This window comes from Flagellimonas hymeniacidonis, from assembly GCF_008040165.1.
Taxonomy (GTDB): domain Bacteria; phylum Bacteroidota; class Bacteroidia; order Flavobacteriales; family Flavobacteriaceae; genus Flagellimonas; species Flagellimonas hymeniacidonis.
In genome coordinates, this window is sequence record NZ_VRUR01000001.1 from 1162537 (window position 1) to 1220207 (window position 57671).

At 37.9% G+C, this 57671-nt stretch carries 53 protein-coding genes and 1 tRNA gene (2 of these 54 only partly in view); 29 read left to right on the plus strand and 25 right to left on the minus strand.

What is annotated here, in order from left to right; translation table 11 throughout:
• From FVB32_RS05185 to FVB32_RS05200, 4 genes are all read right to left on the minus strand, one after another.
• Nucleotides 1–754, minus strand: the 5' end (the start) of a protein-coding gene (locus FVB32_RS05185; protein WP_147741840.1) for a S8 family peptidase. 899 nt of this gene lie to the left of the window's left edge; the window shows 754 of its 1653 coding nt (coding positions 1–754); the start codon lies at nucleotides 752–754; its stop codon lies beyond the left edge, outside the window.
• 27 nt (nucleotides 755–781) lie between these two features.
• Entirely contained in the window at nucleotides 782–1648 is an 867-nt protein-coding gene (locus FVB32_RS05190) for an MBL fold metallo-hydrolase (protein WP_147741842.1), read from the minus strand.
• A 90-nt stretch (nucleotides 1649–1738) separates the two neighbouring features.
• On the minus strand, nucleotides 1739–3955 hold the full coding sequence (locus FVB32_RS05195; RefSeq protein ID WP_147741844.1) for a SulP family inorganic anion transporter: 2217 nt from the start codon (nucleotides 3953–3955) through the stop codon (nucleotides 1739–1741).
• Nucleotides 3952–4875, minus strand: a complete 924-nt coding sequence (locus FVB32_RS05200) for a universal stress protein (protein WP_147741846.1) — start codon at nucleotides 4873–4875, stop codon at nucleotides 3952–3954. Before FVB32_RS05200 ends, FVB32_RS05195 begins: the two co-directional genes overlap by 4 nt.
• Before the next feature lie 49 nt (nucleotides 4876–4924).
• On the opposite strand from FVB32_RS05200, the gene FVB32_RS05205 reads away from it, so the two are divergent.
• Nucleotides 4925–6751, plus strand: a complete 1827-nt coding sequence (locus FVB32_RS05205; protein WP_147741848.1) for a cation:proton antiporter — start codon at nucleotides 4925–4927, stop codon at nucleotides 6749–6751.
• Nucleotides 6752–6775: 24 nt separating this feature from the next.
• Here the strand turns inward: FVB32_RS05205 and FVB32_RS05210 are convergent, their stop codons facing one another.
• The 4 genes from FVB32_RS05210 to FVB32_RS05225 form a co-directional block, all read right to left on the minus strand.
• A complete protein-coding gene (locus FVB32_RS05210; protein WP_147741850.1) occupies nucleotides 6776–7342 on the minus strand; it encodes a porin family protein in 567 nt (188 codons plus the stop codon).
• Nucleotides 7343–7426: 84 nt separating this feature from the next.
• Nucleotides 7427–9037, minus strand: a complete 1611-nt coding sequence (locus FVB32_RS05215) for an autotransporter outer membrane beta-barrel domain-containing protein (RefSeq protein WP_147741852.1) — start codon at nucleotides 9035–9037, stop codon at nucleotides 7427–7429.
• A gap of 69 nt (nucleotides 9038–9106) precedes the next feature.
• A complete protein-coding gene (locus tag FVB32_RS05220; protein ID WP_147741854.1) occupies nucleotides 9107–10957 on the minus strand; it encodes a sensor histidine kinase in 1851 nt (616 codons plus the stop codon).
• Nucleotides 10938–11582: a response regulator gene (locus FVB32_RS05225; protein ID WP_147741856.1), complete on the minus strand. Its 645-nt coding sequence runs from the start codon at nucleotides 11580–11582 to the stop codon at nucleotides 10938–10940. The genes FVB32_RS05220 and FVB32_RS05225 overlap by 20 nt, the downstream gene beginning before the upstream one ends.
• Before the next feature lie 168 nt (nucleotides 11583–11750).
• On the opposite strand from FVB32_RS05225, the gene FVB32_RS05230 reads away from it, so the two are divergent.
• On the plus strand, nucleotides 11751–12005 hold the full coding sequence (locus FVB32_RS05230; protein WP_147741858.1) for a hypothetical protein: 255 nt from the start codon (nucleotides 11751–11753) through the stop codon (nucleotides 12003–12005).
• Nucleotide 12006: 1 nt separating this feature from the next.
• Here FVB32_RS05230 and lepA read toward each other — a convergent pair whose 3' ends face one another.
• Nucleotides 12007–13803, minus strand: coding sequence for a translation elongation factor 4 (gene lepA, locus FVB32_RS05235; RefSeq protein WP_147741860.1), 1797 nt, complete (start codon nucleotides 13801–13803; stop codon nucleotides 12007–12009).
• Nucleotides 13804–13956: 153 nt separating this feature from the next.
• On the opposite strand from lepA, the gene FVB32_RS05240 reads away from it, so the two are divergent.
• Together FVB32_RS05240 and dusB are read left to right on the plus strand one after the other, a co-directional pair.
• The gene (locus FVB32_RS05240) at nucleotides 13957–16374 is read left to right on the plus strand and encodes an outer membrane beta-barrel family protein (RefSeq protein WP_147741862.1); all 2418 of its coding nucleotides are present in this window, start codon (nucleotides 13957–13959) and stop codon (nucleotides 16372–16374) included.
• A 50-nt stretch (nucleotides 16375–16424) separates the two neighbouring features.
• Complete coding sequence (gene dusB, locus FVB32_RS05245; protein ID WP_147741864.1) at nucleotides 16425–17417, plus strand: tRNA dihydrouridine synthase DusB; 993 nt, start codon at nucleotides 16425–16427, stop codon at nucleotides 17415–17417.
• Here the strand turns inward: dusB and FVB32_RS05250 are convergent.
• Together FVB32_RS05250 and rbfA are read right to left on the minus strand one after the other, a co-directional pair.
• The gene (locus FVB32_RS05250; RefSeq protein ID WP_147741866.1) at nucleotides 17414–18625 is read right to left on the minus strand and encodes an ABC transporter permease; all 1212 of its coding nucleotides are present in this window, start codon (nucleotides 18623–18625) and stop codon (nucleotides 17414–17416) included. The genes dusB and FVB32_RS05250 overlap by 4 nt on opposite strands.
• Nucleotides 18626–18627: 2 nt before the next feature.
• Nucleotides 18628–19020 (minus strand): 30S ribosome-binding factor RbfA, encoded by a 393-nt coding sequence (gene rbfA / locus FVB32_RS05255; protein ID WP_147741868.1) that lies wholly within the window; start codon nucleotides 19018–19020, stop codon nucleotides 18628–18630.
• Nucleotides 19021–19135: 115 nt separating this feature from the next.
• On the opposite strand from rbfA, the gene mce reads away from it, so the two are divergent.
• Entirely contained in the window at nucleotides 19136–19543 is a 408-nt protein-coding gene (mce, locus tag FVB32_RS05260; RefSeq protein ID WP_147741870.1) for a methylmalonyl-CoA epimerase, read from the plus strand.
• Between the two features lie 60 nt (nucleotides 19544–19603).
• A tRNA-Ile gene (locus tag FVB32_RS05265) sits at nucleotides 19604–19677 on the plus strand.
• 917 nt (nucleotides 19678–20594) lie between these two features.
• Here the strand turns inward: FVB32_RS05265 and FVB32_RS05270 are convergent.
• The 3 genes from FVB32_RS05270 to FVB32_RS05280 all read right to left on the minus strand — a co-directional run bounded on the left by FVB32_RS05270 (nucleotide 20595) and on the right by FVB32_RS05280 (nucleotide 23220).
• Nucleotides 20595–21689, minus strand: a complete 1095-nt coding sequence (locus FVB32_RS05270) for an AbiH family protein (protein ID WP_147741872.1) — start codon at nucleotides 21687–21689, stop codon at nucleotides 20595–20597.
• Nucleotides 21690–22199: 510 nt separating this feature from the next.
• Complete coding sequence (locus FVB32_RS05275; RefSeq protein ID WP_262712959.1) at nucleotides 22200–22382, minus strand: helix-turn-helix domain-containing protein; 183 nt, start codon at nucleotides 22380–22382, stop codon at nucleotides 22200–22202.
• 10 nt (nucleotides 22383–22392) lie between these two features.
• A complete protein-coding gene (locus FVB32_RS05280) occupies nucleotides 22393–23220 on the minus strand; it encodes an N-acetylmuramoyl-L-alanine amidase family protein (RefSeq protein ID WP_147741875.1) in 828 nt (275 codons plus the stop codon).
• Nucleotides 23221–23363: 143 nt separating this feature from the next.
• Here FVB32_RS05280 and FVB32_RS05285 point away from each other — a divergent pair, with 143 nt between their 5' ends.
• The 16 genes from FVB32_RS05285 (at nucleotide 23364) to FVB32_RS05360 (ending at nucleotide 40387) form a co-directional block, all read left to right on the plus strand.
• Nucleotides 23364–24011: a BfmA/BtgA family mobilization protein gene (locus tag FVB32_RS05285; protein WP_147741877.1), complete on the plus strand. Its 648-nt coding sequence runs from the start codon at nucleotides 23364–23366 to the stop codon at nucleotides 24009–24011.
• The gene (gene mobB, locus FVB32_RS05290) at nucleotides 24001–25149 is read left to right on the plus strand and encodes a MobB family relaxase (RefSeq protein ID WP_147741879.1); all 1149 of its coding nucleotides are present in this window, start codon (nucleotides 24001–24003) and stop codon (nucleotides 25147–25149) included. The genes FVB32_RS05285 and mobB overlap by 11 nt, the downstream gene beginning before the upstream one ends.
• Nucleotides 25146–26762, plus strand: a complete 1617-nt coding sequence (locus FVB32_RS05295; protein ID WP_147741881.1) for a type IV secretory system conjugative DNA transfer family protein — start codon at nucleotides 25146–25148, stop codon at nucleotides 26760–26762. Before mobB ends, FVB32_RS05295 begins: the two co-directional genes overlap by 4 nt.
• An 89-nt stretch (nucleotides 26763–26851) precedes the next feature.
• Complete coding sequence (locus FVB32_RS05300; protein WP_147741883.1) at nucleotides 26852–27172, plus strand: hypothetical protein; 321 nt, start codon at nucleotides 26852–26854, stop codon at nucleotides 27170–27172.
• A 299-nt stretch (nucleotides 27173–27471) separates the two neighbouring features.
• The gene (locus FVB32_RS05305; RefSeq protein ID WP_147741885.1) at nucleotides 27472–29907 is read left to right on the plus strand and encodes a TraG family conjugative transposon ATPase; all 2436 of its coding nucleotides are present in this window, start codon (nucleotides 27472–27474) and stop codon (nucleotides 29905–29907) included.
• A 21-nt stretch (nucleotides 29908–29928) separates the two neighbouring features.
• On the plus strand, nucleotides 29929–30486 hold the full coding sequence (locus FVB32_RS05310) for a hypothetical protein (RefSeq protein WP_147741887.1): 558 nt from the start codon (nucleotides 29929–29931) through the stop codon (nucleotides 30484–30486).
• Nucleotides 30487–30490: 4 nt separating this feature from the next.
• A complete protein-coding gene (locus FVB32_RS05315) occupies nucleotides 30491–31297 on the plus strand; it encodes a type IV secretion system protein (protein WP_147741889.1) in 807 nt (268 codons plus the stop codon).
• 11 nt (nucleotides 31298–31308) lie between these two features.
• Nucleotides 31309–31920: a hypothetical protein gene (locus tag FVB32_RS05320; protein ID WP_147741891.1), complete on the plus strand. Its 612-nt coding sequence runs from the start codon at nucleotides 31309–31311 to the stop codon at nucleotides 31918–31920.
• Nucleotides 31913–32872, plus strand: coding sequence for a conjugative transposon protein TraM (gene traM, locus FVB32_RS05325; protein ID WP_147741893.1), 960 nt, complete (start codon nucleotides 31913–31915; stop codon nucleotides 32870–32872). The genes FVB32_RS05320 and traM overlap by 8 nt, the downstream gene beginning before the upstream one ends.
• Nucleotides 32869–33750 carry a DUF4138 domain-containing protein gene (locus FVB32_RS05330; RefSeq protein ID WP_147741895.1) on the plus strand — a complete coding sequence of 294 codons (882 nt, stop codon included), beginning with the start codon at nucleotides 32869–32871 and terminating at the stop codon, nucleotides 33748–33750. The genes traM and FVB32_RS05330 overlap by 4 nt, the downstream gene beginning before the upstream one ends.
• Before the next feature lie 34 nt (nucleotides 33751–33784).
• Nucleotides 33785–34339 carry a conjugal transfer protein TraO gene (locus FVB32_RS05335; protein ID WP_147741897.1) on the plus strand — a complete coding sequence of 185 codons (555 nt, stop codon included), beginning with the start codon at nucleotides 33785–33787 and terminating at the stop codon, nucleotides 34337–34339.
• Nucleotides 34340–34349: 10 nt separating this feature from the next.
• Nucleotides 34350–37622, plus strand: a complete 3273-nt coding sequence (locus FVB32_RS05340; RefSeq protein WP_147741899.1) for a TraQ conjugal transfer family protein — start codon at nucleotides 34350–34352, stop codon at nucleotides 37620–37622.
• A gap of 102 nt (nucleotides 37623–37724) precedes the next feature.
• Nucleotides 37725–38195: a hypothetical protein gene (locus tag FVB32_RS05345; RefSeq protein WP_147741901.1), complete on the plus strand. Its 471-nt coding sequence runs from the start codon at nucleotides 37725–37727 to the stop codon at nucleotides 38193–38195.
• A 439-nt stretch (nucleotides 38196–38634) separates the two neighbouring features.
• A complete protein-coding gene (locus FVB32_RS05350) occupies nucleotides 38635–39057 on the plus strand; it encodes a hypothetical protein (RefSeq protein WP_147741913.1) in 423 nt (140 codons plus the stop codon).
• A gap of 725 nt (nucleotides 39058–39782) precedes the next feature.
• A complete protein-coding gene (locus tag FVB32_RS05355; protein WP_147741915.1) occupies nucleotides 39783–40037 on the plus strand; it encodes a hypothetical protein in 255 nt (84 codons plus the stop codon).
• A 35-nt stretch (nucleotides 40038–40072) separates the two neighbouring features.
• Complete coding sequence (locus FVB32_RS05360; protein ID WP_147741917.1) at nucleotides 40073–40387, plus strand: helix-turn-helix domain-containing protein; 315 nt, start codon at nucleotides 40073–40075, stop codon at nucleotides 40385–40387.
• Nucleotides 40388–40601: 214 nt separating this feature from the next.
• Here FVB32_RS05360 and FVB32_RS05365 read toward each other — a convergent pair whose 3' ends face one another.
• The 4 genes from FVB32_RS05365 to FVB32_RS05380 all read right to left on the minus strand — a co-directional run bounded on the left by FVB32_RS05365 (nucleotide 40602) and on the right by FVB32_RS05380 (nucleotide 42973).
• Entirely contained in the window at nucleotides 40602–41156 is a 555-nt protein-coding gene (locus FVB32_RS05365; protein WP_147741919.1) for a hypothetical protein, read from the minus strand.
• Nucleotides 41157–41172: 16 nt separating this feature from the next.
• On the minus strand, nucleotides 41173–41439 hold the full coding sequence (locus tag FVB32_RS05370) for a hypothetical protein (RefSeq protein ID WP_147741921.1): 267 nt from the start codon (nucleotides 41437–41439) through the stop codon (nucleotides 41173–41175).
• A 20-nt stretch (nucleotides 41440–41459) separates the two neighbouring features.
• Nucleotides 41460–42041 carry a hypothetical protein gene (locus tag FVB32_RS05375; RefSeq protein WP_147741923.1) on the minus strand — a complete coding sequence of 194 codons (582 nt, stop codon included), beginning with the start codon at nucleotides 42039–42041 and terminating at the stop codon, nucleotides 41460–41462.
• Nucleotides 42042–42172: 131 nt separating this feature from the next.
• Nucleotides 42173–42973 carry an SOS response-associated peptidase gene (locus FVB32_RS05380; RefSeq protein WP_147741925.1) on the minus strand — a complete coding sequence of 267 codons (801 nt, stop codon included), beginning with the start codon at nucleotides 42971–42973 and terminating at the stop codon, nucleotides 42173–42175.
• Nucleotides 42974–43078: 105 nt separating this feature from the next.
• Between FVB32_RS05380 and FVB32_RS05385 the strand changes: the two genes are divergently transcribed.
• From FVB32_RS05385 to FVB32_RS05395, 3 genes are all read left to right on the plus strand, one after another.
• Nucleotides 43079–44293, plus strand: a complete 1215-nt coding sequence (locus FVB32_RS05385; protein ID WP_147741927.1) for a DNA polymerase Y family protein — start codon at nucleotides 43079–43081, stop codon at nucleotides 44291–44293.
• Entirely contained in the window at nucleotides 44293–47274 is a 2982-nt protein-coding gene (locus tag FVB32_RS05390) for a DNA polymerase III subunit alpha (RefSeq protein WP_147741929.1), read from the plus strand. Before FVB32_RS05385 ends, FVB32_RS05390 begins: the two co-directional genes overlap by 1 nt.
• A gap of 357 nt (nucleotides 47275–47631) precedes the next feature.
• On the plus strand, nucleotides 47632–48153 hold the full coding sequence (locus tag FVB32_RS05395) for a TRADD-N-associated membrane domain-containing protein (RefSeq protein ID WP_147741931.1): 522 nt from the start codon (nucleotides 47632–47634) through the stop codon (nucleotides 48151–48153).
• An 18-nt stretch (nucleotides 48154–48171) separates the two neighbouring features.
• Here FVB32_RS05395 and FVB32_RS05400 read toward each other — a convergent pair whose 3' ends face one another.
• From FVB32_RS05400 to FVB32_RS05425, 6 genes are all read right to left on the minus strand, one after another.
• Nucleotides 48172–48630, minus strand: coding sequence for a thermonuclease family protein (locus FVB32_RS05400; RefSeq protein WP_147741933.1), 459 nt, complete (start codon nucleotides 48628–48630; stop codon nucleotides 48172–48174).
• 127 nt (nucleotides 48631–48757) lie between these two features.
• Entirely contained in the window at nucleotides 48758–49606 is an 849-nt protein-coding gene (locus FVB32_RS05405) for a hypothetical protein (RefSeq protein WP_147741935.1), read from the minus strand.
• Nucleotides 49607–49758: 152 nt separating this feature from the next.
• On the minus strand, nucleotides 49759–50334 hold the full coding sequence (locus tag FVB32_RS05410) for a hypothetical protein (RefSeq protein ID WP_147741937.1): 576 nt from the start codon (nucleotides 50332–50334) through the stop codon (nucleotides 49759–49761).
• 555 nt (nucleotides 50335–50889) lie between these two features.
• Nucleotides 50890–51354: an RES family NAD+ phosphorylase gene (locus FVB32_RS05415; RefSeq protein ID WP_147741939.1), complete on the minus strand. Its 465-nt coding sequence runs from the start codon at nucleotides 51352–51354 to the stop codon at nucleotides 50890–50892.
• A complete protein-coding gene (parS, locus tag FVB32_RS05420) occupies nucleotides 51351–51995 on the minus strand; it encodes a type II RES/Xre toxin-antitoxin system antitoxin (protein WP_187269507.1) in 645 nt (214 codons plus the stop codon). The genes FVB32_RS05415 and parS overlap by 4 nt, the downstream gene beginning before the upstream one ends.
• 110 nt (nucleotides 51996–52105) lie before the next feature.
• Complete coding sequence (locus FVB32_RS05425; RefSeq protein ID WP_147741943.1) at nucleotides 52106–53005, minus strand: LytTR family transcriptional regulator DNA-binding domain-containing protein; 900 nt, start codon at nucleotides 53003–53005, stop codon at nucleotides 52106–52108.
• A gap of 265 nt (nucleotides 53006–53270) precedes the next feature.
• Here FVB32_RS05425 and FVB32_RS05430 point away from each other — a divergent pair, with 265 nt between their 5' ends.
• The 3 genes from FVB32_RS05430 to FVB32_RS05440 all read left to right on the plus strand — a co-directional run bounded on the left by FVB32_RS05430 (nucleotide 53271) and on the right by FVB32_RS05440 (nucleotide 56589).
• A complete protein-coding gene (locus tag FVB32_RS05430) occupies nucleotides 53271–55367 on the plus strand; it encodes a type IA DNA topoisomerase (RefSeq protein ID WP_147741945.1) in 2097 nt (698 codons plus the stop codon).
• 149 nt (nucleotides 55368–55516) lie between these two features.
• On the plus strand, nucleotides 55517–56275 hold the full coding sequence (locus tag FVB32_RS05435; RefSeq protein ID WP_147741947.1) for a ParA family protein: 759 nt from the start codon (nucleotides 55517–55519) through the stop codon (nucleotides 56273–56275).
• A 5-nt stretch (nucleotides 56276–56280) separates the two neighbouring features.
• Nucleotides 56281–56589, plus strand: a complete 309-nt coding sequence (locus FVB32_RS05440) for a hypothetical protein (RefSeq protein ID WP_147741949.1) — start codon at nucleotides 56281–56283, stop codon at nucleotides 56587–56589.
• Between the two features lie 30 nt (nucleotides 56590–56619).
• Here FVB32_RS05440 and FVB32_RS05445 read toward each other — a convergent pair whose 3' ends face one another.
• Nucleotides 56620–57147 carry a hypothetical protein gene (locus tag FVB32_RS05445; RefSeq protein WP_147741951.1) on the minus strand — a complete coding sequence of 176 codons (528 nt, stop codon included), beginning with the start codon at nucleotides 57145–57147 and terminating at the stop codon, nucleotides 56620–56622.
• 399 nt (nucleotides 57148–57546) lie between these two features.
• Between FVB32_RS05445 and FVB32_RS05450 the strand changes: the two genes are divergently transcribed.
• On the plus strand, nucleotides 57547–57671 hold the beginning of the coding sequence (locus FVB32_RS05450; RefSeq protein WP_147741952.1) for a hypothetical protein. It continues 571 nt past the right edge of the window; the window shows 125 of its 696 coding nt (coding positions 1–125); it begins with the start codon at nucleotides 57547–57549; its stop codon lies off the right edge, out of view.

Genomic DNA, 57671 nt, shown 5'->3' on the forward strand with positions numbered 1-57671 from the left:
CTTGATCTGTAAAATAAGTAATGCCTTCGGAAAGCTCTTCCATAACACTTGAAATGTCTTCTCCGTAAGTAAACATCTGTGTTAAGACCGCAACAGTTTGTTGCATTTCCTCAGTTTTGGCATCAATGGCCAACAATTCTTTTTTGGTGTAGGAGTCTTTGCCCAGCTTCTTTTTTATGGTCTCGTCAGCATTTTTTACTACTTGAAAAATCTGCTCATATTGCTGTTTGTTTTGTAGCGCTTTTGGATATGCTTCATCCAGCTTTAATCGTGCTTTTGCTCTTGCCGAGGCATCCCCAACATTTAAACGAAGCATCCGCACATATTCCAACTGTTCATTGTACGCTTCTCCTAAAAAGTTATATCCGTGTATATCATCTATATATCCATTGCCATCATCATCTTTTCCATTATTTGGTTTTTCGCCTTTGTTGGTCCAAAGCACATCAACCAAGTCTTCATGTTCAATATCCATCCCAGAATCAACCACTGCAACAATTACCGTTTTCCCACTCTTGTTTTTAATGATTTCTTTGTAGGCTTTATCAACACTCATTCCCGGAATGGTATCTGTGATGAGATCAGCATGACCCCAGACTTTTTTCTGTGCCTCAGTGAGTTCAGAAACCTTAAGTGGAACGGTGTCTATATTTTCCACTGGAGTAGACACCAAAGAGGTGGTTGAGCTACAGCCCATTAAAAATAACGAGGTGGAAAGAAATACAAAAGATAGTTTGGCGTATGTGCGATTCATATATAGTATTTTATTGAATGTAAAACTTTATTGAGGATCGAATATTTCATTGAAAGAAAACAATTCGTTCAAGCGTACACCTTTTTCTGTTTGCTTTAAGGTGCACAACTGATTATGTGCATCGTGTTCAAAAAACAACAAAAAGTCGTTTTCTGCAACGGTATTTAAAAATTTAGCCTTTTCATCCAACGTTAAAAGAGGCCTAGTATCGTACCCCATTACATAAGGCACAGGAATATGCCCTACAGTTGGAACTAAATCGGCAACAAAGACAATTGTTTTTCCTTTGTAGTTAATGTAAGGTAGCATTTGCTTTTCTGTATGTCCATCTGCAAAAAGAATACCAAATCCTAATTCTGATCTTTCCATGAAAGACGCACTGCCTCTTTCCACAAAATGGAGTTGACCACTTTCTTGCATTGGGATTAGGTTTTCCTTTAAAAAGGATGCTTTTTCCCGAGCGTTTGGATTTGTGGCCCATTCCCAATGATTCTTGTTGGTCCAAAAACGAGCATTTTTAAAGGCTGGCTCATATCCTGTTTTGTCAGTATTCCACTGGATACTACCTCCACAATGATCAAAATGAAGATGCGTCATAAAAACATCGGTGATATCATCTCGGTGGAACCCAAACGCGCTTAGAGCGTTATCCAAAGAATGATTGCCCCAACGATAATAATAACTAAAGAACTTTTCTGATTGTTTGTTTCCGAGGCCCGTATCAACCAAAATAAGCTTGTCCCCATCTTCAATAAGAAGGCATCTAGCGGCAAGGTCAATCATATTATTGGAATCGGCAGGATTGGTTTTACTCCAAATAGACTTTGGAACCACCCCAAACATAGCGCCACCGTCTAGCTTAAAATTTCCAGTCTCAATAGGATAAATAGTCATTCAGAAAAGTAAATGGCGTGCAAAATAAGAAAAGCCTAACGCAAATTGTTAAAAAACATGGGTTTATAACCCTATTTTAACAAAAATGACTTAGGACGAATGCTCTAAGAGTCTTTGCAGTTGCTGTCCAAAATAGATTAGCGCTTTTGTTTCTTGCACACTTAAAAGGCGCTCCTTTTTTAAGATTAACAACGAATGCCCGTTAGATTCTATGTGGTAGTATGGATTACTTTCAAGGAAAAAGATTAAGTCATTATGGAATAGTGCTTGAATCTGAGTTGTTTTTTCACCACTTAAAAAGAAACGACGATTAAAATCTGGATGATTTTCAATAGGGATATCCTTGAACCCGGCCAGCTTGTAAATTCGCTCCAAAAGCCCTTCTTTATCCAAAGAAAAAACAGGAAGCGGATTAGCAAGGGATATATGCATTATGGTTGCTTTAACGACCTCCTTTGCAACAAAGGCACCTTCAGTAAATTCCACATCGAAAACCGAATTTTTTCCTTTTTCATCCTTAAGATGATTATAGAGATAGCTGATTTCTCGTGACTTAAAGAAAATAAAAGTAGATAAAAATGAGGTTTTAATATTTTTCTTGGCGTTATAGGACCACCCATACTCGGCCGATGTTGCCTTTAAATTTGTTTGCCTTCTGGTAAAGTATTTTTCTATGGGTTTTAATGTTTCTAGAGGCAATATTTTTCTGATTGCAAAGGGGTGCCTGGAATCTGTACCATGTTTATCTAAACCTATAAGCTCTATACTTCCTTCTTTTTTAGTAAAGGTCTCCATATAATTTTCTAACCCCTCCATTGCAGTGTGATCTACAAAACCACACATGGAAAAATCCACAATTACGTGTTGATCCTCTGGAATGGCATCAAGTTTATTTTTTAGCTTATAAAAATTGAGAAAACTGCAAAAATATTTTACACTTACATAGTAATTTTTCCCTTCGTTTTCTTGAAACATTAAAACATTGGGCTTAAAAAGATTCCCCAAAAACAGTAACGCACTTTTGTTTATGACCATATGAATGACAAGGGTAATAAGGATTCCAACCGCAATTCCAGTAATGAGATTCGTAAAAAGAGTTATAAGAAGTGTCGTTAAGAAAATCACGATTTGCTCTTTCCCAATTTTAGCCACTTTACGGAATGTTTTGGGCGTTGCCAATTTATAACCGGTATACACCAAAATTGCGGCTAGAGCTGCCAGAGGAATTTTTTTAAGCTGTTCTTGAAACAATAAAATGAATACGACCAGAAACGCGGCATGAAAAAGGTTGGCGGATCTATTGGTCGCTCCGTTGTTTACGTTGACAGAACTTCTTGCAATTACTGTTACAACATTAAGGCCCCCTACCAATCCACTTAAAGAGGTAGCCAATCCAAGTGCCTTTAGGTCCTTATTGACATTGGATCTTCTGCTTTGAGGGTCCAATTTATCAACTGCTTTAATACTCAAAAGGGATTCGATACTGGCAATAAGGGTTATGGCAAAAACACTTAATATAAAATCTTTTTGCAATGCCTTTGAAAAGTCTGGAAAGGCTAGGTTGGACAACACATTTTCCGGAATGGAAATCAGATAAGATGAATCCATGGGAAAAGGCAGATTCAACCACCCAAAAGAATAACTAAAACCAACGGAGAGTATCAATATCCACATTGGCGCAGGAATCAATTGAAAATATGGATTTCTAATTTTTGAATAAAAGACCATAATGAACAGACTTATAATACCAATTCCGGCAGCAACCATTTCTTCAATAGTGCCGTTTTGAAACAAGTCGGTTAACCCTGCGGGGATTTGTGCTAAAAGCGAAACGATACTTCCATGTTCATTGTTGTGCCCGATCATAATATGGAATTGCTTTGCAAAAATTCCCCATCCAATAGCCGCAAGCATTCCTTCGATGGCCGATGCAGGGAAGAAGTCTGCTAAGCGTCCCATTTTTAAAAACCCAAGGAGCAGCATTAATACCCCAGAAATAACAATCGCCGCAAGGGTAAACAAATAGCCCTGGTATAAATCTCCGGCTCCTAGCGTTGTTATTGCACCCAACAGCACGATGACCAAACCATTTCCAGGGCCAGTTATCGTCACTTTGGAACCTCCCAAGAGCGAGACCACAGTACCACCGACAATAGCAGCTATGATACCAGAAATAGGTGGGGCATCACTTGCAATTGCCAATCCTAACCCTAAAGGCAGTGCAATTAAGGACACGACAAAGCCTGAAAAAAAGTTTTTTGGCAAGTCCTTTATGAATGGGTTGGTATGGTTGGTTTTTGGCGTCAAGTTCTTTTTCTAACTATCAAAAGGTCGGTTGGTAAATCGGATAAAATATATTCAATATCATGAGGAAAAATTCTGTCCAAAACACCTGTTTTTTTAGGAGCATTCATAACCAATAAATCGGCCCGTACCACCTCAGCATAATGCCCTATGGAATACCCTCTTTTTCCAAAAATGCTTTGGGTTTTTACTTTTAATTCATTTAAATACGTTTTGGGAATTGACTTTAAAATTTTTCGAACCCTGGAATCCTCCCTATTTTTTAATCGTTCTTTTAAAATGGTAGCTCGTTTAAGTGACTTGTCATCTTCAATATCCACTGCAATTTCTTTCTGGCGTATTTCTTCTACAATCGTAAGCTGCTTAGCTCCCAAAGCGTGGGAGACATAAAATGCATTGGAAATGGCAAATGGCGTTTCTTCATCTTCCAAGCCATTTACCACTACATGTTTACAAGGAACGCGCTCTTCAGATGGTTTTATTAACAATAAGACGGAGCAGCAAACATTTCGAGTTAATTTTCGGGCTATGGAACCTACATAAAATTGATATAGATTTTCATGCTGAAGGGCGCCAAGAATAAGAAGATCAATCGCAGAATTTTGACAGGTATCCAGTAATACTTGATTAGGTTTTCCAGTCTTCCATTGCACGGAAACTTCAAGATCTTTGTGCTCAATATGCGATAGGATTTCATGTATTTGCCGCGCTTTCTTTTCCGTTTTACTTCCCACATGTAATAGAATGAGCTTAGCTCCCAAAAAATGAGAAATCCTTGAAGTCTCCAACACATTGATCTTTAACGAGGGGGAAAATGCAAATCCAAATAAAACGGTTTTAAAAGGTTGGTTCAAGAACACATCTTTAAAGATAGAGCGCCAATATAGCACATAATGGACAAAGAGAGGAACAGCACTTGTCATTTAGCAACAATCTGGAAGAAAAACTGTAAATTTCAAAAAAACTATACCAATGTTGGAACTTGCCGGGATTATTATCCTTGGAATTATTGCACAGTGGGTTGCGTGGCGCTTTAAACTGCCGGCCATTTTACCATTGATTTTGATTGGATTATTGGTTGGACCAATAGCTACATTGTATACTGAAGATGGAGGGAAACTTATAGAACCTATATGGAATGGAGAGAAAGGACTATTTCCTGGTGATGGCTTGTACTACTTTGTCTCTCTGGCCATAAGTATCATCTTATTTGAAGGAGGGCTTACGCTAAAACGCGCAGAAATTAAAAACGTAGGACCGGTAATTACCAAGTTGATTACCATAGGGTCAGTAGTCACCTTTTTTGGCGCTGGAGTAGCAGCCCATTACATTTTTGGACTTTCATGGCAGATTTCTTTTTTATTTTCCGCTTTAATTATTGTTACCGGCCCTACAGTAATTACACCGATTTTGAGAAACATTCCGCTTAAGAAGGACGTTTCTGCAGTGTTAAAATGGGAGGGAATTCTAATAGACCCCATTGGTGCGTTGGTAGCGGTATTGGTATTTGAGTTTATTAGTGTAGGAGAGGGCAGTGCTTTTACGCAGACGGCCTTAGTGGAATTTGGTAAGATTTTACTTTTTGGGACCACCTTCGGATTTACGTTTGCACATGCTTTGGCATTTGCCATTAAAAAAGATCTAATTCCGCATTATTTAATGAATGTGGTATCCCTGTCTGTTGTACTTCTTGTGTTTGTAGAGTCGGATGTTTTTGCACACGAATCAGGACTTTTGGCAGTGGTGGTCATGGGTATGGTCATGGGCAACATGAACCTGCCTAATCTTAAAGAGCTACTTTACTTCAAAGAATCTTTGAGTGTTCTTTTAATTTCAATCCTGTTTATTCTGTTGGCTGCCAATATCAACATCAGTGATATGGAGCTCATTTTTAACTGGGACACCGTTGTCCTTTTTGCAGTAATTGTCTTTATCATAAGGCCATTAGGTGTTTTTCTAAGCGCGCATGGGTCAGGCTTAAAGCTCAAAGAGAAATTATTTATAGGCTGGGTAGGTCCAAGAGGTATTGTGGCTGCAGGTATCGCCTCTTTATTTGGATCCAAGTTATTGGCAAAAGGAGTCCCTGGAGCTGAGTATATTACACCTCTAGTTTTTATGATTGTTTTAGGCACGGTCTTGTTGAATGCCACTACCGCGCGGTTGTTTGCAAAAATGATAGGGGTATTCTTGACTAAGTCTGAAGGAATTTTAATTATAGGAGCATCCAAAGTATCTAGGATTATTGGAAATTACCTTAAAAAGAACAATAGACATGTGGTGCTTATTGATAACAACCAAACCAATGTGGTGAAAGCACAAAGTTTAGGGTTAGAAGCTATGACGGCCAATATTTATTCAGATTCCTTGGCAGATAATATAGAATTGAACGATATGGGATATTTAATGGCCTTGACCGGGAATTCGGACATCAACAAGTTTGCCATTGATAAGTTTAAAAAGCAATTTGGTGAGAATGGGGCATTTAGGTTGGTGAATACCGAAGAAATGAACAATCCAGAGATTAACCCGGAAGAAGGTCTTTTTTCCCATAATGATGACTTCATTAAATTAATGGATGTGGTGCGTAAATATCCTGCGATTCATGAAGTTAAATTAAAGGACAAACAACATTACGATGACTTGATAGATATTACCCAAAAGGATAACGATATCATTCCTGTGTTTACCAAATCACCAGATGGCAGTATTCAAATAATCCCGGCCAACAGTAGGGACTTCACCCCAAACGGGGAAGGGCATAAGTTGGTCTACCTTGGAAAAATGTTCGATATCGACTAACACTAAGCCTCCATTTGGCAAAGGTTAGAATGTACGGGAAACCCTAACGCTGTACTGCTCCCTATCATCCCCAAAAGTAATTTCGGGTCTAATTGCAAGTCCTGGCACTGGGTTCCATCGGAGTCCAACAGTATAGTAACTTTCATAATCTGAATTTTCCTCTAAATAAGTACCATAGCCGACATTGGCCCCTGCACCAAATTTGTCACTAAAATAGTAATCTGCTCTTGCACTTACCCCGGCAAAATCAAATCCTTCCCCTTCAATGGTCATGTCTCCAAAATCCCGATCTTTTCCAACAAAGTGAGTGTAATTAACTTCAGGACCTAAACCAAAGCGTTTAGAAACTCCAAAGGAATAACCGGCAATTGCGCCATAGGTAAATGAACTGGCATCACCTAGAGTTCCAGAGGGTACACCTATACTTATACCTGCATAAAATGAATTATCCAAAACATCTTCTGAAATTGCAGAAACCGATATGGGAACGTCTTGCGTTTTTTGCCCTTTTCTTTGGGCATTGGCAGCTATGACACATGCCAAGAACAATAAACTAAATAGAATAATGGAATTGCGGGTTGTAGTTTTCATTTTGTTGAAGTTTGGTTAATATATAATCACTTGAACTTTGATGGATTGAAGCATATGTTTTTAAGAAGTTATAATTGCTAAGCGTTATTTTTTAGAAAGTGAAAAGCGACCACTTAACATTAAAGCGCCCAAACTACCCTCTCCAAAAGAAATATTCACATAGTTTAAGGCAATTAGAACAGCCTCTAAAGGCCTCCAAAATGGACCAACACTATAGGTAATGCCACCTTCACCACCACCTGTGGAAATAGCATAACCCAAACCGGCCTCAGCACCGAAAGCGTCACTCAATTTATAGTTAGCTTTTGCTGTGATAGGAATAAAACTTTCACCCTCAGTTTCAAAGCCGAAATCCGTTTCTTTTCCTGTATATCTTGTATAACCTACTCCACCCAAAAGCCTTAAACGATTACTTACTCTGCGAGCATAGTTCATTTCTGCACTATAGGAAAATCCAAAGAAATCGGCTTCATCACCTATTGTAGGACCCCCGCCTATGGTAATAGAAAAAGCCTCCTGCCCCCAACTGTAATCGAAATCGATGTCATTCTTTTCTGTTTCAAACCAGGGGTCGTTTTTATTTTTGACGCCATCTCTACCGGTATCGGGTTCATTAACAGTGTTACTTGACCCTACTTTCGTATTAGGAACTTCTTCTTCCCAATGATCTGGAATGCCATCACCATCGGCATCAGGTTGAGGACAACCACGTAGTTCGGGAATACCGGGAACCTTTGGACATTCATCATCTGAGTCCAGCAATCCATCACCATCGGTATCGGGCTCAGGACAGCCTTTCCATTTAGGAGGACCAGGGTAATCGGGACAGTCATCATCTACATCATTTATTCCATCATCGTCTCTATCAGTTTCATTTGATGTTGAACTAATGTCTTGTTGTAGACGGGAGTTTTCTTCGTCCTTTTTTTGTGAGCAACAATTAAGGCTCAATATTTTGAGCGCAGGATTTTCAGGTTTTTCCATGGTCATAACTTTACCTGTAAAGCTGCCTTTAGCTGTTGCTCTATATTCGTACTTGGCCTCATCAACAAACCGGTCATTATCTGAGACACAATCACACGATATTTCTGCACTAATTTTAATATCCCATAGTGCTTTAGGGTAATTCCATTCTTTTATGTTAGCTTCAAAGTGATAAGATCTATTGCAGAGATAATCTGAAGTGTACTTTTGTCTGCTTTCAACAAACCAGTCTACTTCATTATTAGTTAAGTAGTTATTATAGTAATCTTTTAATTCATTTTTTGTAGAATCATCAATGCGATTTGCAGACTTATCAGTGAAATATTCAACAAAGGCATCAAAATTTGACGTATTATGAAAAGCAAAAATAGCTTTGTCTGTATAATCCTTGAAAGGACCTAATTCGACACCAGAGACTTCAGAATCGAAAATTAAAGAGCGTTGAACATCTTTTACGGAGATTAAAAGATTTGTTCTTAAAGCGTGCAGGGTTCCTTTGTCATTTGCTATGATATCTTTTAAGTGTGCAACGCAAGGTTCGTTAGATTTATTAGGGCCTATAGCATTTTTTACAACATCTCTAAATGCATCATGGATAGACTCTACCATTTCTACCCTAGTTGGAGGACGGTTATTCTGTGAATTTACAGGAAGTGTAAAAATGAGAGCAAAGATTGCTAAAACGAATAACCTTGTCTTTGATATTTTCATAATGCTTTTGGTTGGGTACTATAATTACCCAAATTGAAGATTTTAAACAAGATGAAACAATACCAGAACTCAGGTATATTTTGTAGGAATTATGACCAAGACCGAGGTGCCTTTGCCTTGAGTGGAGTCAAAAAGAAATTGACCGTTCATTTGAGTGACCCTGGATTGGATGCTTTTAAGCCCCATACCTTCACTCTTCTTTTTTTCTGAAGCACCTTGTCCATCATCTTCAAAACTAAGGGTAACAGAGTTTTTATGCCCGAACAATTGAATGTTCACCATCGAGGCATTGGCATGTTTTATCACATTTTGAAGCAATTCCTGAACAATTCTGAATAGGTGTGTGGCAATATCCTCATTTAGACTTTCAGGAAACTGGAAAGTGTTGAAATTAACCTCTAATTGTTCCGTTTTTTTAATGGTTTCCAGGAGTTCGTCAATGGCACCAGAGAGCCCAACGAGTGAAATTTCCGCTGGGGTAATACTATGTGCTACGGTTCTTACATCCTCGCAAATATCATCGAATTCTTTTTGCATTTTTTCATCAGCATATTTTGAGCTGAACAATCTTTTTAAGTTCGCTATCTTACTTCCAATATTGTCATGTAGTTCGCCACCCACACGTTTTCGCTCCTCTTCTTGGCCCTGAACAAAGGCATTCAGGAATTTTTGTTGTTGAAGCACAAGTTTGTTTGCTAAAGTATTCCGCTCCCTATAAATTTGGCCAACGACAATGGTAAGTGTAGTAGTAAGGAAGACAATTTCTATGGCCGAGGCATAAAAGATAGCAGGAAGTCCGTAAAATGACAGATGCAAAAGTCCAAAACTATGATGCAATAGTAAAACAACCGAGCCTAAGGTCATAAACAAATAAGAGATTGCAAAATAGGCACCCACCTTTCTGTTGTGCTTTAGGTACACAAATGTTTCAATGATTACCGCGATGACCAAAAACAAGATTGTCAAATACCATAGTTTCATAAATAATTCAACTTGTTCCGAATACATGGAGTTGGCGATGAAGTGCAGAAAAATGCGAAACACAAATTGAAAAATAATGACAAGCTCCACAGATTTTTTCAGTTTGGGCAAATACTTTTTTGCCATTAGAACCTGTTGAGCGAACAAAACAAAAATAACAGTGGAGAGTTCAATTGAAACTACATAAATGGCACGGCCAAAGTCTAATTTTTGTGGATGCAGGAATATATTGGTGTACCCAAGATATGAGCCCATAAATATCGCCAAAGCAATAAGATAAAACCCGTACCATAAAAAAAGCGGACGCTTAACAAGACCAAAGATAAATACAGTAAAAAGCAACGATAACAAAATAAGCCCTACATAAGATCCAATGAATATGTTTTGAAATGCGGCTGTGCGATAGTATGCATCTTTGCTTTGAAGAGTAATATCTGTTGCCAAAGGCTTGCCTCTAGATTTGTTAAAGACCAAAAAATAAGTGGCTTCCTCGTTTGGTAGTACGTCAAGGATAACTTTCCAAGTGCGTTCAACCGGCTGTTTTAAAGTATGTATGCCAATAGTTCCTTCATGGGTTAGATTTCCTTTTACTGCTTTGTAGATTTTCACTTCTTCCAGAAATGGATATGAGAAGGATAAAACGATTCCTTTTTGAAGATTTGAGCTATTCTTAAGCGAGAATTTGGAATAGGCGCAGGCCACATCAAAATCTAAATAGAAAAAGGACCTTTCATCTTTTATAGGGTAGAATTGATCAAGGGTTTTAAGCGAAAACGGGGAAATTTCCTTTTCTGAAATGTAAATGGAAGTAAAATCCTTTAAATTTTGATTAATAGCTGCAGTGCTTATGACCAAAGTGTCATTTGCGCTTGCCTTAGAGAGAAAAACCTGAAGGATTAAGCACCAAAAGAAACAGGAATTATAATAATTGATTCTCATGAACAAATCGTACAAGTTTTACACTGGTATCCACACCAAGCTTTCTGTAAATATTTTTTTTATGTGTTTCAACTGTCAATGGACTTATGTGCATGGATAAGGCAATATCTGGAACTTTTTGACCTTCACATAAATATTTTATTATTTCCTTTTCCCTCGGGGTAAGTTGTATTCTTTTGTAAAATTCATCATCACCTAGGGCATGTTCTTTTTTACTTTTGATAACACCTTCGCCATAATAAAAAAGGTCGTTTTCAGAAACATGCTGTAAGGCATTATGTAAATCTTCAAAAGAACAATTTTTTAATAAAAACCCATTGGCCCCTTCCGAAACTGTCTTACTAACAATTGTTTTTTTATTGTACATGGTAAGAATGAGCACTTTAACGGGATTGCTCATTGCTCGAAGCTCCTGAAGAATTTCAATGCCATTTTTGCGGGGAAGATTAAGGTCTAATAAGAGAATATCTGGATGATGCTTTTTTAAAGACGGGATCAAGCTGGAAAAACTATTGACGGAATCAACTACCTCAAAACCAGAAAAATTAAGAATGATGGAACGCAAACCATCGATGACAATTTGATGGTCTTCACAAATGACAATTTTTTGAGGTTGGCTGATCACATTATGCAGTATCTACCAAGTAAGGTACAAAAGATTATAGTACTTCCTTGCAGCGGAAAGCATTTCCTTTTTACCTCATTGATTAACCCATATGACCTGTTCATCAATTTGTGAAACAGGCGATTACATCTTTCCGTTAAATTCAGCCCAAATTCAAATCATAGTAAAATGAAAAAAACAATATTCCTTATTACGCTAGCGATAGCATTGGTGTTTATAGGCTGTTCAAAAGATGATGATGGAGGATCAAAATGTGACTCTTGTACTCTTGCAGGTGAGAAATTGGAAATATGCGACAACGGAGATGGAACGTACGATATTAAAGGAGGAGGAGAAACCGAAACAATCACAGAAGAAGATCTTGATGGGGCAACTCCTAAAGCATTTATTGAGTCAATCTGTGATTTTAATATTGGGTTTTAGGTTAGTCGTTCAACTTCAAAACGGCCATAAATGCCTGCTGCGGAATTTCTACGTTGCCCACTTGGCGCATACGCTTTTTCCCCTTTTTCTGTTTTTCCAACAGTTTTCGCTTACGGGAAATATCGCCGCCATAACATTTTGCAGTAACATCTTTTCGAAGCGCTTTTATGGTTTCCCTAGAAATAATTTTGGAACCAATAGCTGCTTGAATGGGAATATCAAATTGCTGTCTGGGAATAAGCTCTTTTAGTTTTTCGCACATTTTTTTACCAATGGTATGTGCATTATCAAAATGAACCAATGCGGATAAGGCGTCAACAGGCTGTGCATTCAAGAGGATATCTACTCGGACTAATTTGGAGGTTCGCATTCCTATTGGGGTATAGTCGAAAGAGGCATAGCCTTTTGAAACGGTTTTCAATCGGTCATAAAAATCAAAAACAATTTCGGCCAAAGGCATATCAAAAGTGAGTTCTACACGTTCCGTAGTCAGATAGGTTTGGTTTGTTATTTGCCCTCTTTTTTCAATACAAAGCGACATTACGTTACCTACAAAGTCGGATTTCGTTATTATAGTGGCTTTTATATACGGCTCTTCCACTCGATCTACGGTGGAAGGGTCCGGTAAGTCTGATGGATTGTTAACAATAAAAGCAGTTTCCCTATCCCTGGTGGTATAAGCATGGTAACTAACATTGGGAACAGTAGTGATTACTGTCATATTAAATTCGCGCTCCAATCGCTCCTGAATGATTTCCATGTGCAGCATGCCCAAAAACCCACAACGAAAACCAAATCCCAATGCGGCACTGCTTTCTGGAGTAAAAACTAAAGAGGCATCGTTAAGCTGAAGTTTTTCCATGGAAGAACGTAGTTCTTCAAAATCTTCTGTATCAACAGGATAGATTCCTGCAAAAACCATAGGTTTTACGTCTTCAAAACCTTCAATGGGATTTTGGGTCGGCTTGGTGGCATCCGTAATGGTATCACCAACTTTCACTTCGCGAGCATCTTTAATACCTGTGATCAAATACCCAACATCTCCAGTGGAAATTGTAGCTTTTGGAAACTGAGTTAACTTCAAGGTACCTATTTCATCGGCATAATAGTCTTTACCTGTTGCTACAAATTTTATCTTTTGCCCTTTTTTGATTTCACCATTTTTAATTCTAAAATACGTCTCAACACCTCTAAAAGGGTTGTATACAGAATCAAAAACCAACGCTTGAAGAGGTTCGTCTACGTTTCCTTCTGGAGCAGGTACCCTCTCAATAATGGCTGTAAGAATGGCCTCAATTCCAATACCGGTCTTAGCACTTGCAGGGATTACTTCTTCTGGTTTGCAGCCCAATAAATCTACAATATCATCCGTAACTTCTTCTGGATTTGCGCTGGGAAGATCCACTTTATTAAGTACTGGAATAATTTCCAAATCGTTCTCCAAAGCCAAGTACAAGTTGGATATGGTCTGTGCTTGAATGCTCTGTGCTGCATCTACTACCAAAAGGGCACCCTCACATGCGGCAATGGAGCGAGAAACCTCATATGAAAAATCTACATGCCCCGGAGTGTCAATCAAGTTCAAGATGTACTTCTCTCCTTGATACTCGTATTCCATTTGAATAGCATGACTCTTTATGGTAATACCACGCTCTCGTTCCAAATCCATGCTATCCAGCAGCTGATCTTGCTTTTCGCGTTCTGTAACGGAACCTGTAAAGTCCAGCAAACGGTCTGCCAAAGTACTTTTACCGTGGTCTATATGCGCAATGATGCAAAAATTTCTAATCTTCTTCATATAACTCTTACTCAATAAAATGAGGGCATGTAAGCAACTGCAAATATAGGTCTTTTCGGTGCCTAAGAAGGTGTTTTTTATAAATATGAAAGAGGCATGATTCATTCTGCTCTAAAATATTTTATTAGATTTGATATTCAACCCCAACTACAAATGAAGCACATCACCATTACTTTTTTATTGGTGTTTTTAATTTCCAAAAGCTTAAGTGCTCAGACCTATCAGATTAAGGGAAAGGTTATAGATAGTGAGAACAAAATAATCCCTTTTGCCAATATTTTACTTTTACGGGCAGCTGACTCAACTTTTGTAAAAGGGACATCAGCAGACGATAATGGTTTGTTTGTATTAGCAGAGGTGGAACCCAGCCTATACTTGTTACAGGCAAGCTACGTTGGTAGGGGATCTTTACCACGTGCACTCGATATTGCACAGGATGTTTCGCTTGGAGCCTTAATAATTCCATTAGAAACAACAAGTCTAGATGAGGTAGTGGTTACAGCAAGAAGGCCAACATTGCAAAGATTAGCAGACAGACTGGTCTTTTCAGTTGAAAACACGGTGGTTTCCCAAGGCAGCTCATGGGATATTCTTAAAAGCACCCCTGGGGTGATTGTGAATCAGGAAGAGCTCCAAATTCGGGGTCAAAGCGCTACAGTTTATTTAAATGACAGAAAGGTACAGCTGTCGGGGCGAGAAGTAAAGGATTTGTTAGATGGCCTCTCAGGAACCAATATAAAGTCAGTTGAGGTCATTGCCAATCCGCCTGCTAGGTATGAAGCTGATGGAGGCCCCATTTTGAATATTGTTACGAGCAAAAATATTGTTCCTGGGTATAAGGGTAGTGTTAGTGGGAACTTTACACAGGCTGTGTTTCCAAAATTTAGTATTGGAACGAGTCATTATTATAAAACAGATAAATTAAACCTATTTGCAAATTATACCCTCAGCCCCAAAAAAGAACTAAGAAAAACAACAAAGGGCATCAATTTCATTAATGATTCAAATTTGATTTTTTCCAGATGGGACACTCGATATAATCAGATAGACCGTTCGCAAGCACACAATGGAAGTTTAATTTTGGATTATGATTTTGATGATAAAAATAGCTTAAACCTGACATCCAATCTTGCTTTTAATCCAAATCAGGAGCGTGAAAATAGACTAGATAATGACATTAGAAATGGACAAAGCCAATTGGACTCCACCTTTACCACCCTTAGCAATACAGATCTTGATAATACTAATCTAGCGGTTGATTTAACGTATGTTCATAAGCTTAAAAAGCCGGGAGCGAGAGTTTCAATTAACGGCCATTATACGTATTATGATGGTCAAATTATGCAAAATCTGAGCTCCAATTATTTTGACAATAATGGAGCACCATTAAGAAACTTTGGTTTTGATACAGATTCTGATCAAGACATTCAAATCTTTACCGGACAGGCAGATTTTTCCACTCCAATTGAAAATGCATCCATTGAAACGGGGCTTAAGATTTCTTCCATTGCATCAAAAAGTGCTATAGATTATTCAAATTTTACGGGTACTGATGACTCTGTCGATGCTTCATTATCTGATAATTTTAACTATGATGAAAAGGTGTATGCGGGATACTTTAGCTTAGTAAAAAACTGGGAGAAATGGTCAATGAAGTTGGGATTAAGAGGAGAATTGACAGAAGCTACTGGAACATCATTGACTTTGAACGAAACAAATACACAAGATTTTTTTGAGCCCTTTCCCTCTTTGTACTTGTTATACTCACCTTCGGATAAACACAGTTTTTCTTTTGACTATGGAAGAAATGTGGACAGGCCAAAATACAATGATTTAAATCCGTTTAGGTTTTTCTTTAACGAGAATGACTTTGAGGAAGGAAATCCCGGGTTGAAGCCAAGTTTCAGTAACAATTTCAATTTTAATTACACGCTGAACAGCGAATACTTTTTTGACATCTATTATCGGGATAATGGGAAGAATATTGCCAAATTGATTTTTCAGAACAATGGGAATCAAACATTGGAACTAGTAAAACAGAATGTGCTGGAGAGCAAATCTTATGGTTTGGATTTTACAATAAGTAAAGGGATTACACCCTTTTGGTTTCTTTATGCATATACCTCGCTTTTCCACGAGGAGGAAACTTTTTTGGCAGTGGAAAGCAATAATCAAAGGTTTACAGCGGAAGTGGACGGAGTATATGGATATTTGGCCAATTACCTTACACTTTCTAAAGATGGAACATTTACCGGAGAAATGACCATGACCTATATATCGAAGTTTTTGTTTGGATCGTATGTTTCCGATGAGCAATTAAACCTTACTCTAGGGCTTCGTAAGACATTGCTTAACAATAGATTGACACTTTCCGTAGCAGCGGAAGACTTATTGGAAAAGTATATTCCAACCTATACCTCGCGCTACTTAAATCAGGATAATTTTTATAGAAGAAGTCCAGAGACCCAATTTGTACGATTTGGCTTCACCTACAATTTTGGAAACTTTAAACTGGATGACAATCAAAGAGGGATTGACAAAAAAGAGCGAGAGCGTCTAGAAGAAGAGTAAAACATTGAATTTCCAGTATTTCGTACTTTTGCATTCCAAAAAAATAAGGCTTGCCAAAAATTGGAAACATAGAACTCCCTAATTTTCCGCTTCTTCTTGCACCCATGGAAGATGTAAGCGATCCTCCTTTTCGTGCATTATGCAAAGAACAAGGGGCGGATGTGGTGTATACGGAATTTATTTCTTCAGAAGGACTAATTAGAGATGCCGCTAAAAGCAAGATTAAACTCGACATTTATGAAAAAGAGCGCCCTGTAGGGATTCAAATTTTTGGTGCTGAGCTTGATTCCATGTTACAAGCGGTTGATATTGTTGAGAAATCTAACCCAGACATTATTGACATCAATTTTGGCTGTCCAGTTAAGAAGGTTGTCTCTAAAAATGCGGGAGCAGGCATTTTGCGCGACATTCCTTTAATGGTAAAATTGACCGAGGAAATTGTGAAAAGGACGACATTACCGGTTACTGTTAAAACAAGACTAGGGTGGGATGCAAATACTATTAAAATTGTTGAGGTTGCCGAACGGTTACAAGATGTAGGAATTAAGGCCATCGCTATTCATGGGCGTACACGAGTTCAAATGTATAAGGGGAGTGCGGATTGGAGTCCAATTGCAGCGGTAAAGAACAATGCTAGAATGCATATTCCTGTTTTTGGCAATGGTGATATTGATTCTCCAGAAGCAGCAGTTAAAATGAGAGATGAGTATGGCCTGGATGGCGCCATGATTGGCCGAGCAAGTATTGGTAACCCTTGGTTTTTTGCGGCGGTAAAACACTACTTTGAAACAGGGACCCATTTAGACCCACCAAACATGGAAGAACGTGTTGATGCGGCACGAAGACATTTGCAAATGGCCATTGATTGGAAAGGTGAAAAACTGGGAGTTTTTGAAACAAGACGGCATTACACCAATTATTTTAAAGGGATACCTCATTTTAAGGAATACCGAATGAAAATGGTGACCAGTGATGAGTCAGCGGACGTTTTTGCCGCTTTTGATGAGGTTTTGGAAAAGTTTGGAAACTTCCAATTTGCTTAAGCTTCTATAAGCTTCCTTGAAATTCTACTGCTTGCAATTTTAGAAGAGATAAAACCTAAAATCACAATGGTTGTCAATACGACTACAACATTCATTAGGTTATACTCAACTGGGTAAGCTAGGGAAGGAGTAATTTTTATCCAACTAAATTGAAGCTGGGAAATTACTAACAGAGAACCTATCAACACTCCAATAAAACCGCCTAGAGAGGTGACTAAAAGGCCTTGCGTAAAATAAATTATTCTTAGCTCTTTAATGGTGGCGCCCAGACTGAATAGTGTTTTGGAATTTTGCTGCTTATCTAAAATCATCATGATAATGGCCCCAACTACATTAAAAAGCGCAATAATCAATACAAGGGTAAATATGAGATAGGTTGCTAAATTTTCTGTATTGAGCATGCGATAAAGCGTGCTGTTTTGCTCTTGTCGTGTAAGCACCAAAACCTTATCCCCTAAAACATTTTTAATGGTTTCTCTAGCATCTTCAAGTGAAGCTTCCGTGCTCAACTTAAAATTAATCCCAGAAACAGTTGTACTATCCTTTTCAAGAAGCGCTTGCACCAAGGGGAGTTGGGCGAAAAGATATTTTTTATCCAAATTTTCCTCTACTGCGTATACACCACTTACCACAATAGGGAGTTCATTGTATGGTTTTGCGGTGCTTAATCCTTGTTGCGTAAATGAACCTTTGCCCGGTTTAGGTACTAGAACAGTCATCGGGGTGCGATAATTATCAATAGGAACGCCAAGTAGGTTATAGATACCAATTCCCATAACCCCATTATATTCCGTAACCCCCCAATTCCCAAAATATAGAGTGCTATCCACTCCAGTTACGGACCTATAATTTCCATCAATTCCCTTAATATATGCAATACAGCTTTTTTCCCTAAAGGTTAAATATGCCCTTTCTTCAAGTTCTTTGGAATAATTGGCAAGCCCAGCAATGTTTCGCAGTTCCTTTTCCTCTTCTGGTGAAATGGAAAAATGCTTTCCAGTAATTGGAGAAGCCTTTAAATCGGGATCAAAAGTATTGGTAAACGAAAGACTAAAAGTTTTAAGACCAGCAAAAGCCGAGAGCACAATGAATAGGGCAGCAGAGCCAATAACAATAACTAAAAAAGTAATAAAATTGATAATGTTCACAGCATTTTGACTGCTTTTAGAACGCAGATAACGCTTTGCGATGTAAAAGGGAAAATTCAAAATCAGGATTTCTTTCGTTTGTCAAGGAGTTCCCTGTTTTCAATTGGGTTTTCTTCACCTTTTAGTGATTTTTCTATATTATCTATGTATTCCAAAGAGTCATCTATATAGAAATTGAGCTCGGGAAACCGTCTTAATTGATTTTTTGTTCGCTGAGCCAATTCATGCTTAATAAGGCTTTGGTTAGATTTCATGCCCTCCAAAAGTTCGGCAGCATTGGCATTTGGAAAAATGCTGACATATATCTTTGCAATAGATAAATCGGTAGTAACGTACACCTTGGAAACAGAAATTAGAGTTCCTTTCAATCCACCATCAGTTGCAGCACGCTGTAATATATCCGCTATATCCTTTTGGATGATTCCCGCAATTTTCTTCTGTCTTTGAGTTTCCATACTTGCAAAAATAATGCAATTAATGACTAACCTCATGATATGATTCACTTACAGTATGTAATTTTGGAGAATTGTACTTGCACTATTATGCATATGCATTAAAATTTATGTAGGAATGGATAAAATTGAACACATTGGAATAGCGGTCAAAAATCTAGAGGAGTCTAACATCTTATTCGAAAAACTCCTAGGTAGACCTTACTATAAAATGGAAGAAGTACTTTCTGAAGGAGTAAGAACATCCTTTTTTAAATCTGGTCCTAACAAGGTAGAACTTCTTGAGGCAACTAATGCAGATAGCCCTATCGCAAAATTTTTAGAAAAAAAAGGTGAGGGGATTCATCATATTGCTTTTGCTGTGGAAGACATTGAATCAGAAATAGCTCGACTTCAGAATGAAGGATTCACAGTGTTGAATGAGGTTCCTAAAAAAGGAGCTGATAACAAATTGGTGGCATTTTTGCACCCAAAAGGCACAAATGGAGTTTTGGTAGAGCTTTGTCAAGAAATAAAAGAGATGTAGTATGGTTAAAACCTTGCGATGAAGGAAAATAAATAGTAATATTGCATCCGCAAAATTAAAGGTCCTATAGCTCAGCTGGTTAGAGCACCTGACTCATAATCAGGGGGTCCCTGGTTCGAGCCCAGGTGGGACCACAGAAAAACCTCCTTAACTATCCAAATATAGGAGGTTTTTTGTTTAAAGGGGTTTTATTAGGGGTTAAAGTTTTAATCCCTTTTATACCCGTATTTTGGGAAACAAAACCCACTTTAGAGCGCTGAGCACCCCGTATCCCTTATGTCCATTGGGCGGAAAAATACCCCACTTTAGGGAAACAAAACCCACTTTGGGGAAACAAAACCCACTTTAGGAAATATTCATTATATGAATATATTTAATGTATTCCCTTGCTATTAAAGGCTTTATGAATACATTAACCCAAACATGCTTGGGAAACAAAACCCACTTTACGGGAAGCAAAACCCACTTTACGGGAAGCAAAACCCACTTTAGTAACTGGAAAGTACCGTAAACACTGAGAAAATGGACTCCTATAACTATATAACAATTCAAAAAAAACTTCTTAATTATAATTCTTACATTTTAATTCAATTAAACAACCCACCCACCCTCCTGCTCAAACGCCGCGAGGCTTTAATAAGGTCTCAATTTCAATTCGGATCTATAAGATCCTTATTAAAATTTCGTCACTACATTTTAGGTTTTATTAGCTTTATGAATTAAGTGCATTGCCAAAAAAAATTGCAATAGAGCTGATTTGGGAGAGAAACGCGAATACAAGTCCGGATTCCCTATTAAAAGGAAGATGTTGCGTCCAGGAGCCCTAATAAAGAAAAAAGCAGCACTTTTCGTACTGCTTTGATAGAAGACTTATGCTCCCAATACATGACTTTCGCCGCTTCTCAAGGTCGTCCTCACGTTGCCTCTCTGTCCTTGCTCACATGCACAACTAATATAGCCAATTCTTGGCAATTAATATTTGAGCACTTCATGCACTTAATTCTTAACGCTTAAAAAAAACCTTTTTATAATTACTTGAAGGGCAATTTATTTATGGAAAAAACGCACTTTGTTCATAGTTAGATAATTTTTTTCGCAATGTTTCTTCATTGGCGAATATTCTGCTAGCAGAATATGTAAGTTTAATGAATCCTTTAAAGGCGTTATTAGGATTATTTTCTAAATCTCTCCTTTTGAAGATATGTACTTTGTTACATCCTGTTGAGTTAAATAACTCAGCTAATAATGTTTTGTCAGTAGTGCCAAGGGAATGACCTAAAACCAAAATTTCAAACTTTGTAAAAAGCTTTATGGCATGATCATGGATTTGATTGTAATTTGAGTTCCTTTGATACTCGAAGGTTTTAAAATACATTAGGAACTCATCAATTTCTAAATTTTTAATATCCTCATAGTCTGAGTCTTTGTCATTACCATATCCAAAAACGATATTGTTTTCCATAAGAGACCCATGTATGTAATTCGTCTCAATATTTAAAGGATAATCATCGCGTTTAAAATAATCCTCAATTGTATTCGTAAAATTGAAATTTATAATATATGCATTGGCTGCTCTACGTAAATAGGAGTCAAAAAAGTCCTGAATTTCTTGAGACTTTGTTATTTCTATTGTTTTAAGGTATTTTGACAATAAATCCTTTACTTCAGTGAACTCCCGGTTAAGAACTTCCAATCCCTCTATATTTTTTTTAGTTGAACCACCTCCTAGAATCCTATTTTTTGTTATGACAAGCTCTTGGAAATATGCATTTTCTATATCAAACCAGTTTATATATCTGTTGGCATATAGTTTACCAAGGAACTTGTTGTTAATGAATTCGGCAATTACTTGAGGTTCTTTTTTTAAATATTGTATTAGCTCATTGGGTCTGTAGTCCATCAGTGTTGACCATATTATTTCCAAATGGTTTGTTTCATATGATGTCATAGATTTTCTGGAAAGTTCTTTCGTGAATTCTGGTTGGAAAAGGCTATTAATGCTTTGCCTTCGGACAACTACCTTGTCTAATTCAGGAACAATTAAATTTTCAATTAAGTAATCTGCAAAATCTGAAAATGAAGTCTTTAAACCATGAGCAAGGTCAAAACCGTTACCAATGATAATTATGAGGTTTTTACTGGTCATTGTTTTTTCTTAAAAATAAGTAATTGTAAGATATTGACTAAGTAAATTACATAAATCCACTTACAAAAATATCAATTGAAATAGGGGGTACATCAGTTCAACTGAAGCATTCACGAAATATTCTTATTACGACTTATTTATTTTCATAAATTGTGCATTGTTAATGAGAGAATCGATATATTTTATTAGTCTTTTGGTTTATTGAGGTTGTAAATTTAGTAGGCTTAATAGGAATGTAGATTTAATCAAGTAGAATCAAATAATCTACTAACCCTCGTCAACATGAACGGGTTCCAATTTTGGAACCCGTTCTACTTTTTGGGATATACGCATAGGATGACCTGTCCGTCTCCGGCAATGGTTTATCATCAATTTGAAAATATAAGGGAAACGTAAGGTTTAAGAATGAGCTTTGATTCGGGGAGGGCGTTAGCCCTCCCACTTATCAAATAATCTAGTAGTCCCTCGTCAAAAAGACCCTAGGCGTCTAAAATAGCCAAAAATATTCTTTTACTTTTCGTGGTCCCTGAAATAATCGTTGATGTCCAGATTGTGCTTGACCAGGAATTTTAAATACTTCACAAAACCATTGCCTAATGTTGTCCCATTCTCAATTTTTGAAATTGTTGATTGGGTAAGGTTTAAGTGTTCAGACATTTGTTTTTGTGACAATCCCAATATTTCACGATACACTTTTAAAGACTTATTTTTTTTCAAAATAATCCATAATACTTTTTGTTATGGCCAAAGATAAACCGTTAATTCCTTTTCTGGAATTCAAGTACTGGGATTCGTCCTTATTGGAAAAGAAACCCATTTCAATAAGAATGCCTGGAGTGAAAGAAATTGACTCTCTCAATACCTGGTAATTGTTACGAAGAATACCCCTCGATTTATACCCTAGTTTTTCCACCATGTTGCGGTCTAAGATGTTGCCAAAAACTATTGCTTTTTTTAGGTTGGTTTGAACCGATTCCTTGGTCGTATTTTGCACATAGATTTCTACTCCTTCAGCTCGACTGTTCGGGTTGTGGTTACAGTGTAGTGAAATGAACAAATCCGCTCCGACTACCTTGGGATAAACTGACCTTCTATCCAGGGAAAGAAAAACATCTTGATCACGGGTAAGCACAACCTTTATTTCTGGGCTAAATTTTTTTAAATAGAACTTGACATATTTCGCAACGTAGAGATTTATGTTCTTTTCCAAATGTCCATTTCCATCCATTGTCCCGGAATCATAACCTCCATGACCAGCATCGATAACAACTACTATTTTTTCATTTACATAATTACCATTTTGAGCCATTCCAGAAAAGGAGACACCTAGAAAAATGGACCAAAAAAAATGAATAGAAATCTTATTGAGATACCTGGATAAATTGAGTGATGAAAGGAAGGATTCTAACTTAGTTAGTTTCCGCTTTTTCAAAGCGTAGCGAGAGAAAAATAAGGAAAGCGAGATGGAATCACGCAGAGCGTGATTCGGAGTGTGGTATTTTTCTATTTTTCTCTCGTTGTGTACTCTCATAAATACTGATTTATTAGAGTAATTAAGGTAGTGGTATTGGAAATATTATGCACCTCATATATCAATTCAAACGTGGCATATATCAATTAATAAGTTGAATAATAGGTTCTTAAATCTAAGTTTATGCCACACTAAATACCACAATGGCTGGCAAGTATCACAACATTAGGGTTAGGCAGACAGGGAAGGAAAAGATAAAGCTCTTGGCCAAAAGGAATGGAAAAAATGAAACAGAGTACGCCAATCGGATGATACTTTTTATCTATAAATCAGGCTTGGATATTTACTCAGACATCACCCCTAGCGTTCCAGATTTGATAAAAAATTTAGACAAAAGAATTGTCTCATTTCTTAAAAAAAGGGAGTCAGATTTTTTTGTGCCTATGGATAAATCATTTAAAAAAATGATTGAGCTACATACCCGAACTTTTGAAATGTTGGAAGTGCTCGACCCCTTTCAAATGAATTTGCAACCTAGGAAAATAGTTGTACCGGAAACAGCAAAACCCAGCTTAAAATTGCCCCTTTCTGAAAGAGATGATATTCCAAAAAATACAGAAGAGGAAACCTCTGTTTTAGAAACTCAAAATAGCACCTTTTCCAAAGATGATAAAGAGGATTTTTTGGTTAGAATAGAACGGGCAGAAAAGGAGAAGAAAACCTTTGAAAAGGAGCTTAAATTCTTGATAGAAAACATTAAACCGAACAAGAGTATTTCAGGACCAAAATTTACCTGTAACCTACCCCAGAAAGAAATAGACAGAATCAAACTTTTGGTAGGTGGTAATTAAGGTACATAATCCAAAATATGCCGTTGGGAAGAATACAGGTTCGGTCAGAAATCTTGTCGAGTATCTTGATAAAGAAAACCGGGAATTGGAAGAATTGGACAAGGATTATTTTTTCAATAAGGACGGGTCTCACTTTTCGGCCGCTGTTGTTGAAAGGGAGATAGATAATAATCAGGTCAAATTAAAAAAGACTGATACAAAGTTTTATATGATTACTGTGAATCCATCACAAGAAGAGTTAAATCACATCAGACATGATGAAGTGAAGTTCAAATCCTACATCAATGATTTGATGGACAAGTATGCGGAAAACTTTAATAGAACCTTTAAAGATGGAAGACCGTTAACTGGGGATGATATTTTGTACTATGCTAAAATTGAGCATGAACGGACCTATAAGTTTGGCGAGAAGCGGTTTAAAGAAGATATTGCCTTTAACAAAGATTTGGAAAAAAAAATCTATAAGAACCACAAAAACTTAAAAGTTGTCAAGGATCCAAAGCAACGGCAACAATTTTTGTCCAATATCAAGGACCTAGAGTCCAAGTATGTTCGAAACAGTGAGGGGACCATTATAAAGGAAGGGAACTTAAAGGATGGCCATAACCTTCATGCTCATGTGATAATAAGTCGTATGGACAAATCTCGGGAAATGCTACTTTCTCCTATGGCCAATCCAAAACAAGCGATTAATAAGATAAATGGAATTGACGCTCCAATAGGATTCGACCGGGATAACTATGTGCAAATGGGAGAAAAACTTTTTGACCAAAAATTCGAGTATAAACGGGACTATAAAAAAAGTTACAGCTATTATAAAGAAACAAAACAAATTAGGGTTGTTGGCAATTTGCTCCACCTTAGCAATCCAAAAGCCTTTGCGAAAATGGCCGTCAAAAGGGCTATGTCAGAAATGATTCAAGACAAGACCTTGCAAAAACAGCTTGGCCATGTAGTGACCGACCCTAGAAAGTTTCCTAAAAAAGTGGCGCATAAACTGGAGCAAAAAGTATTGGAGGCGGTTATACAAAAGATGGGTATGGCAGCGTATTCAAACCCAATCACAGCAGGAGTACAGGTGGCTAAACAGGCTATTACTATTGCCTCAAAAACATTAAGTAGAGGAATGGGTATATGAAGATATTAGACACATTTTTTGAAGCTTCGGAAATTACCCAGATGATTATCATGGGTATCAATGTAGGGTTTGCAGTATTGATGAGCTTTGTATTCAGACCTGGTAATTCTGTGGTTAAAATCATCATCGCAATAATGGCCTATTGTGGTTTGTTTTTTGGGATAGGCCAACTAGCCAGTTATTTGCCTATTACCTATTTCGTTGTCCTCTATATTCTTCCGAGCGCTTTGCTTGGACTATTCCTCTCTGTGGCATATGCAGTATTAAAAGGTCCAGAAAAGGTAATGAATGTCTTTGATGTGGAGATTCCATACAACAACGGGAAAAGACTACGGGTCAATATAAAAAGAGGGGTCAGTGTCCAAGGTGCGGCCGGTAGTGGAAAGACTGCTTCCGTGGCGGGGTGGATTTTACACTGGATGGGTAAACGCAATGTACCCTCTTTGGTATATGATTATAAAAACTTTGAACTCGTTGAGGCGGTACAGTGGTTTTATCGGGATAGTGAACTTCCGATACATGCTTTTGCCCCGCATGACCCTGATAAAAGCGTATTCCTGAACCCGATTGACCCTGAAGTCTTAAAGACGGATGAAGACATTTCTTTAATGTGTAAATGCATTGTCCAAAACGTAATCGCTAAGGATGGTAAAGGGGACAACTTTTTTGTCCAGGCTGCTGAAGGTGCGCTTATTGGAGTAATCTATGTCCTAAAAGAGAAATATCCACAACATTGTTCCTTTCCATATCTAGCGGCCATTTTCTTGACAAAGGAGGCAGAGGGATTGGTGGATTTTATTGAACAGAGCACAACGGCCAGTATACATGCCAGGGCATTTTTAGATGGGAAGGAATCTGAAAAGCAAATGGCAGGAGTTAAGGCCACACTGAGCAATGCCTTTAGGGTATTTGCCGTTCCCAATATCTTTTATACCATGCAGAAAAGCAGTGTAAACCTAAGTATCAACAATAAGGAAAATCTAGCGGTGTTGTGCCTGGTGAACATTCCCAAGTACGATGAAATCTATTCTCCTATTCTCTCCATCGTTACCCAAGCGGTGATTACATCTATGAGTGAACGCCATCAAGAACCTTCCTATATCTTATTGGACGAAGCACCCACATTGCGGATTAATAGGATTGGAAAGGTTCCGGCGACTATGCGGAGCTTTGATATTGCCACCATTTATATGTTACAGGACAAGGTACAGGCCCAAATACAAATGGGAGTTGACAAAATGAAGGAGGTCTTGGCCAACCTGTCCACCCTATTCTTCGGCAAGACCAATGACCCTGATACGGCTAGATTCTTTGAAAGCTACTTTGAAACCGTTAAGGTAAAGACCAAAAGTACAAGTAAAAAAGCGGGTTGGGGTGGAGCTGATAGGCGAATTTCTGAAGCAGAAAAGGACGAGAAAAAACATAAGTCTTTTGAAATGTTCCAACGGTCCGCTGGACAGTTCTTTGTCTTTGATGAAAAAGGGCAGAATTTCGATGCCAAGATTAAAATGCCAGAGCTGCAACCCATGCCTTACAATACCGTAAACATTACAACGCAAAGGGAAATCCAAAGCGTGTTCAATCTGATACTAAAAAAAGCCAAAGATCTCTAACAAATATTCCATATATGAATATATATTAATTTTTTTTACATTCGTTTTATCAAATAATCTAGTAATTATTAATTTTTAAATCATTTATTATGAAGTACTTAAATGCGAAATCGCTCTACCCTCGTCTTACTTTAGGAGTATTCCTATTATCATCAAGTCAAATTTTTGCAATGAACGTTGCAATGAATCTTGGAATTAAAGCATTGGTCGATGACCTCTGGACAGAAGTAAAAGATGCAGCACCTATTATTCTGGCCATTATTTTTATTATTGGAATTCTCCTTAACATTGGAAAATTACTAGGAGATAATCGAGATTACAAAGGGTTCCTTACCAGTGTTTTTCTATTTTTTGGAGGTATCTCCATTATAGGCGGTGTGGTAAGCTATATCCTATCGATTTCTTTCTAGCTTGGACCAAAAACCCAGAAACCAAGAATATCGTTTAAAAGTTGAAAAGGGCCTCGAAAAACAGGCTATGGTACTAGGACTGCGGTTACAGTATCTAGGTATTTTTGCGGTCTTTTTCCTCTTTTCCCTCTTGCCTTTGACTAGAGGGATAAGCTTTTACACGTTTGTTTTTGCCGTAATCCTTGCAGCATGTTCGTATGTGCTATTAAAGACTGCAGACGATAAGAACCTACTCGAAAAGTTGTCTGTGACAAATTTCCCCAAAATCTTAGTAAACGACCTATATAAAAAATTGAGCAGTGGACCAAATCAATCTAAGTGAACACTATCCCATTTTATCCATAAAAGACAATATTGTTCTCTCCAATAATGGGGACATTATTATGTGCTATGCACTAGAGCTTCCAGAAATATTCACCCTTTCTAAAGAGGACTACCAAAACCTTCAAGATTTTTGGTACCGCACCATTAAATATCTCCCTGCCAAAAGTTTTGTACACAAACAGGATATTTTCATTAGTCAAAACTATAGTGGGGACGAACTGCCAGATTCCACCTTTTTACAAAGGGCAACCAAGGCGCATTTTAAGGAACGACCCTATTCTTCACACTTATCCCTTTTGTTCATTGGATTTGGTAAAAAGAACAGCTTAAACGCATCCGGAATCCAAAACCCATTTAAAACAATCCCAGGCAGTAAAAAATTATTGGAGGAGTTTCAAGACGGGAATGTCTTTGTTTCTGAAGTAAGCAAGACTATCGAGTTTTTGAACAGCTCCAAATATATCAAGGCACACCCCATTTATGAGGACGAAATAGATTCTTTGATTCAGAATTATTATAACGGATTCGATTCAGAAAAATATGTTGATACGGACATGATCACCAAAGTCAGGACCAAAGGCCAAAGCTATAATGCAATTGGTGTGGGTGACAAAAGAGTGGGAGTGTTTGCCATTAACGACATTAAGCAGTTCCCGGATTATGTGGACACCTACAAACTGGACAATGATTATAGCAGTAAAAAATTCAAAATATATAAGGGGGCCTCTGACGATTTTGGCTTTAAGATGTCATTTGACCATATCTATAACCAGGTTATTTATATCGATGACCATTCTGAACACAAGAAAAATCTTGAGAACCGGAAAGAACATCTGGTTGGGGCCAAAGGGTTTGGAACCGATAATAAAATGGCTGCCGAGGATCTGACAGAATACTTGGAACAATTGTCCAGGGATGATAGCAAAAAAATTGTCCGTGGCCATTCCAATATTATCTACTATGCCAAATCGGATGCCGAGTTTGATGAGTACACCAATATCATTTCAACCGTCTACCGTACTCTCGATTATAAACCACATTACCCGAACAAGAACAGTGTTCAGGAAATTTACCTTAAGTCGTTGTTCCCGTATGTCTCTACCTTGAGCAATCAAAATCTTTTCCGAACGGAGCTTGAAGTTGCCTTAACGCTTTTTCTTAATATTACCTCTTATAAGTCGGATGATGAAGGGATTGTTTTTTCGGACCGGATTTTTAACATCCCAATAAAAAGGGATGTTCGCGACGAATCAAAAAAGAGAATCAAAGCCTGGAACTTCTTCATTTTCGCTCCTACTGGAGAGGGCAAATCCGTGCTTGCGAATCACATCTTTAGACAATTAAATGAACAGGGTAAGAAACTGGTCATTTTTGATATTGGAGGCTCATTTAAGAAATTGTCCTATTTAATTCCCAAAGAAAAGTCGATTTTCTTTTCTTATGAACATGGCAAGCCTTTGGGGTTGAATCCATTTTATTTAAATGATGTCAGTGATTTGGATATTGACAAGAAAAACTCCCTGGCTGAATTTATCTATAGTCTTTGGTTTCCAGACAAAGATATCGACAACGGGGACAGGACCATTCTCATTAAACTTTTGGATGCTTATTACCTGAACGTGGTGAGGGGGTTTTCCTTTCCCAATTTTTACAACTTCATAAAAATTAATAGCAAGTCCCTACTGCAGCAGCTTGGTATCAATGATCGTTTTTTTGACTTGGAGTCTTTTTTGCTCATGACGGAGACCTATGTTACTGGTGAGTATAGCTTCCTCTTTGGAGAAACCGAAGATTTCAGCCATCGCATGGAGGACAAGGATATTGTAATATTTGAATTTGAAAAGGCCAACGACAATGTTATCCTACTTTCCCTGCTTTTACAATTGGGAAATGAGGCCGTGAATAAAATTATCCTTGAGGACCGAAGTATTGACGGGGTTGTGTTCTATGATGAGCTGGCAAAGTTTATCAAAGAGAAAAGCATCCGTAATCGAGTAACCCACTATTACCAGACCAACCGGAAACATTCTGCCTCAGTCGGAACTGCACTTCAAACCCCTGACCAACTTCCTGAAGGACCCGACACCAACGCCATGATTGAGAACTCCCAAGTAGTCTATATTCTCCATAACGAAAAAGGATATGAGCCCATAGTAAAGCGCTTTAACCTGTCCGAACACCAACACAATATCTTAAAATCCATTACCCCGAACCTAAAGGCAAAAAACCCCTACACTGAGTTTGCCTTGATCATCGGCAAGTTTATTTGGGTAATGCGTCTTGAACTCTCCAGGGAAAGCTTTTACGCTTATCAGACTGATGGAAAGGAATACAACGCCATTATGAAGCTCTTTGAGGAAAAGAAAGATATGGAACTAGCAATAAAGACATTTATGGCAGAACAAAAATAGAAACAACAAAATCAAATAATCATGAAAAAAAGAGCCCTCGTCAGCCTCACATTAATTATTCCCTTGTTTACAGGGATTGCCCAACTAGTAGTAAATGACCCACAGGCAAATGCCAATCTTATGCAACAAATTGCACAGGGAGCAAAGACCGTGGAACAAACTGCAAAATCAGTCAAGTTGTTGAAGGAAGCCAAGCAAATGTATGATGATGTTAATGGCGCAATTCAAACTTTGGAATATATCTCTGACATGTCCGTGACAACTAAAAAAATCATTGAAAATTCTGGAAGTAGTTTAAAACAAATTCAAAAATCCGATATGTTTTCGCCAAAGGAAATGAATGTTATTTCTCAAAGGTATAGTTCATTAATTGCGAAGGGAAACATTATTCTAAAAGTTGCAAATGACTTACTGAGTGGTGGGATTTTTAAGATGAATGATGCTGAACGAATGGTACTTCTCAGGGATTCTAAGCAAGAGTTGCAAGAAACCTTGGCTGAATCCAGAAGTACAAGAAATCATTATATGAGGGTTGCTGAAAAAAGAGCTTTGCAGAAGTATTTCATAGAAAAAAAGTAAAGTCATGGATATTACTTATGAATCAATTTACGACCTATATGAAAACTTCTTTACCTCAGAACTTAATATAAGTCAAATACTAAATCCCCTTAAAGTATTAGCTGTTGTTTTTTTTGTTCTTAATGTATATACCAATATGTTCAGCAAAGTTGGAACATCTTGGGGGCAAGCAAAATTACCTTTTGACCAGAATAAACTTTTAAGTTCTTTGGTAGTCGTAATGGCGGTGATTTTCTATGATAAATTACTGGACTTTTTGGATACATTACTAATGGGGTTCGATACCTCTTACAGTCACTTTTCACCTTTTCATTTTGATTTTCCAATTGTGGACCCCGAAGATGGAGGATTTAGTTTTGGCCCATCAATTGTTACGGAAGCTGCTGCTGAGTTTGTCAGTATTCTAAAGGACCCTGGGCATGTAATTGTTTTAATTCTCGAGGGTATTGCTTGGATGATAGACGCTGCGATTTATGCTGTCTTTCTTCTCGAGCGATTCTTTTTTATTGGCTTATTAAAAGTTCTTGGAGTAATCGCTATTGTAATGGCTGTCTTTGAAAAGTTCAGGGACCTTTTTTATAAATGGGTCAAATTATACGTGTCCGTGTATCTTTTGATTATACCCTTTTTCCTAATAATGGGCTTTTCCTCATTTGTGTTTGAATTCTTTGATAGTAGTCTTAAAACAAATGGTTCCGTCGATGTTTTGATTGGAAGCAAAATCAGGGTTCTCATTCTTGCTATAATGATTTGGCTCAAACTCCGGCTATTCAAAAAATCCTATGATTTGGTATATAAACTTTTGACTTAAACGATAACAGCATGGAAGTAGTTAAAACAGATATCTATAAACAATTGAAAAGAAACAATCTTATCGTTTGGGCCGTAGTGATTTGCTGCGGACTAATTTCCGTCTTTGCTATCTGGACCGCGAGACAAGCAAGCGTAAACGCAGACCGTTTTATTTATAGCATTTCAAGCAATGACAAGCTCCTTCCATTGGAACTTATCGAAGCTAAAGAAGTCCAGACCATTTTTAAAAAATCACATGTGAAGCTCTTTTTGGAAAACTTCTATGCCTATGACCAGTGGAATTATAAGGACAGGATTGAAAAGGCGCTTTGGCTCATTGATTCTGAAGATGGTAAAAAGTTGTACGAGTATTATCGACAACAAGGACACTATAATTCGATGATACAGTCCACATCGAGCCAGACTATTTTTGATATCCAGCCTGTTTTCGATAATCAGGACAATTTTAAGGTCCAGGCCACAATAGAAATCAACCACTCCAAACAGGATCAACCAAAAAGATATGTTTTAACAGCTAGGGGAAAACTGGACCAAGTTTCTCAAAATTATCCACTGAATCCCTATGGTTATCTCATTTTGGATTTTAAGGAATTAACATTAAAAGAAATAAAAGATGAATGATTTAATAGAAAAATTAAAGGTAATGGAGCCCAAGCAGCTTATCATAATTGGGTTGGTCGCACTTACAGTTATTTCCCTTTTTGTTGTCCTTCTTATCCCAGGGGAGGAGAGTGAGGAGCCAACGGATTTAGATGATTTTGAAACTCCTGAAAACAGGGATCAGGTAAAAGACTATAACTCCAAACTCGATGCCTATAATAGTAACCAAAACGAAGATGACCGTGTTTCCCTTGAATTTAACCTGGATGAATATGCCTCTGATGAACCTGCTGATGATGACCTAGAAAGGGAACAGCTCGAAAAAGAAGTGGATAGTATGCTCAATGCGAATAAAATGAGCTATTCCGATAATAGCGCAAGTCGTCCCAAAAATCAAGGCACAAAACCTTCAACCGGAAGAAGTACGCCTAGACGCACACAATCACCTGAGAAGAGCAACAGGAAAGAAGAAATCAATAACGAGTTTGAGAGCTTTTTTACCAATGCTCCAAAAAGTAGTTCTAAAGAGAAAGTCCTTGACTCCAAAACGGACCCATTTATCTATGCCGTCATTCATGGGGACCATACCGTTAGACAAGGGGAACGGGTCAAGCTCAGATTGACTAAAAAAGCGACGATTGCCGACATGGAATTTTCCCAAAACAGTTATGTCTATGCTTTTCCAACATTTCAGGACAATAGGGTACTGCTAAATATTAGGTCAATTAACCATGTCCCAATCAGTATTTCGGCCTATGATACTGAGGATAGTGCGCTAGGACTTTATGTCAAAGGCGCTAAAATGGTCGGAGAAATAACTGATGAAGGCTCTAAAGAGGCTGTTGATGATGTGGATGTAGGAGGTGTTCCGGTTGGGTCCACCATCAAGAAGGTGTTTCAGAAGAAACAACAGATACCCACGGTTACGCTTTTAAACAACACAAAATTAATCCTAAAACCCAATGAAAGATGAGACAGCTTGCCCTAATCTTATTCTTGGCCACTGCTGGCCTGTTTGCCCAGGAAGAACCTTATGTATTGGAAGCCACCACGGATAAAAATGTGTTTTTGTTCTTTCCATCGCCTATCACAAAAGCACTGCCTGGGAATGGACAATTCCGTTTTGGTTACAATCAGGAAACTGCAGAAAAATTTGGAGTACTAAAAGCAGTTTCGCCCCAGGGGGAAAGTACCCTCCACATTATAACCGAAGACCATTCTGTGTATTCCTTCATTGTGAAATACAATAAAAGCATTACCCAATTTGAGCATTTTTTTGATGGTTCTGAGGCGGTAGGAAATATAGAGCGCAAACAACAAAGCCCAATTGAAATCATGGATAGTGTTCCAAGGATCGGCAATAGCATTTCTAAAGTGGTTGAGTCAGATTATTTTGAGACAAAAGAAACCTCCAATGAAACAGGGTTTGACTTTGCGAAGGAACTTTTTGAACGTAAGCCATACTATAAGAATATTTTCAAGCGTCAAAGTGATGTTGTACTTCGCCTATCCCATATTGCCTATCGTGATGATAAGACCTATATCTGCCTGACCATTGAAAACCAATCAACCCTCGATTATGATATAAACTTTATCCAGTTCAATAAGATTGCCAAAAAAGCAAGCAGAAAATCCAATTATCAGGCCATAGAAATAAAGCCTATTGAGGAAGAAACCTATCAGCCATTTTTAAGGGTTGGTTCTTCTCAAATACAAAGAGCTGTCTATGTTTTTGATAAGCTCTCCATTGATAAAAACAAGCTAATTAATATTGAACTTAATGAGCTGAGAGGAGAACGAAACCTTAAACTGTCCATTGGGCATCAATATATAAATAACCCCACTATGTAATCCATTTATCAAATAATCTTTAATCACTCGTCAAATGAAAAAAAAGAACGTATTACTCGTGGCCTTGGCCACCGTCATTTTTATGACCACATCTTGTGCCATTGCTCAAAGGAGTACGATGGCATTTGAACTTTCACCTGGCTATGCTCAAGAAGGCTTTGGGGGCAAGGCAACCTTTAACTATTTCCATAATCGGACCGATTATTTGCAGGCTGCTGTTATAGCCACTTTTTCTAGGGAGGCCATAAATCCACAGACCGAGATTCCCTACACCAACTATTTGTTGAATGCTGGCTATTTCAAACCTGTTTTTTCCAATCGAATGAACAGTTTTACTCTTTTCTTAGGAGGTGGGGCATCCATAGGTTATGAAGTAGTGAACAAGGGCAACACCGACCTTCCAGATGGCTCATTACTGGTTTCAGAAAGCCAGTTTGTCTATGGTCCATTTGTTGGACTTATTCCGGACTATTCAATTTCAGACCAATTTTCCCTAATTCTCCCCCTTGATTTATTCTACCATTTTGGCAGTGATCTTGGCGGGGTCCATTTTCTGGCAGGTTTTGGGGTTCGCTATTACTTAAATTAAAAACAAAATCATGAAAAACTTATCAAATAAAATATCCGTTTTACTTCTTACGCTCTTTATTATCCTTTTGTCCTGTAACAAGGATGCAGACGTTATTTCGAATTTTCCGTTTACATTAAACGAAGTTCATTCTGATACAACAACTGTTAATCATCCTGAGAAGACCACTTTTAATATCGTTCCGGAAAGGATTGTTGAATCCACTGTTTATCAATTCAAGTATGAGGTATTAAGCGGTGAGGGGGCTTACTTGGACGAACAAGGGGAACCATTACCAGAAGAAACTTTTGTAAAACTAGACAACCGAAACCCTCAGTTTCCCTATCGCTCAGCCAAAATTGGTAAGGAAAAGGTTAGGGTAACTGTACAGGATAATGGGCTAATAACAGAAACTGTGGATGTGGTTTATGAGATTCAGCATAATCCTTATGTATTAGAGTTTTCAACACCATTTAATCAAACAGTAGTAAAGGAACCCAAACCAGTTACATTGGGGATTTTCAATACCGGAAAAGACAAATCGGTCACCTTTGAGAGAGCATTTTTTATTATCCAGGGGACAGGAAATTTGTTTAAGGCGAATTCTAATGAAGAATTTCCTTTGGAAAAATTCGAACCAATAACTGAAGGAACCTTCAATTATGATATCAGCTTCGAGGAGTTTGGGGAGTCAAAAATTTTAGTCACTACCAGAGATAGCAACCAACAGATAAAGAACGACACACTGACTTTTGAAGTGGATGAAATTGACATCAATTTTACCGCTACAGCTGAGAAAAACAGCTCCTTTTTAGGACAAGAATTTAATATCACTTTTGGGCTTTCCGAAGATCAAGGTGCAGGGGGGAGTTATCAGATGCGGTATGCCGTGGATTTAGGGGAGGTTTCATTAGAATATAATAATGAAATTTTAAGCCCTGGGGTTTTGTATGACATAGAACTAGGAGGGTTCATTTGGAAAGCAGTTGGTAGTACACCTGGACCTTTAAAGCTTTCATTCACGGTTAAAAATGATTCTGGAGCTGAACTTACCCGTGAAGTAATCATTACTGTCATTGATGCCGGAATTGTATTTGATGCTGTACCATTAGCAGCAGAGATATTTATTGGTGAGTCCGTGTCATTCAATGCATCCATTGATGAAGACCCTAGTGCAGAGCCACCCTATGAACTAAAGTTCGTTTCTTCAGCTTCAGGTAAGCTTAGGTACAATGAGATAGAATATAATCCTGGACAAATTGTTAGCGTGGTTGATGCTAACTTTTCCTTCGATTATACACCATTAACCGTTGCTAACCACGAACTAACATTTACTGTGGAAAATAGTATAGGGATACAGGCAGTTGATATGGAAAATATTATGGTTAAAGACCCACAACTCTCATTTAATACTATACCCGTAGCTAATGATGCCTTCGTAGATATACCCGTAACTATCAATGCATCCTTATCTGAACAACCAAACGCTGCACCTCCATATAACCTTATATTTGAATCCACAGGAACTGGAACAGTAACTTATAATAATGTAGATTATACTCCAGGAGTAAATATTGTTATAAATTCCGCACCTTTTTCAATGGAATATAATCCCTTATCCACTGGGGACCATATGGTTACTTTTACCATTCAAAACAATATTGACGTTGAAGGGGTGGATGTTGTAAATCTTGATGTACAGGAAGCACAGCTATCTTTGGATGTCGTTCCCTCTGCACCCCAAGCATTTATAGGCGAAGCTGTGAGCTATAATGCTTCCATCACACAATTACCAGAGGCGAACCCTCCTTTTTCCCTTAGTTACAGTTCGTCAGAAGTAGGGTTTGTAAGGTATAAAAATATAGTGCGTAATCCCGGTCAAAACTTCCTAGTAGATGATACACAATTTTCATTTGAATACAGTGGTAATAATTCTGGTAACCATGAAATTGTTTTTACCGCGTCGAATGATTTCAATGCTGAGGGGATTGATATAGTTGAATTGGATGTTATACAGCCGGATTACACCTTCTCCACCAGCGCTGCAAACAGTGTTGTACAAGGTATTATTTTGGATATTGACCATTCTTTGACCCCTGGAGCTGGACAACAAACGTATCAAATGAAATATGTAGTTAATTCAGGCGATGTCAACATGAGACACCAAGGGAATGCGTTACTCAATGAAAATACGTTTCACGATGTGCCAAATGGTAATTTTGATTGGAGGGTTAGCGCTAAAGATGGCCAAAATATTGATATTACATTTACTGTTATAAGTAACTATGGGGTTCAAAAACAAACCCAATTACTAATTGACGTTACTTCTACCGATTTTGATTTTAGCCTAAATAATCCAAATGCTATTCAGACAGAAGATGGTGAAGCCAATATTGAAGTTGATTTGACGGGCCAGAACCAATTCGATTATACAATAGCTTATTCAATTAATCCTAACGATGGTTCTAGGTTACTGCTTAACAACAATGTAGTACAACAGGCTTCTTCAATAAATATAGGTGTTACAGACTTTCTCTTCGATTTTGTTGATGCCGAGCAATATTCTGTGGAAATTAGCTTACGAAGTAGCGCTAAACCAAATAACCCGGTTGTGCGTAATGCAAATATCAATGTTTCCCATACACCCATTACATTTAATGTCATTAACGCCAATAGTGTTGAGAACAACAGTCCACTAGCGCTTGCTTTGAACTTATCAGGCAGTAATAATCTTAGTTATTCTGTTTCTAGGAGCATTTTAAATGGCTCTGGGTCATTTAATTTCGGAAACAATACCCCACTTAATCAAGGTAACAATGGTTTTAGTTATACACCAACTACTGCTGGACAACATCAACTAAGGTTTGTTGTGATGGACAATTTCGGAAATAGTGTTACTGTGGATAAAGCTTTTTCAGTTACTGAACCAGCTCCGGTGATTAATCATCTTACAAGTAATAATTATGCCAAAACCGGATGTGCTCAAGATGGCCCTTTTATTGAAGAATGCACCCTAAGACTTGTCCTTCAATGGGATGTCACCAGCCCTTCTAATGTTACCCATTGGAGAACCAGAAGAAACAATGTTGTAGGACAAGAGGTAGCAGTACTCAACTTTTTACCAGATGTTTCAATTGTTCCTGCTGGGACTGTTAGAATTGGTCATAACGATGCTATAGATGAGAATCAAATCACTCTGAGGACTAGTGTAGCATTTGATTTACAAGTAAAAAATGCTGACGGCCATTGGAGTGATTGGTTCCCAATACTTTCACCAAACTCCTATGGATTATCTTATCAATGATTCAATTTTATTGAATTCTTCAAAAGGGGCTTTCTGCCCCTTTTGTATATTTACACTAACCCAAAGCATAGCCCCAAGTTTTACTAACATTAATCTTATATTATGAAATTAAAAACATGCCTATGGCTTGCATTGACCATTCTATTTGCCAGTTGTAGCAGTTCCAAAAAGGATGGCTTATTAGGTGATTTTAGCTCGATACCCTCTGAATTACTATCTAGTCAAGAACAGCGTTTTACAGAATTGAGTGTAAGCAAGGAAAATGGTATATACTTTTTACAATCCATCAAAAAGGATGGAAACTTGCGTGAATGGAGTGACAAATTGGAATTAAAACCCGTTTCAAAGGAAAAGATAAAAGAGTTGTTCAGTCCTGAACAAGAAAAAAATGTAAAATATGGCTTGTTTTTAGAGACAAAAACATCAGGTAAGAAAGCAGAATTCTATTTTTTTAAGGCCGATAAGGATGAAAGTGATGAGCTGTTTAAAACAGGGTATTTTTCATGCACATTTACAACAACATCATGGGGAGCACCTTACAATTCTAGATACCCACTTTACAAATTGAATTGAATTAACGACTCATTTTAGGGAAACAATGCCAAAATTATAGTTTAGAGTATCTAAACGGGCTGTTGTTGCAATCATTTTCGGCAGTTTTAAGTGACGGTAAGGATGTGGGGGCTTACATTGGCCGCCTCCTTTCCCAACCTTACTAGAAACTTCTTAAAATGGATTTTCCCGCCATCCCTGATACAAGTAATTCTCTGCAGGAAGCAGGTTTTTTTAAATACAACTATTATTTTCATTTACAGTCAATACCGCAAGATAATCAAGCCGCATTTGCACCATCAAGGTAGATTCCAGGATAATCGGAACCTCCAGAGGCTCCCCCAATTATCCTGACCTGAAGCAAGCTTCTTAATTCCACCTTGACCCTCCCCAACGCCCCGATGATCATCGGGGCTTTCTGTTGATTGTGGTTTCCGCTATTAACTTTAAATTTTTAATTATGACAAGTAAAAGAAATTCCACACGCACTGCAGCTACAACGGCAGTAAAAAAGGACTTGCAAAAAAAAGAACAACCTAAAGATGTGTTTACCGATTTGATGACCACACTTAACGAACTGGAGCAGCTCCGTAATTATTACAACAAGCTCAAGATTAAAAGGGACACCCTCGAAGAGGCCATTAATAAAATGAACAAAATCATCAACAAGAAAAAAGATAAGTTCGAAGGGCCTTCTGAAGAAGCATTTCCCTTTGAAATTGTTCTCAAGGGAGAAAACGAACATAACCGACCAGACAACATCTTTGTTATCAATCAAAAGGCAACCGTCCTCAGATTCTCACAGGCTCTGCTCACAGAAATCAATCAGATTCTCACGGTTTTTGAAGCGGATATCCTCGAATATTCCAAAAAGATTAAGTAAGGAAAAGGGGGAAACCCCTTTTTTATTCAATTCTATTCCTACACACCATGCAGTAACCCACATAGTTGTATTCATGAATACATTCTTTTATGTTCGTTTCTACCAATAAACGCTCATAATAAATATTTTGTTCAATTGTGATTTCTGGTTGTTTCATCTTACATATTTAGGTTAAGAGGCTGAAATTTAAAGATAACAATAATTTACCAAATTCCCTTTGTTTCTGCGGTAGTTGGCGGGCTTGGCTATTGCTCCGGATTCCTGGGATGGCCAGTACCCTGTCCTTTCCCTGGATCCTCGCTTGCCTTTGCCACCAACACCCTCAAAACCGCGCACAAGCGCAAAAAGTTCCTTCGGAATTTATGCCCTTGTCTTGCTATTTTTAAAGCTTTAATAAAGTTGCTCATCCTTCGCTAAATTACGTCAAGGAAAGTGTTCACTTGTCTAAAATCTTAACTCGTATCGCTTCCCTTAATAAAGGGACAATAGGTTTCAGTCTGCCTGTTGATCAATGATGCAAATATCTTAATGGATTTAATAATCTAATATGGAGTTATAAAAAAATCTTGTTTTTTAGATAAATAAATTATATATTTGTATATATATATTTACACTAAAACCCATAATTTCGTTCAACATGAAAAAACTTTTTAACATTGCTGGTAGATTCAACAAGGTTGGAACCAGCGCAGAAGCAGTAACTGGAACCTTAATTACACCTTATCATGGAAAAAGAACAAAACACAAATGGAGATTATGATTTTAAAAGATTAGAAGAAAGATTAGAAGAACAAGTAAGGCTTAACAATTTCCTCATGCACGTTATTGCAAGTCGTGATAATGGTGTAGGGGAGAGTGATTTCAAAGAAAACAAAAAGAATGAAACTCGATTTGACAAGGCAATGAATGGCCTTGGATGGACCTTTATTGTTGAAAAATTCGGAACGCTTGTTGAAGCAATTTCTGGATATATCAGCTAGTTCCTTTTGAAAAGAGATTCACAAATAATAATAATATGTTACCTACAGCAGATACTGAAAAATTATTCGCCAATGGTATGGGATTACATATGGTTCATGTGGTAGGACCTTTTTTGAAACAAAAACGAAAAAACGTGTTTGTTACTCAAAAGGCAATCTATTCACAGGGATATGCACAATCATTTATAAGCGATTTTGAAAACGGAAAACGCAAAGCAGATTTGAAACTTATAGGGGTTTATGCAAAGGCACTTCATATGGAATTCTATGATTTACTTATAGAAGTAATAGAGGTTCAAAAATCCCTACTTGATGAAGAAATACAAAAATTAAAGGATTTAAGAAATTAAATGCATCCAAAGGTTGCCGCTTATTGCTGCTATTTAATAAACCTATTTATCTAAGATAAAAACCATTTGGGTACCATTCCCAAAGTGGAACGGCTTTCCCTGTATTGAAACCGACACTCTCAGCCCCCGTAAGTGCATGTCGATTCTTCAACTTCCACGCCCTTGCTATACCTTCTTGTTTGTTAGCAGAGCCTAAGAATCCCTTTTAAGTTGTTTATGAAGTTAACCCCTGTACTTCAAGGAAGCCTTGTAAGATAAGCCAAGTTATTAATAATAGCCCGAAAAAGTAGCATATGGTAGCGAAACCTAAAGACACTTTCCTTGATTTATTTGCTTCTTTGAAAACTTCCCAAAACCCAAGACTTAACTGGTTTTCATTTTGAGCATCCACGACCCGCCAAATAAAAATCCCTTCAATCCTATTAGGATCCATACCAATTTCCTCAGCATATTGAAACAAATGGTCCATATTTTTTTTGGCAATTAGAAATGAGCCAAAAGATTTATTTTCCTTGATGATGGATGGCGCGCGCCAATTGTATATAATAGACCCAATGGTAAAAAATAGTGCACTAAAATAAAAGATTGTCCAATTGAAGGGAAGCTCAATAATTAGCTCATGTTCTTTTCCATTGAACAAAAATATCAAAGGGGAATTTACCTTTGATAACAGTTTGGCCAAAACAGGAACGATGAATAGATAAATATAGGAACTGTTCACTATCTTATTTTTACCAAGAGCGGAAATCAATACCCAATTAAACTTCATAAACGTATTCTTTGACTTAGTTGAATATTGCCCAAGGAAGCTTTGCTTGTTCATGGGGCACAAAATATTTAACAGTATCTGATGTATGGAGGCCATTGATTCCACGCCTCCCTTCTGGATTATGTTCAATCCAAAGTTCCATAAAGAAATCTTTATGTTCAATATCCCTATATAGAAAATAGTTCATGGTCTCGCCTCTAATTGAATCCACAAATTCACCAGAGTCCCAGAAATACTCCCATTGGTCCAGTATTGTCATTTGTTCAAAATCGTGTGCGTCCATTGGCCAAGATAATATGTCAATTAAGAATTATTATCATAGCACACCCTTACTAACTGATTTCCCGCTGGATTGCCCTTGCAATCTTCTTTTAACCAAGTCGCTTCGTTGAACAAAACCCAGACCCAATCACAGGTCTCATTTTTTTGTGACTTACAATAACTAAAACCTCCTTTTGGAACCTTCATTGAAAAAAGAAACTTACCCGAAGCTTCATCATCCATGTTAATACACTGTCCTTCAGTTGTAAATTGACTGCAAACCATATTCTCCCATGTTCCATAATCTCCTGCTTCTAGTTCTCGATTGAAATCTAACTTCCCCATAGGCTCTATTTTAAATTTCATTTTTTGTTTGTCAAAAACAAATACTACAGAGGTACTATCTAATAATTCCCCGTTCAACCTTGATATGGCATATTCCTGCTTCTCTTGAGAAACGTAAAACTTTTTTTCTGAAATGCTTCCAAAAGAAATAAGGTCTTCCGAGTTTCCTGATTCCGCCAAAGTCCCTGGTACATCAATCTTTACACTTTTGGTAACTTCTCCGCATGATACAAAGGCTATAGCCCCAGCACAGATTAAAATTTTTGTGATTGTTTTCATATGTCTAGTTTTAGTATTGGTTGAATAATAGTTATACTCTGGTCTGACATAATTATTGTATAACTTACCTTTCTCCTAAAGGCATTCCTAATGGTCCTCTCTCGAAATATTTTCGAACTCTTATATGTACATTATCCAAAAAGTGAAGTTGATTCAAAACCTGAATTTAGATTATCCAGATTTTCATTGTAAGTGTCCATCTGCTGTACGTCATATTTTTGCTGTGCTATAACTTCCGGAAAATGTTTTCTTTCCAAGATTTCAGGAACATTGTTATCTGCCCTAGAATTAGTTGCGCTCTTGGAAACTGTGAAGGCTTCAATTTCCTGGTCTGTGTCACATTGAAACATTAATTGCCGTATCAGACTATCATTTAAATTTGGGTCAACCCAGTCTTTCCAATGATAAGGATCTAACATGATGGGTTGACGTTTCTTGCTGTTATGTACCTGTTGCATAAAACGATTTGCCTCTGTGGTTAATATACTCGTATATCTAATTCCGTCAATTACATTATAAACCCCTAATAGACCAAAATAACTTTCATGGATAGGTTGTACCAAATGAGGGAACGATTCTTTTTTAATATGGTATGGCTCAAAGTATCCAGTAACAGGAAGCACCACCCTTCTTTTTAGAATGGCTTCTTCAGACCTGTTATTATCAAAAGCGTATTCGGATTGGGTATTTAAAGATTTTCCGGCGAGCTTTTTCCAGCGCTCCTTTACATCTTTTGTCCAAGGTTCTACTATTCCCCAGGTCATTACATCAATCTTGTCTGGGGCTTCTTGGGTCATCCCGTATATTTTTCCATGTGAAAACCCGTTCATCCAATAATATGGGTCATAAAGTGTTGGATCCCGGAAAGTGGCCTCCATTTCCCGTTCCATTTGCGCCTGGGTTTTTTCCCGGTTTGAGGTTGAATAGCACATTATTTTAAGGTTGGTATACCAATTTACCAAAAAACTTTAACTTTTCATGAATGGATAAATTCCATATTTTTGGATTAAATCCATATTTTTAATCCAAATAACCCCGTGCAGCAAACTATTCTACATATGGACTTGGACACCTTTTTCGTGTCCTGTGAACGGCTACTCGACAGCAAACTTAAGAAAAGACCTATCCTAGTGGGCGGTACTGGCGACAGGGGCGTGGTGTCCTCATGCAGTTATGAGACAAGGCGATTTGGGGTGCATTCGGGCATGTCCATGAAGATAGCACAACGCCTCTGCCCGGAGGCCGTGGTGATAAGGGGCAATGCTGGTACTTATATGAAGTTCTCCGATATGGTAACGGAAATCATAAAGCTAGATGTACCCATATTTGAAAAGGCAAGTGTGGACGAGTTCTATGCCGACCTGAGCGGGATGGACAGGTTTTTCGGCTGCTACAAATATGCTTCCGAACTCCGGCTGAGGATTATTAAGGAAACAGGGCTGCCGATTTCCTTCGGACTTTCCAAGAACAAAGTAGTTTCAAAAGTGGCCACGGGAGAGGCAAAACCCAATAACCAACTGAGGATTGATTTTGGTCTGGAGAAACAATTTCTTGCACCTCTGTCCGTAAAAAAGATACCATCTGTTGGAAACAAGACTGCCCAAGCGCTCATCAACATGGGGGTTGAACGTATAAGTACCATACAGGAAATGCCCCTCGAACTTATGGTAAGCGCCTTTGGACTTAACGGAAAGACCATTTGGAAACGTGCTAATGGCCTTGACAATCCTCCACTTGTGCCGTTCCACCATCGTAAGTCCATCAATATGGAACGCACCTATGGGACCGATACCATTGATATGGTTAAATTGAGGACATCCCTTGTTGCAATGGTGGAGTGCAGGGCATCCCAACTCAGAAGGGCCAATAAGATGACCGGGTGTGTCAGTGTCAAGATTCGTTACTCTGACTTTTCAACCTATACCAAGCAAAAGCGTATTCCTTATACAAGTGCAGACCATATCCTTGTGCCCTTAGCACTGGAACTGTTCCATACGCTCTATAACCGAAGAATGCTCATACGGCTAATCGGGATTTCGTTCAGCCATATCGTCGGGGGCAATTATCAGATAGACCTCTTTGATGATTCTGAAAAGATGTTGAACCTATATAGCGCTATGGATAAGATAAAGGACCGCTTCGGTGACAACAAGGTGATGCACGCAGCATCCATCGGCGCCAAGACCATCGGTGGTGATGGAAACCCGTTTGATGGAAGCCCTCCCATTGTACTCGCTCACCGGACCCAATAATGTATATCAATTGTCACACATATTACTCCCTGAACTATGGGACGTTCTCAGAGACCCAATTATTGGAGCTTGCCAAACAGAACAATGTTGATGTATTGGCACTGACAGACATCAATAATACATCCGCTTGCCTAAACTTTATCCGCTTGGCACAAAAAGAAGGAATCAAGCCCATAGTTGGAATTGACTTCCGAAACGGCTCAGACCAACAATTTGTGGGCCTTGCCAATAACAATCTTGGCTTTCAGGAACTCAACTCCTTTCTATCAGTGCACCTGCACAATGACACTGAAATAGGGCCGATTGCCCCCGAATTCCAAAACGCCTATATCATCTATCCATTTGAAAAGGTACTGCAATTGGAAAGGACCAATTTTAGGGAAAACGAGTTCATAGGGTTGACCATCCGGGAGCTCAATAAATTACCTTTTTCCAAATACAAAAATTGTGATAACCTGGTGTTGAAACAACCCGTCACTTTTAGGAATAAAAAGGATTTTAACGTACATCGACTCATAAGGGCCATTGGCCTGAACACCATCTTGAGCAAGCTGGAGGAGTCTGAAGAGGGAAGCCCACTTGACAAGATGCTTCCTTTGACGGAAGTTTTGGAAATCCTTGAGAACCACCCTGGGATAGTTTCCAATACACAAAGGATTTTGGATATCTGTTCCATTGGATTCGGATTTGACGATAATAGGATATCCCAGAACCAACAATCGTTCCTTGGTGACAAGAAAAGGGATTTTGAACGGCTGAAGGAACTCTGTAACAAAGGACTTTATAAACGATATCCCAATCCATCTCAAACTGTAGAAAGGAGATTGGAAAGGGAGCTTGCGACCATCAAGGACATGGGTTTTGTTCCCTATTTCCTAATCAACCATGATATTGTGGAATATGCCAGGAACAAGGACTATCCCTTTGTTGGACGGGGGAGCGGAGCAAACAGCATCGTGGCTTATGTCATAGGCATTACCGAGGTGGACCCCATCGAGCTTGACCTTTATTTTGAGCGATTCATCAATCCCTATCGAACCTCTCCACCTGACTTTGATATTGATTTCTCCTGGAGGGAACGGGAAGATGTTACGGCCTATATTTTCAAAAGGTTCAAGAACGTTGCACTGTTGGCAACCTATAACACTTTCAAATATAAGGCGGCAGTACGGGAAGTTGGTAAGGTGTTTGGGCTTCCCAAAGAGGAAATTGACAAGCTCAGTGTGGGTAACTACCATTTGCCCAACCTAGACAGTATGCAAAAGCTAGTCCTTAAATATTCCACTTGGGTACAGGGGATGCCCAACTATATCAGCGTGCATTCTGCAGGAATATTGATATTGGACAAGTCTGTTCATTACTACTCAGCTACCAGCCTTCCGCCCAAGGGTTTCCCAACGGTTCAGTTCGATATGATCATTGCCGAGGACGTAGGGATATTCAAATATGATATCCTCGGACAAAGAGGGCTTGCCAAGATAAAGGACACCATAGAACTGGTGAGGGAAAACCAACCTGATGCTGAACTCATCGACATTGACAGGACTGATGTATTCAAAAAGGATGAGAAGATAAATGCCCTTTTGAGCAAGGGAGGGGCCATTGGCGCATATTATGTGGAATCCCCCGCCATGAGGGGGCTTATGAAAAAACTCCGTACCCATGATTATCTTGGGCTTGTAGCTGCCAGTTCGGTGATACGCCCTGGTGTTTCCAGCTCTGGGATGAAAGATGAGTACATCAAACGTGAACGTGACCCCATGCGGAGGAAACAGGCCAATCCCCACCTTTGGAAAATCATGCCTGAGACTCACGGTATAATGGTATACCAGGAGGATGTGCTAAAGGTGGCCCATCTTTTTGCGGGACTGGACCTGGGAGAGGCTGATGTATTAAGAAGGGGGATGAGCGGGAAGTTCAGGTCAAGGGAGGAATTCAAGGCCGTAGAGGAAAAGTACTTTTTGAATTGCAGGAAAAGAGGTTATGGTGAACAACTCATCAACGAAGTCTGGGAACAGATAAAAAGCTTTGCCGGATATGCTTTTGCAAAGGGGCATTCCGCATCCTATGCCGTCGAGAGTTACCAGAGCCTTTACCTCAAATGCTATTTCCCCATTGAATTTATGACTGCAGTCCTAAATAACGGTGGCGGGTTCTATGATACCGAACTTTATATCCATGAGGCCAGGAAATGGGGAGCTGTCATCCACCCTCCCTGTATCAATACCAGTGACCATCCCAATGTTGTCATTGGAAATGCGATATATCTTGGGTTCGGTTATTTAAGAAGTCTGGAAAAACTCGTCATACAAAGGATATTGACCGAACGACAACTGAACGGAAAGTTCCGCTCATTTGATAATTTTATTGATAGGATCGCCATATCCATGGAGCAATTGACCATCCTGATAAGAATAGATGGCTTTAGGTTCACAGGCATTCCCAAGAAGGAACTGCTTTGGCAGGGTATGTTCAAGACAAAGGCCAATAGCTTGAAAACTACACAGAGGTTTTTGTTCAGGCCTAAACACCGAAATTTTAAGATACCTATCCTTTACCACAACAATATCGAGGACCATTATGACCAACTCGAACTGTTGGGGTTTCCATTATGCTCCTATTTTGATCTAATGGCGGACAGTCCCAAGAGCAGATTGTTGGCAAAGGACATGCCCAAATACAAGGGAAAAATGATATTGATATACGGTTCAATGGTACATTACCGTTTGAACACCACTTCCAAAGGAGATAGGATGGCCTTCACTACCATGCTCGATATGGAAGGTGAGTTCTTTGATTGTGTCCATTTTCCTCAGACAATGCTGAAAACACCCATTAGGGGAAAGGGGGTTTATGCCTGTTATGGGAAACCCACAGAGGAGTTCGGGCATTATAGCTTTGAGGTGGTCTGGACCAAAAAGATGTCGTTGCGACCTGACCCCAGACATTCCGATGTTTTACCAAAATCTTTTTCTGGTTGATCTATATCTAGTTGAATGGTGAACCTAGGACTAAAACGCCAAATCAAAAATCGTGATACCATTCATCGACATTATATATCTCAAAATAGGAGATTATGTTAATAATATGCGCATTTCATCGATAAAAGGCCTAATTAATGTTAAAATTATTGTTGAAATAATCCAAATGGGCACTTTAAAACGAATAGATGACATGTATAACATGTAATCATTGATAAATTAATAATTTATTTTACTTTTTATTATTAATTATATGTGTATTTCATCGAATAAACTCGTTTTTCAACAAATTTCATTTCATTCAAAATTATATTTGTCACCGAATTGGAAACGATTCGTCCCAAAACCTCTTACGACATGAGCACTATGAAGCAACCCCTCTCTACCTCCGCCCCAGAATTGCCGACCCTTGATGTTCCTAATAGCCAGGAACAAGCGCCAAACATGAACTCTAAGTATGGCCAAAAGACCAAAGAATTGAGGTTTAAATTCAATAACTATATGTTATTAGGATTCAAGGTATTACAGTTCACCACTATAATTATCTGTATTCTAGGTGTCCTTTTGTTTGGATTCGGCGTAGCTGTATCTTATTTCGATAGCTCAAATCTTAGTATTACCGAAGCTATCTGTGGCCCCCTTATTTCCATAATTTCTGGATTGATGATAAAGCCGTTGAACGAGTTGAGACAAAATTTAAATAAAGAGCTCAATTCCCAGATTCGAAAAGCCGAAATCGAGAAAACCATAGATGAAATCAAAAACCCTGAAACAAAGGAGGAACAACAAGTTAAGTACCTAGATTATTTGTTGGATATCCAAGTTTTACAGGACTCCAAAAACAAATATGACGAGAGACCTGTGAAACAGGCGAGCTAGCGTTGTCAAAAGGTGTCTTTAATTATAGTTTCTACGCCAAATCCAAGGAGCTATTGGATTTTCCATTGTCCATATGCCAATATTCATTTGCCTTGCTAAAGATTCTAGTGTACTAAATTCTGAATTAGTTGAATACTTTTTAAAATGCCAAGCAAGTCCCTTTTTTAGCAATTCTTCAGATAGGTTTTTCCCTGAATCGTAATTGATAAAACCTATAATTCTTCCATACCTGTCCTTGCCCTTTTCTTCAACAAATACCAATTTCAAATATATCTCATCTGAAGTGAACCTCTTGGCAACCTTGCTAAATGGCTGTGCGTATTCTGGACAATCTATATCTGCAACCCGAATGACATGCTGTTGGTTATCCTCGTCAAGGATAACTACTGTATCTCCATCTTTTACTTGTACAACCTTTCCTTTGAGTTGTCCAAAGCTAATTAGGGGCAATAAAGCGCAAAGCCACAATATTTTCATTGTCTGTTCTAGTTAAAAAAAGGGCTATGCTGCTTATGACCGATAAACCAAATATAATAGGTTTTCAAAAAATGGTAGGGAGGATAAATGCTTTTACAAATGTTATGTTGAAACAAAAAATTTAAAACTAATTTCTCAATGGAAAATCCAAAGTATACAATGGACCGAAGCTTGAACTTAACTTTAATTGTATTCTTAGGTTTATTTTATTCAAGTACTCTGAAATTAAGGTTTCTTCATCTAAGTTTCCTTCAATAGAAGTTATATCCATAGAAGTAAAACTATTATCAGGAATAGCCTGACCCCTAGCTGCTCTCGAACTGTTTGAATCGGATTTTTTTGACTTTCCTGTTAGATTTGTAGGTCGTATAGTCTTTGGTTTTCTTAGCGCTAATACAAGACTAAAATGTTTTTCATCATCACCAGTAATGATGATGGGACCATTCTTTAGTTTTGACAGATTTTTTCTTTTGTTCAATGTATAATATCCCAATGGAACTATTTCAAGATATTCATTTATAAAATCCCTCATTTGCGATTTGGTATCAAAGTAGGACCCTCTATAGTAATCATGTCGGTTATATAAATCCAAATTATTTGGGTCATAGTAATTTGCCGTGAATTCATCTATAACAATTGGTTTGGTGTTGTCTATACCAAAAATTTCTTTTTCCAGTTCAGTAAACTTCGGAACCGTGGAATGATAAAACTTAAATTGTTCAAAGGCACGAGAAAGTTCAATCTTATACGACTCTTGTGAACCCCAATGTTTAGGTGCATTATACAACTTCCTGTTAACATTATAGTCCGACAGTTCACCTTCTCCTGTGATTAAACCCCTAAGCTCTTTAATTCTACTTATGACACGTGCGGGCTGACTGCTTTTTAGATGATAGTTTTCTAGGTAATTATTTATTGCTACAGTTGGTCCAACCCCTAGTTGATTGTATTTATGATGGTCGGATAGAAAGGTCACATCATATAAAGATAAACGAGTGCCAGACCGGTTCGGATTCTTTACAATAATATTTACATTATATAAATCAAATGCACTGTGATTTATTACTTGACTTGGGACATCATTTTTGTTTAAGCTATCTATGCTGGTTCTGACTAAATTAAATACTTCTACGACTGGAGCTTTTTTTTTATAATGTCGTCTTCAATAGTCCTGGTGTCAGGAATCCCGGCTATTCTATTATTCAATATTTCTAGAAAAACGTCCCAACCGCTATCCACTAGAAAGAATCGCTCACCTGCCATATCCCTAATTTTCTCGGTATAGCGTTTTGAACGCATCATTTTTTTTAAATCCTTCTTTCTAGCACAAAAACTAATCATGTTTGCATTCCAAGCAGTCGCAAGTTGCTCAGGAGTCCTTGTTTTATATATTGCTACCCTTTGCTTAAAATACTTATAATTATTTTCCCCATCGGCTGTTTCTATTGGGCTTAAAACTGATGATGGATTCAGGATTTTTTGCAAGGCAATATCAAAAACACCCAACCCTTTTGTTAATGCAGCCGATATGGAATCATTTCTAACAAAGTGTTCTGGTTCTAGAAAAAATGTACCCTTACAACCAGTATTTTTATTTCCTATAGCTGCAGTAGTGGTATCACTTAGAGGTCCACAAGAACTTAGGACTAATAGAAATAATGAAAGGGGAAGAAACTTGAATATGGCAGTTATCAATGATTTCATGAGGTTTTAAATGGTTGATAATGTAACAATATAGAAAAAGTTTTCATTTTATTCTGTATAATCCTACAAAACATGTCGTAATAAATTTATACAAATAATAACTTTACATTAAAAAATGAATATATCGAAGTCACAACGTCTTATCCTTTGCATAAGATGTTGTCCGTTATACGGAGCAATCCTTGCCCTTTTGGACAAGGACTTCAGGGACGTATGTTCCTAAAGTCTAGGTTGGCTTCATTTACCTATGATTCATTTTCCACCATCGACGACAAATCTAGCCCGTGCCTTCAAAATCTGCTGCAATACTTTTTTTAAAAATAGGGCCTCCCTCCTGCAGGGGATTCCGCCACTATTTTTAAAGTTGGGCGCAAGCTTCCAAAAGTCTTTTGCGGATTCAACACGGGCATTGTACAAGGTATCGACGGGGGGACTAAATTCACCACAGGTGAAGCTCAACTTCTTTAAGGGTCCTAATGAAATCTTCGATTTAATTCCTATTGATAAATAGATTAAATAGAATATTTATACTATTGCTTATTAGGCTATTTAGAATTATCGATTAAATATGCGCTCATCAAAGGGAAAGTCCCTTATGTCATTAATTTTTACTAGGTTGGTGTATTCAGGAAAGTTAGGATTCAGTAAGTAATTAAAATCACCTTCAACGATAACCGAAGGTACTTTTAACGCCAATTGCAGGGAACTTTCAATAAACGTATCTCCTATTTCTTGAGTGACATAAGAGGCGGGAAAGGAACGCCAATTCACATGTTCCAGTTGTTTCTGGTCAAAAACCTGGATCATTTCGTCTGGAAATTCTAACTCTAGAATGGAATACCCTGTTGGGACAAGATGTAAGGGGAGATGAACTGAAGCTTCTGCCATTGCCAATGCCCTTGATTGTCCTGTATAAAGCATTCTGATACCTTTATTATTCCATCTTCCACCATACAGATAGGCTCCAGTACCAGTAAGGTCATTGATAAATTGTGTTTTACCTAATCGATATGCAATCATGCGAACAAGCCATGTTCGATACGGCCAAGCTCGTCTTTGACCATGCTAATACCGAGGTTGGTATCTAATAAAGAAAGTGGGGTAACCTTGCCCAAGGGAATGTTTTCTGTATGCAACCATATGTGAAAGCTTTCCTTGTCGTTGAAAACTTCCATCCCTTTATGATATAGTTGTTTGATCTCTATGATACGCTCTGATTGCTGTGCCTTAAAAACCTTATCTTCTTTTTTGTACCGCTCCAAGGTTCGGGTGGTTGTGCCCAACACCCTGGCCCAAGCAACAGTATCAAACTGCATTGGTGCTGCAATCTTTTCAAAATCACCATAGCCAATCCCTTCCCTGATTGCATCTACTAATTGGATTCCCCTGGCATCATCGTTCCAATCAAAAGCTGCCATCTTCAAAACTTCTAGGCCCGTTGCTGTGGCCATAGAAAGCGTTGTTTTACCAACTCCCTTGTGACCAATAATACCAGTAAAACCGTGGCGAACGGCTTTTACCTTCCCTGAAGCTTCTTGCGAACTCAAGATGATATTACCATCGGCATCAACAGTTGCTGATATGGGTTCAATTTTATGGTGGAGTTTTCCACCCACAAAGCTTTTTTTGACCTTTTTAGAGGCACCGATTTTTTTTGCCATGCCATTTTTTACTTTTATACTGACAATAAATATACCAAATGTCATTATTATAACGACAAATTTCGGTATTTTATTTTTTACCACGCCCTGATAATACGAAATGGTTTATTTTAACCAAATTCATTTTTCATTACTAATTGTTTGATTTCTTCAGCTTTGGATTTATGAAATGGAATAAATTCTTTTGAATATTTAACCCTTATTAATGAGGTTAAATGATTCATTGTAACTAGAAATTTAGAATTTAAAATATAACTACGATGGATTCTTATAAAATGGGCTGGGAGGTATTTTTCAAAATGCGAAATACCTTCCTTTGCTTCTACGCTGGTATCATCTTTCATAAAAAATAAAGTATGCCGTCCCTCAGCTTTTAGATATAGAATGTCATTTGTGTCCAAATAATTATAAGTGTCATCATCTCTTATATCTTTTGTTAGCACTTTCTTTCGTTTTTCCTTGACGATTTTGGCATTTAATAAATGGAAATCTTCTAGTTCATTGATTACTTTGAGTAAATGAATTCTTATAATTGATTCTAACTTTTTTGGTCTTTTATACGTCCAATATAATGCACCTAAACTTTGTAAACTCTTCTTGAAGTTTTGAATCTTTCTAATCTGCTCTGGGTCAATTTCACTTGGAGGAATGGGTTTGTCCTTAAAGTAAAACATAATCTTTATTGAGTTTGGATTATTCAGCAATCTATTGTAGGCTCTTTCAAATTCTTCTAAGGTGCCAGAATCAGCTCTCTTTGTGGGGGTCCCAAACCTTGACCACATGATACCGAGAAATATGTCGTACTGATCATTGATCTGCTTGTTGATGACATCCTGGGCATCAGTGCCAATTGATGGGTAGGCATGTGATTCCCATTTAACCAGTTCTAGAAGGATTTTCCGACTGGCCAAGACCAAATTGAGTTCTTCAATAACTTTTCCAACTTTTACTCTTTCTCCAGGAATATCCCCTGGAGAGGCAAGAAAAACCCGATATCTCTTAATATTCATGAAATATGATATAATCCAATGAATCTATGAATTTTTCAAACAAATATTGGTAATGATTATGTTCAATTGAATATTAGAATTTCCTTCCTAAGTAAAAGAATCATAGAATTTTCTGGTCCTATGGGGATATACCCAGAATTTCATACTTGATTGCAAACTAAGTTGTTTGTAAAGAATTCCACAATTTATAATAAATAGTATATTAGATATAAATATAATATTTATTATATTTAAAGTATTAAGTAATCTTTAATGACTCGTCAAAATGAAAGTAATTCTCGCAGAAAAACCGAGCGTAGCTCGCACTATTGCCTCCGTTGTTGGGGCCTCTACCAGAAAAGATGGTTACTTTGAAGGTAACGACTATCAAGTAACATGGGCAATTGGCCACCTTGTCGGACTATCAATGCCTAAAGCCTACGGCTATGAAAAATGGTCTTTGAACCATCTTCCAATTATTCCTCAACCTTTTAAATTGGAAATAATTGAAGACCCCAGTATTAAAAAACAGTTCAAGGTTATTGAATCCTTATTTAAGAATTGTAAAGAAATCATCGTTGCCACAGATGCGGGTAGGGAAGGAGAATTGATTTATAGGTATATTCATCTACTTGCCATTCCGGCTGAAAACGTCACTATTAAGCGTTTATGGATTTCGGACCTGACGGATAACACCATCCGCAAAGGATTGGAGCAATTACGCCCTATAGCCGAGTTTGACCTACTCTATCATGCTGCTCGTGCTCGCAGTGAAGCGGATTGGTTGGTAGGTATTAATTTTACCCAAGGTTATACCCTTGCCAGTGGAAAAGGAAAGCCCCTCTCTATAGGCAGAGTTCAAACGGCTACTCTACGGCTGATAGTTGACAGGTATAGTGAACATACTAGTTTTCAATCTACCGCTTTCTTTATTCCAAAAATTACCTTAGAGGACCCAAATAAACCTTTTGTCTTGTCCTGTGAGGAGAAATATAAAGATAGGGCAAGTGCTGAGCTACTTTTAAACGACCTAAAGGACAGTATGTCAGCGCCCATTGAAAGTACTAATAAGGTTAGTAGAGAAAAAGCTCCTTTGCTCTATGACCTAACCACCCTACAACGAACGGCTAATAAGGTATATAAGTATACGGCAAAACAAACCTTGGATACAGCTCAGGCACTCTATGAGCGTCATAAGCTTGTAACCTATCCTCGAACGGACAGCCAATATCTCACCGTTATCCAAAAACCTGAAATCATAAAGACGTTCGAAAAAATGGACACTATTTCTATTAGAGAAATCACAACGGATTCACTTAAAGAAACCTGTATCAAAGGGGTTACAGATAATCCTGTTTTCAATAATGGTAAAGTAACTGACCATCACGCCATCATACCTACAGGAAAAACTGGTCGGTTGGATGATCTCTCTGAAGTCGAGAAAAACCTTTATTTAATGATTGTACAACGTTTTTACCAATCTTTCTTACCAGATTGCGAGAAAACTACCAGAAGACTGCAGACGATTATTGGGGAGCAGTTTTTTAACACAAGTAGCAAACAAACCCTTAAAATTGGGTGGAGAGTGCTTTCTCCTGAAGGGGAACCGGAAGCTATGCTGCCTACATTGCAGCCCAAAGAATGCAGGACAATTCTTGAAACCGTTATACATGAGGGAATGACCAAACCCAAGCCCATCTATACCGAGAGTTCACTCTTAGGGTCAATGGAAACGGCAGGGCAATTTGTCCAGGATAAATCGCTGCGAGAGGGACTTAAAGAAAGGGGCCTGGGAACTCCAGCCACAAGAGCGGCCATTATCGAGACACTTATAAAACGCGAGTATATAATCCGGGCCAAAGGAAAGTTATTGCCAACGGAAATTGGGGCGGGGCTTATCAATTCCATTAAGGAGCTGTCCGTATGCTCTCCTGAACTTACAGGGGATTGGGAGTTTAAGCTTAAGCAAGTAGAACGTGGAGATTTGGCCTATGAAGAATTTATGTCAGAGATCCGCAGCTATGTAAATATTACTTTTCCCAAGCTGCTTGAATCAGCACAAATGGTTAAAGAACTCCAAACTTCAGAAGAAAAGGAAAGGGACTTTAGTTTTGGTAGTTGCCCTAAGTGTTCTGGAGGTGAGATACGAAAAGGAAAGAAAAGCGCTTATTGTACGAATTGGAACGCGGACCCAAAATGCAATTTTACGATTTGGCTCTCCTCATTTGGTAAAAAATTGACCGATACTCAGGTTAGTAACCTAATTCATAAACGGGAAACCTCCAAACTAAAAGGATTTAAGAGTAAGGCGGGAAAGCCCTTTAGCGCGCAATTGGTCCTTGATTCAGAATTCAAGGTTAAGCTCTTGTTTCAAAAGAAGTAATCAGTCTATTTAGACTATTTATTTTATTTAAACTATTTTGTATATTTATAATTATTCATGTAGTCTAGGTATGAATTCTATTAAAAACAAAGTCAATTTGACTGGACATTGAGGCAAGGCCCTGAAATCAAACTACATAATTCTATTGAATGAAAATTATAGCAATAAGCAACCAAAAAGGAGGAGTTGCCAAGACAACTACCTGTCTTAACCTTGCTGCATATATATCCAAAAAGAAAAAGGTGCTACTTATTGATTGCGACAAACAGGCCAATCTGACAAAAAACCTTGGTATGGAAGGGGCTAAAACATCAATTAATGATCTATTCCTAAAAAGAAAATTTGATGTTGTCAATGTTAGAAAAAACCTTGATCTAATCCCAAGCTCCGTTGATTTTGTTGGTATCGACCTTTTGATTCAAGGCGAATTGGCCAGAGAATCCATTTTGAAGAAAGCATTGGATAGGTTGGAGAGCAATTATGACTTTGTTTTTATCGATTGCCCTCCAGATATGAACCTGGTAACGGTCAACGCCCTTACTGCTTCAAACTATGTCATTATTCCCGTACAGGCAACCCAGTTTAGCATGGATGGAGTAAACATTATGATTGATTTTATTGGTGGTATTCGTGAGAGCATAAATCCAAAACTAAATTTATTGGGCATACTCGTAACACATTTTGACAAACGACTGAAAATAAGCAAGAGTATTGAACAGGATTTTAAAGATAATAATTGGGAAATGGCTCTTTTTAAAACAAGGATTAGAAGAAATACTGCAATTGAAAATTCGCAGCATAAGGATTATAGGATGACCATTTTTGAATACGATAATCAAAGCAAAGGCGCTTTGGATTACTCTAACTTAGCAAAGGAAATATTAAAATTGATTAAGAACCTAAATTAAACCTCATGGGAATAGAAAATCTTCTTCCACCAAACAACTCAAGTTCACAGAACCCAAAAAAGCGGGGACCAAAAACAACCACTCCAAAAGAGAAGCAACACACCTTTACCGTTAGGCATGGTGTTTCTACAAAAGTACTATTAGATAGAATCCAAAAAATAAAGGAACTGACCACGCCAGGAGCGGACAATATTTCAAAAGGTGGAATAATAAGGGAAGCCCTTGAGCTTTTGGCAAAGGACATGGATTATGCCAAACTTGAAAAGAAATATGCTGAGTTTGTACAACATATCAGTGAAGAATCCATTAACTAAGGGTTATGAATTAATTTTGTTTCTTTTATATTAGAATGGACCCATCCAAACCGGAAGCTCAAATTCCGTTCCAGCCTTTGGTTTGCAACTTACTGTCCTGGTGTGTTTCGAAATGTCCACGTCAATTTTTATGGAATACCTCCAAAAATGGAGATGGCCCTCTACATATACTGGTACTCCCCAACGAACAGTCATCACAACAGAAGTTTTACTGGTTTCATCTTCAACAAATTGGACACCTTCAAAATCACACTCGCAATCGGGGTTTGTACATCCAGTCTTTTTCATTGTACTTAACGACCACGCATCAAATCGAGCTTCTATTATACCTTTAATCGCTGTTTCTGTTAAATCAGGTGCATCCTCATCTTGTTTTACAAGCAGATTTGAGAGAGAATCTTCACCTTCAAAATTTTCGGGCCAAACAGTGGTATAGCCCCCAGTAATCCATACAGACTCCGTACAATTACAATAACAAACAGGTGTTTGTGAAACTAATTCTCCTATTTTGGGCATTTTATAGGTCTTACCCCTATTGCTAAACACTTTTTCTTTCATGATATATGTTTTTGAATGTTTAAAACTAAATAGCTCCAGAATGCAATGATTAGGAGTTTATACAATTAAATCCAGGGGAGCTAAAGGGGAAACTTAAATATAGTAATTATTTGATATACAGATAATAGGTGATTATATAATAGATTGTTTTGGTAGCCGATATATCTACTATCCGATTTTGGATGAATAACAATTCTATATCTTAAAATAGAAGGTATTTCATCGATAAAATTGTTAAAAAGATGAAGTTGGAAATCCATTCATCTGCTTTATTGCGTAAGTGTTTTCGAATTCTATTGAAACCTTCATTTTTTATTAAATAGACAATAATTAACAAAAAAAATTAAGGCATATTCAAAAATTCAAACGAGAATATTATATAACCCTAATTTTTAACTTATGTCTTTTTCCCTGATTGCCCCAAAAGTTACTTTAGTATCGACCCTTGTTTTGATTCTTTTCCCTGTGTTGGTTTTTTCCAATAACAATGCAGCAAACCTAGATATGGTTTATTCTGGAAATTC

What these genes read in the sequence shown, in the direction of transcription:
- mce (WP_147741870.1), top strand. Translation starts at nt 19,136, where the DNA reads ATGGATAAAATTGAACACATTGGAATAGCGGTCAAAAATCTAGAGGAG.
- FVB32_RS05220 (WP_147741854.1), bottom strand. Translation starts at nt 10,957, where the DNA reads ATGAGAATCAATTATTATAATTCCTGTTTCTTTTGGTGCTTAATCCTT.
- parS (WP_187269507.1), bottom strand. Translation starts at nt 51,995, where the DNA reads ATGGCAAAAAAAATCGGTGCCTCTAAAAAGGTCAAAAAAAGCTTTGTG.
- FVB32_RS05270 (WP_147741872.1), bottom strand. Translation starts at nt 21,689, where the DNA reads ATGACCAGTAAAAACCTCATAATTATCATTGGTAACGGTTTTGACCTT.
- FVB32_RS05230 (WP_147741858.1), top strand. Translation starts at nt 11,751, where the DNA reads ATGAAAAAAACAATATTCCTTATTACGCTAGCGATAGCATTGGTGTTT.
- FVB32_RS05205 (WP_147741848.1), top strand. Translation starts at nt 4,925, where the DNA reads ATGTTGGAACTTGCCGGGATTATTATCCTTGGAATTATTGCACAGTGG.
- FVB32_RS05345 (WP_147741901.1), top strand. Translation starts at nt 37,725, where the DNA reads ATGAAATTAAAAACATGCCTATGGCTTGCATTGACCATTCTATTTGCC.
- FVB32_RS05400 (WP_147741933.1), bottom strand. Translation starts at nt 48,630, where the DNA reads ATGAAAATATTGTGGCTTTGCGCTTTATTGCCCCTAATTAGCTTTGGA.
- FVB32_RS05280 (WP_147741875.1), bottom strand. Translation starts at nt 23,220, where the DNA reads ATGAGAGTACACAACGAGAGAAAAATAGAAAAATACCACACTCCGAAT.
- FVB32_RS05380 (WP_147741925.1), bottom strand. Translation starts at nt 42,973, where the DNA reads ATGTGCTATTCAACCTCAAACCGGGAAAAAACCCAGGCGCAAATGGAA.
- FVB32_RS05200 (WP_147741846.1), bottom strand. Translation starts at nt 4,875, where the DNA reads ATGACAAGTGCTGTTCCTCTCTTTGTCCATTATGTGCTATATTGGCGC.
- FVB32_RS05395 (WP_147741931.1), top strand. Translation starts at nt 47,632, where the DNA reads ATGAGCACTATGAAGCAACCCCTCTCTACCTCCGCCCCAGAATTGCCG.
- FVB32_RS05355 (WP_147741915.1), top strand. Translation starts at nt 39,783, where the DNA reads ATGGAAAAAGAACAAAACACAAATGGAGATTATGATTTTAAAAGATTA.
- lepA (WP_147741860.1), bottom strand. Translation starts at nt 13,803, where the DNA reads ATGAAGAAGATTAGAAATTTTTGCATCATTGCGCATATAGACCACGGT.
- FVB32_RS05330 (WP_147741895.1), top strand. Translation starts at nt 32,869, where the DNA reads ATGAGACAGCTTGCCCTAATCTTATTCTTGGCCACTGCTGGCCTGTTT.
- FVB32_RS05240 (WP_147741862.1), top strand. Translation starts at nt 13,957, where the DNA reads ATGAAGCACATCACCATTACTTTTTTATTGGTGTTTTTAATTTCCAAA.
- FVB32_RS05360 (WP_147741917.1), top strand. Translation starts at nt 40,073, where the DNA reads ATGTTACCTACAGCAGATACTGAAAAATTATTCGCCAATGGTATGGGA.
- FVB32_RS05415 (WP_147741939.1), bottom strand. Translation starts at nt 51,354, where the DNA reads ATGATTGCATATCGATTAGGTAAAACACAATTTATCAATGACCTTACT.
- FVB32_RS05340 (WP_147741899.1), top strand. Translation starts at nt 34,350, where the DNA reads ATGAAAAACTTATCAAATAAAATATCCGTTTTACTTCTTACGCTCTTT.
- FVB32_RS05375 (WP_147741923.1), bottom strand. Translation starts at nt 42,041, where the DNA reads ATGAAAACAATCACAAAAATTTTAATCTGTGCTGGGGCTATAGCCTTT.
- FVB32_RS05390 (WP_147741929.1), top strand. Translation starts at nt 44,293, where the DNA reads ATGTATATCAATTGTCACACATATTACTCCCTGAACTATGGGACGTTC.
- FVB32_RS05285 (WP_147741877.1), top strand. Translation starts at nt 23,364, where the DNA reads ATGGCTGGCAAGTATCACAACATTAGGGTTAGGCAGACAGGGAAGGAA.
- FVB32_RS05315 (WP_147741889.1), top strand. Translation starts at nt 30,491, where the DNA reads ATGGATATTACTTATGAATCAATTTACGACCTATATGAAAACTTCTTT.
- FVB32_RS05435 (WP_147741947.1), top strand. Translation starts at nt 55,517, where the DNA reads ATGAAAATTATAGCAATAAGCAACCAAAAAGGAGGAGTTGCCAAGACA.
- FVB32_RS05320 (WP_147741891.1), top strand. Translation starts at nt 31,309, where the DNA reads ATGGAAGTAGTTAAAACAGATATCTATAAACAATTGAAAAGAAACAAT.
- FVB32_RS05365 (WP_147741919.1), bottom strand. Translation starts at nt 41,156, where the DNA reads ATGAAGTTTAATTGGGTATTGATTTCCGCTCTTGGTAAAAATAAGATA.
- FVB32_RS05310 (WP_147741887.1), top strand. Translation starts at nt 29,929, where the DNA reads ATGAAAAAAAGAGCCCTCGTCAGCCTCACATTAATTATTCCCTTGTTT.
- FVB32_RS05410 (WP_147741937.1), bottom strand. Translation starts at nt 50,334, where the DNA reads ATGAAATCATTGATAACTGCCATATTCAAGTTTCTTCCCCTTTCATTA.
- FVB32_RS05300 (WP_147741883.1), top strand. Translation starts at nt 26,852, where the DNA reads ATGAAGTACTTAAATGCGAAATCGCTCTACCCTCGTCTTACTTTAGGA.
- FVB32_RS05335 (WP_147741897.1), top strand. Translation starts at nt 33,785, where the DNA reads ATGAAAAAAAAGAACGTATTACTCGTGGCCTTGGCCACCGTCATTTTT.
- FVB32_RS05215 (WP_147741852.1), bottom strand. Translation starts at nt 9,037, where the DNA reads ATGAAAATATCAAAGACAAGGTTATTCGTTTTAGCAATCTTTGCTCTC.
- FVB32_RS05445 (WP_147741951.1), bottom strand. Translation starts at nt 57,147, where the DNA reads ATGAAAGAAAAAGTGTTTAGCAATAGGGGTAAGACCTATAAAATGCCC.
- FVB32_RS05425 (WP_147741943.1), bottom strand. Translation starts at nt 53,005, where the DNA reads ATGAATATTAAGAGATATCGGGTTTTTCTTGCCTCTCCAGGGGATATT.
- FVB32_RS05210 (WP_147741850.1), bottom strand. Translation starts at nt 7,342, where the DNA reads ATGAAAACTACAACCCGCAATTCCATTATTCTATTTAGTTTATTGTTC.
- FVB32_RS05350 (WP_147741913.1), top strand. Translation starts at nt 38,635, where the DNA reads ATGACAAGTAAAAGAAATTCCACACGCACTGCAGCTACAACGGCAGTA.
- FVB32_RS05440 (WP_147741949.1), top strand. Translation starts at nt 56,281, where the DNA reads ATGGGAATAGAAAATCTTCTTCCACCAAACAACTCAAGTTCACAGAAC.
- FVB32_RS05295 (WP_147741881.1), top strand. Translation starts at nt 25,146, where the DNA reads ATGAAGATATTAGACACATTTTTTGAAGCTTCGGAAATTACCCAGATG.
- traM (WP_147741893.1), top strand. Translation starts at nt 31,913, where the DNA reads ATGAATGATTTAATAGAAAAATTAAAGGTAATGGAGCCCAAGCAGCTT.
- FVB32_RS05190 (WP_147741842.1), bottom strand. Translation starts at nt 1,648, where the DNA reads ATGACTATTTATCCTATTGAGACTGGAAATTTTAAGCTAGACGGTGGC.
- rbfA (WP_147741868.1), bottom strand. Translation starts at nt 19,020, where the DNA reads ATGGAAACTCAAAGACAGAAGAAAATTGCGGGAATCATCCAAAAGGAT.
- FVB32_RS05370 (WP_147741921.1), bottom strand. Translation starts at nt 41,439, where the DNA reads ATGGACGCACACGATTTTGAACAAATGACAATACTGGACCAATGGGAG.
- FVB32_RS05430 (WP_147741945.1), top strand. Translation starts at nt 53,271, where the DNA reads ATGAAAGTAATTCTCGCAGAAAAACCGAGCGTAGCTCGCACTATTGCC.